This window comes from Natrialba asiatica DSM 12278, from assembly GCF_000337555.1.
Classification (GTDB): Archaea; Halobacteriota; Halobacteria; order Halobacteriales; family Natrialbaceae; genus Natrialba; species Natrialba asiatica.
This window is the reverse complement of the sequence record NZ_AOIO01000019.1, coordinates 1-51,566: the sequence shown is the minus strand read 5'-3', so window position 1 is coordinate 51,566 and position 51,566 is coordinate 1. Positions and strand designations below refer to the sequence as shown.

41 protein-coding genes and 1 pseudogene are annotated in these 51,566 nt (G+C 62.6%); 17 read left to right on the top strand and 25 right to left on the bottom strand.

The genetic code is table 11. From position 1 onward, the window contains the following. On the bottom strand, positions 1 to 390 hold a 390-nt coding region (locus tag C481_RS06085), incomplete at its 3' end, for an orotate phosphoribosyltransferase (RefSeq protein WP_006108260.1). Between the two features lie 329 nt (positions 391 to 719). Between C481_RS06085 and C481_RS06080 the strand changes: the two genes are divergently transcribed. Both C481_RS06080 and C481_RS06075 read left to right on the top strand, forming a co-directional pair. Then, the gene (locus C481_RS06080) at positions 720 to 1,754 is read left to right on the top strand and encodes an alpha/beta hydrolase (protein ID WP_006108259.1); all 1,035 of its coding nucleotides are present in this window, start codon (positions 720 to 722) and stop codon (positions 1,752 to 1,754) included. Between the two features lie 83 nt (positions 1,755 to 1,837). After that, the gene (locus tag C481_RS06075; RefSeq protein WP_006108257.1) at positions 1,838 to 2,302 is read left to right on the top strand and encodes a response regulator; all 465 of its coding nucleotides are present in this window, start codon (positions 1,838 to 1,840) and stop codon (positions 2,300 to 2,302) included. A gap of 90 nt (positions 2,303 to 2,392) precedes the next feature. Here C481_RS06075 and C481_RS06070 read toward each other — a convergent pair whose 3' ends face one another. Beyond that, the gene (locus C481_RS06070; protein WP_006108256.1) at positions 2,393 to 2,938 is read right to left on the bottom strand and encodes a CDP-2,3-bis-(O-geranylgeranyl)-sn-glycerol synthase; all 546 of its coding nucleotides are present in this window, start codon (positions 2,936 to 2,938) and stop codon (positions 2,393 to 2,395) included. A 232-nt stretch (positions 2,939 to 3,170) separates the two neighbouring features. Between C481_RS06070 and C481_RS06065 the strand changes: the two genes are divergently transcribed. Next, complete coding sequence (locus C481_RS06065) at positions 3,171 to 4,049, top strand: proline dehydrogenase family protein (RefSeq protein WP_006108254.1); 879 nt, start codon at positions 3,171 to 3,173, stop codon at positions 4,047 to 4,049. 39 nt (positions 4,050 to 4,088) lie between these two features. Further along, complete coding sequence (locus C481_RS06060; RefSeq protein ID WP_006108252.1) at positions 4,089 to 4,793, top strand: DUF502 domain-containing protein; 705 nt, start codon at positions 4,089 to 4,091, stop codon at positions 4,791 to 4,793. Positions 4,794 to 4,854: 61 nt separating this feature from the next. Here the strand turns inward: C481_RS06060 and C481_RS06055 are convergent, their stop codons facing one another. From C481_RS06055 to C481_RS06040, 4 genes are all read right to left on the bottom strand, one after another. After that, a complete protein-coding gene (locus tag C481_RS06055) occupies positions 4,855 to 5,784 on the bottom strand; it encodes a branched-chain amino acid transaminase (RefSeq protein WP_006108249.1) in 930 nt (309 codons plus the stop codon). A 107-nt stretch (positions 5,785 to 5,891) separates the two neighbouring features. Continuing rightward, entirely contained in the window at positions 5,892 to 7,916 is a 2,025-nt protein-coding gene (locus C481_RS06050; RefSeq protein ID WP_006108248.1) for a copper resistance CopC/CopD family protein, read from the bottom strand. Then, positions 7,913 to 8,224: a YncE family protein gene (locus C481_RS23190; protein WP_394295600.1), complete on the bottom strand. Its 312-nt coding sequence runs from the start codon at positions 8,222 to 8,224 to the stop codon at positions 7,913 to 7,915. Before C481_RS23190 ends, C481_RS06050 begins: the two co-directional genes overlap by 4 nt. Positions 8,225 to 9,323: 1,099 nt before the next feature. Continuing rightward, positions 9,324 to 9,851, bottom strand: coding sequence for a winged helix-turn-helix transcriptional regulator (locus tag C481_RS06040; RefSeq protein ID WP_049904463.1), 528 nt, complete (start codon positions 9,849 to 9,851; stop codon positions 9,324 to 9,326). Between the two features lie 172 nt (positions 9,852 to 10,023). On the opposite strand from C481_RS06040, the gene C481_RS06035 reads away from it, so the two are divergent. Further along, positions 10,024 to 10,407, top strand: coding sequence for a DUF7471 family protein (locus C481_RS06035; RefSeq protein WP_006108246.1), 384 nt, complete (start codon positions 10,024 to 10,026; stop codon positions 10,405 to 10,407). Between the two features lie 53 nt (positions 10,408 to 10,460). Here the strand turns inward: C481_RS06035 and ribB are convergent, their stop codons facing one another. The 5 genes from ribB to C481_RS06010 all read right to left on the bottom strand — a co-directional run bounded on the left by ribB (position 10,461) and on the right by C481_RS06010 (position 14,228). Then, positions 10,461 to 11,204: a 3,4-dihydroxy-2-butanone-4-phosphate synthase gene (gene ribB, locus C481_RS06030; RefSeq protein ID WP_006108245.1), complete on the bottom strand. Its 744-nt coding sequence runs from the start codon at positions 11,202 to 11,204 to the stop codon at positions 10,461 to 10,463. Further along, on the bottom strand, positions 11,201 to 11,908 hold the full coding sequence (locus tag C481_RS06025) for a DUF120 domain-containing protein (RefSeq protein ID WP_006108243.1): 708 nt from the start codon (positions 11,906 to 11,908) through the stop codon (positions 11,201 to 11,203). The genes ribB and C481_RS06025 overlap by 4 nt, the downstream gene beginning before the upstream one ends. 93 nt (positions 11,909 to 12,001) lie before the next feature. Then, the gene (gene twy1 / locus C481_RS06020; RefSeq protein WP_006108241.1) at positions 12,002 to 13,066 is read right to left on the bottom strand and encodes a 4-demethylwyosine synthase TYW1; all 1,065 of its coding nucleotides are present in this window, start codon (positions 13,064 to 13,066) and stop codon (positions 12,002 to 12,004) included. A gap of 49 nt (positions 13,067 to 13,115) precedes the next feature. After that, a complete protein-coding gene (locus C481_RS06015; RefSeq protein ID WP_006108240.1) occupies positions 13,116 to 13,451 on the bottom strand; it encodes a hypothetical protein in 336 nt (111 codons plus the stop codon). A gap of 63 nt (positions 13,452 to 13,514) precedes the next feature. Further along, positions 13,515 to 14,228, bottom strand: coding sequence for an HAD-IIB family hydrolase (locus tag C481_RS06010; RefSeq protein WP_006108239.1), 714 nt, complete (start codon positions 14,226 to 14,228; stop codon positions 13,515 to 13,517). A 144-nt stretch (positions 14,229 to 14,372) separates the two neighbouring features. Here C481_RS06010 and C481_RS06005 point away from each other — a divergent pair, with 144 nt between their 5' ends. Together C481_RS06005 and C481_RS06000 are read left to right on the top strand one after the other, a co-directional pair. Next, complete coding sequence (locus C481_RS06005; RefSeq protein WP_006108238.1) at positions 14,373 to 14,696, top strand: DMT family transporter; 324 nt, start codon at positions 14,373 to 14,375, stop codon at positions 14,694 to 14,696. Positions 14,697 to 15,024: 328 nt separating this feature from the next. After that, the gene (locus C481_RS06000; protein WP_006108236.1) at positions 15,025 to 17,673 is read left to right on the top strand and encodes a methyl-accepting chemotaxis protein; all 2,649 of its coding nucleotides are present in this window, start codon (positions 15,025 to 15,027) and stop codon (positions 17,671 to 17,673) included. Positions 17,674 to 17,925: 252 nt separating this feature from the next. Here the strand turns inward: C481_RS06000 and C481_RS05995 are convergent, their stop codons facing one another. Both C481_RS05995 and glpK read right to left on the bottom strand, forming a co-directional pair. Continuing rightward, complete coding sequence (locus C481_RS05995) at positions 17,926 to 18,993, bottom strand: hypothetical protein (RefSeq protein WP_006108235.1); 1,068 nt, start codon at positions 18,991 to 18,993, stop codon at positions 17,926 to 17,928. 3 nt (positions 18,994 to 18,996) lie between these two features. After that, positions 18,997 to 20,538 carry a glycerol kinase GlpK gene (gene glpK / locus C481_RS05990; RefSeq protein ID WP_006108233.1) on the bottom strand — a complete coding sequence of 514 codons (1,542 nt, stop codon included), beginning with the start codon at positions 20,536 to 20,538 and terminating at the stop codon, positions 18,997 to 18,999. A gap of 302 nt (positions 20,539 to 20,840) precedes the next feature. On the opposite strand from glpK, the gene glpA reads away from it, so the two are divergent. The 5 genes and pseudogenes from glpA to C481_RS05970 all read left to right on the top strand — a co-directional run bounded on the left by glpA (position 20,841) and on the right by C481_RS05970 (position 29,040). Beyond that, positions 20,841 to 22,517, top strand: coding sequence for an anaerobic glycerol-3-phosphate dehydrogenase subunit GlpA (gene glpA, locus C481_RS05985; RefSeq protein ID WP_006108232.1), 1,677 nt, complete (start codon positions 20,841 to 20,843; stop codon positions 22,515 to 22,517). Beyond that, the gene (gene glpB, locus C481_RS05980; RefSeq protein WP_006108231.1) at positions 22,518 to 23,843 is read left to right on the top strand and encodes a glycerol-3-phosphate dehydrogenase subunit GlpB; all 1,326 of its coding nucleotides are present in this window, start codon (positions 22,518 to 22,520) and stop codon (positions 23,841 to 23,843) included. 108 nt (positions 23,844 to 23,951) lie between these two features. After that, positions 23,952 to 25,355: pseudogene (locus tag C481_RS22395) on the top strand (anaerobic glycerol-3-phosphate dehydrogenase subunit C); the annotation flags it as partial. A gap of 6 nt (positions 25,356 to 25,361) precedes the next feature. After that, entirely contained in the window at positions 25,362 to 26,564 is a 1,203-nt protein-coding gene (locus tag C481_RS22390; RefSeq protein WP_083860898.1) for a Cdc6/Cdc18 family protein, read from the top strand. Positions 26,565 to 26,703: 139 nt separating this feature from the next. Continuing rightward, a complete protein-coding gene (locus C481_RS05970) occupies positions 26,704 to 29,040 on the top strand; it encodes a hypothetical protein (protein WP_049904462.1) in 2,337 nt (778 codons plus the stop codon). Positions 29,041 to 29,126: 86 nt separating this feature from the next. Here C481_RS05970 and C481_RS22920 read toward each other — a convergent pair whose 3' ends face one another. Together C481_RS22920 and C481_RS05965 are read right to left on the bottom strand one after the other, a co-directional pair. Then, positions 29,127 to 29,261: a DUF7503 family protein gene (locus C481_RS22920; RefSeq protein WP_006108229.1), complete on the bottom strand. Its 135-nt coding sequence runs from the start codon at positions 29,259 to 29,261 to the stop codon at positions 29,127 to 29,129. Positions 29,262 to 29,618: 357 nt separating this feature from the next. Then, positions 29,619 to 32,558 (bottom strand): oligosaccharyl transferase, archaeosortase A system-associated, encoded by a 2,940-nt coding sequence (locus tag C481_RS05965; RefSeq protein WP_006108228.1) that lies wholly within the window; start codon positions 32,556 to 32,558, stop codon positions 29,619 to 29,621. Positions 32,559 to 32,845: 287 nt separating this feature from the next. Here C481_RS05965 and aglG point away from each other — a divergent pair, with 287 nt between their 5' ends. Continuing rightward, entirely contained in the window at positions 32,846 to 33,790 is a 945-nt protein-coding gene (aglG, locus tag C481_RS05960; RefSeq protein WP_006108227.1) for a glucosyl-dolichyl phosphate glucuronosyltransferase, read from the top strand. 31 nt (positions 33,791 to 33,821) lie between these two features. Here aglG and C481_RS05955 read toward each other — a convergent pair whose 3' ends face one another. The 10 genes from C481_RS05955 to C481_RS05910 form a co-directional block, all read right to left on the bottom strand. Then, positions 33,822 to 34,739, bottom strand: coding sequence for a glycosyltransferase (locus C481_RS05955; protein WP_006108226.1), 918 nt, complete (start codon positions 34,737 to 34,739; stop codon positions 33,822 to 33,824). After that, entirely contained in the window at positions 34,739 to 35,641 is a 903-nt protein-coding gene (locus tag C481_RS05950; RefSeq protein ID WP_006108225.1) for a glycosyltransferase, read from the bottom strand. The genes C481_RS05955 and C481_RS05950 overlap by 1 nt, the downstream gene beginning before the upstream one ends. 115 nt (positions 35,642 to 35,756) lie before the next feature. After that, positions 35,757 to 36,731 (bottom strand): hypothetical protein, encoded by a 975-nt coding sequence (locus C481_RS05945; protein WP_006108224.1) that lies wholly within the window; start codon positions 36,729 to 36,731, stop codon positions 35,757 to 35,759. A gap of 91 nt (positions 36,732 to 36,822) precedes the next feature. Beyond that, positions 36,823 to 37,809, bottom strand: coding sequence for an alkaline phosphatase family protein (locus tag C481_RS05940; protein ID WP_006108223.1), 987 nt, complete (start codon positions 37,807 to 37,809; stop codon positions 36,823 to 36,825). A 41-nt stretch (positions 37,810 to 37,850) separates the two neighbouring features. Next, positions 37,851 to 39,257, bottom strand: a complete 1,407-nt coding sequence (locus tag C481_RS05935; RefSeq protein ID WP_006108222.1) for an oligosaccharide flippase family protein — start codon at positions 39,255 to 39,257, stop codon at positions 37,851 to 37,853. Positions 39,258 to 39,412: 155 nt separating this feature from the next. Then, positions 39,413 to 41,218, bottom strand: a complete 1,806-nt coding sequence (gene glmS / locus C481_RS05930; protein ID WP_006108221.1) for a glutamine--fructose-6-phosphate transaminase (isomerizing) — start codon at positions 41,216 to 41,218, stop codon at positions 39,413 to 39,415. A gap of 1 nt (position 41,219) precedes the next feature. Continuing rightward, positions 41,220 to 42,407 carry a sugar phosphate nucleotidyltransferase gene (locus C481_RS05925; RefSeq protein WP_006108220.1) on the bottom strand — a complete coding sequence of 396 codons (1,188 nt, stop codon included), beginning with the start codon at positions 42,405 to 42,407 and terminating at the stop codon, positions 41,220 to 41,222. A 309-nt stretch (positions 42,408 to 42,716) separates the two neighbouring features. Further along, positions 42,717 to 43,943, bottom strand: a complete 1,227-nt coding sequence (locus C481_RS05920) for an MFS transporter (RefSeq protein WP_006108219.1) — start codon at positions 43,941 to 43,943, stop codon at positions 42,717 to 42,719. Positions 43,944 to 44,217: 274 nt separating this feature from the next. Continuing rightward, complete coding sequence (locus C481_RS05915; RefSeq protein ID WP_006108218.1) at positions 44,218 to 45,822, bottom strand: SLC13 family permease; 1,605 nt, start codon at positions 45,820 to 45,822, stop codon at positions 44,218 to 44,220. An 83-nt stretch (positions 45,823 to 45,905) separates the two neighbouring features. Further along, on the bottom strand, positions 45,906 to 46,151 hold the full coding sequence (locus tag C481_RS05910) for a hypothetical protein (protein WP_006108217.1): 246 nt from the start codon (positions 46,149 to 46,151) through the stop codon (positions 45,906 to 45,908). A gap of 460 nt (positions 46,152 to 46,611) precedes the next feature. Between C481_RS05910 and C481_RS05905 the strand changes: the two genes are divergently transcribed. The 4 genes from C481_RS05905 to C481_RS05890 form a co-directional block, all read left to right on the top strand. Beyond that, complete coding sequence (locus C481_RS05905) at positions 46,612 to 47,181, top strand: cupin domain-containing protein (RefSeq protein WP_006108216.1); 570 nt, start codon at positions 46,612 to 46,614, stop codon at positions 47,179 to 47,181. A gap of 167 nt (positions 47,182 to 47,348) precedes the next feature. Further along, positions 47,349 to 48,086, top strand: a complete 738-nt coding sequence (gene aglF, locus C481_RS05900) for a UTP--glucose-1-phosphate uridylyltransferase AglF (RefSeq protein ID WP_006108215.1) — start codon at positions 47,349 to 47,351, stop codon at positions 48,084 to 48,086. 161 nt (positions 48,087 to 48,247) lie between these two features. Continuing rightward, a complete protein-coding gene (locus tag C481_RS05895; RefSeq protein WP_006108214.1) occupies positions 48,248 to 49,231 on the top strand; it encodes a GDP-mannose 4,6-dehydratase in 984 nt (327 codons plus the stop codon). A gap of 1,023 nt (positions 49,232 to 50,254) precedes the next feature. Then, on the top strand, positions 50,255 to 51,566 hold a 1,312-nt coding region (locus C481_RS05890; RefSeq protein WP_006108213.1), incomplete at its 3' end, for a Cdc6/Cdc18 family protein.

Here is a 51,566-nt window from a genome sequence, read left to right as displayed (position 1 = left end):
CAGCCCGCTCAGAGATGTGTATAAGAGACAGTCCTCGCCCTCGTCGAGTTCACCTTCGATGAGGTTCGCCGTGCCGTACTCCTTGCGCTGCTTGCGGGCGATGACGTAGGGGACGGAGGCGGCGACGCTCGTCGCGGCCGCGAGCGGGACGGCCCCGAGTGCGACGCCGGCGAGTTTGTCGTCCGGTGTGATCCGATCGGCGAAAGCCTCGGCGACGGCCGAGAGACAGTCGGGGTCGGTCTCGAAGCGATACTTATCGACGTAATAGTCGCTGGTGCCGCCGTGGGCGAGTTCGAAGTCGCCGAACTGGACGGCACCGGCCGCGCGGAGCGCCTCGATGAGCTCCTGCGTCCCCTGTGCATCCTGCGCGTCCTCCCGCTCGGTAGTCATTGCTCGTAGTGGCGAGGCGAACCGAAATAAGCGGTGTGGAACGCGACGACTCTGTCCCGACCCGGCTGATCCTGCGCTTCCGGCCAAATTCCGTTGTGTTCGGCTAAATCCCGTTTTACTCACTATCCACCCGCACAGTGGTCCATCCGACTCGCCGTGCGCGCAAACCTCGACCGGAGCGACAGTAGCCACTGCGAGTCACGATAGCCGGTGCTACAGTAGCCGCCGCACGTCACAGTACGCCCGATCACCCGACGGCTATGAATCGGTGTGAAACCCGTTGCAGTTGTCACTATACCTTTTTCATGCCGCGGCGAATATGTCAGTCGATGACAGCAGATAGGGCTGCCGAGCCGCATCCCGACGTACAGCGGTTCCTCGAACTGTACGACTCCCTCGAGACACCCTCGTTCGACGAGGTGCCGGTCGAACGGGCCCGCGCGATGCTCGAAGAACTCCGAGCGGGCGAGCCGGCTATCGAACTCGAATCGGTGACCGATCGAACGGTCGACGGACCGAACGGAGAAATCCCGATCCGGATCTACGAACCGGGAGCGGGAGGGGACCACCAGCGAGGGCGGAAACAGGACGGAGAACGAGAGCAAGAGGGAAAGCAAAAACAAAAACACCAACGACCCCTCATCCTCTACTTCCACGGCGGCGGCTGGGTCGTCGGCAGCGTCGACAGCCACGACAACACCTGCCGCAAACTCGCGGCCGACTCCGGCTACCCCGTCGTCAGCGTCGACTACCGGCTCGCACCCGAACACCCGTTTCCCGCCGGACTGCAGGATTGCTATGCCGCGCTCGAGTGGGCCGCCGAGAGCGCACCTGAACTCGATGCGGACCCGGACCGGATCGTTCTCGCGGGCGACAGTGCCGGCGGCAACCTGGCAGCGGGAACGGCGCTACTCGCGCGCGACCAGGGTGGGCCGGCCGTCGCGTACCAACTCCTGATCTACCCGGCGACGGGCGATGCCACCGAGACCGATTCGTACGAGGAAAACCGCGAGGGATACTTCCTGACCGCCGATGAGATGGCCTGGTTCCGCGACCACTACTTCGAGCGCCCCCTCGATCAGGGCAACGTCTACGCTGTGCCACGGCGAGCGACCGACCTCTCCGGTCTCCCGCCCGCGACGATTATCACCGCCGGATTCGATCCCCTTCGTGACGACGGCGAAGCGTACGCAACCCGGCTCGAGGGGGCTGGCGTCCCCGTCACCCACTACAATTACGACGATCTGATCCACGGCTTCTTCGGAATGATCACCGAACCAGTGGCCATCGAACGCGCTCACGAAGCCTACGACGACGCCATGGACGATCTTCGGTCAGCACTGGACACGAACGATACCGTGTGAGATGGATACGCGAGGCAAGTACATACCAAGTATATTGGTACGCAAGTTTATCCAGCTACCGTACGTTACTCTCTCTGTCTACTATGAGCCACCAGACCTCCCGTGAACCAATCGAGATCCTGCTCGTCGAGGACAATCCCGGCGACGTGCGACTCGCACAGGAGGCGTTTCGGACGGTCGATGTCGAGACACGCTTTCACACCGTCTCCGACGGTGACGAAGCCCTGACCGTCCTCCAGGAGCGGTTCGCGTCGGAAGCGTCAGTCCACGTCGACCTCGTCCTTCTCGATCTGAATCTCCCGCGGGTGAGCGGCTTCGAAGTGCTCGAGACCATACGGAACGATCCCGAACTCGCGTCACTGCCGATCCTCGTCCTGACGAGTTCAAAGGCGAGCGAGGACGTGGCGCGAAGCTACGATCTGTGCGCCAACGCGTATCTTACCAAGCCGAGCGGACCGGACGAGTTCGCCTCGTTGGGAGCGGCCGTCGAGTCGTTCTGGATGGACGAGGCGATGTTACCGCCCGCTCCATCGGAAGCACCGTCGTAGACGGGGACAGAGCGGGGCGAGCAACAGCGGGTAGTACGGTGAGTCCCAGAGGGGGTACCGGTCCCCGACAGGAGTTCAGGGTTGTTCGTACTACCAGGGTTCGTTCTTCAGGCCGAGTTTGTACGCGATCATATTCGTCGTGACGTGGAGAACCGGCGTCAGAACGACGATGACGAGGATGACCGCCGGCGAGAACCACTCGCGGAACCAGTCGGGGGCGAGTAGTGCCGTCAGCGGGAGCGAGACGACGACGAAGTCGAGTTGGTCGAGTCCGGGGAACATCGCACCGCGCCGGCGGCCGGTTCGACGTTTGAGGAAGGACGCGAGGATGTCACCGAGCATCGCTCCGGCAGCGAGTCCGACCGCGGCGAGGGGGGCGAATTCGGGGACTGCAAAGCCGAGTACGTCGCTTACGTTCTCGGCCAGAACCGTCAAAACGCCGGCGAGGACGAGCCCGGCGGCGATTCCAGCGGCCGTTCCGCGCCAGGTCTTGCCGTCGCCGAGCAGGCGGGAGTCGCCCATCGTTCGCCCCCCATCGATCGGCCGACCGCCACCGCCGAGCACCGCTGCATTGTTCGGCACGTACGCCGGTATCATCGCCCAGAACGCGATTACGACTGTCTCGAGTACTGCCATATTCGCCGAGAAGTGTCCGGACGCCTTAACCGGCAGTGATTCGGGTCGCCACCCACTGTGAAGTGGTCTCACGGACGTTGCTATCTCACGGGAGTACTCACGAACGGCTGCTAACTGGCGAGACTTGCCGTCACTACCGTCCGTGCGATGGTCGACCGAGATCGCGAGGGGCGCGAACTCATTTCACATTTCGAACAGTAACGTCTTATGACAGGCTATCGACTGCTATCGTATGATCCCGCCAATCGCACGCCGGTTCGTCGCGGGGGAGTCTCCTGCTGAGGCACTCGATCACGTCCGCCGGGCCAATCGACGAAACGTCAAGGTAATCGTCAACCTTCTCGGCGAACACTACGACGACCGTGATACGGTCCGCAACGACGCCGCTGAGTACCGCTCGCTCGTCGCCGACATCGCCGCCTCGGACCTCGATGCCTGCATCTCGGTCAAACCCTCACAGCTCGGCCTCGATCTCGGCGAGGATGTCTTCCGCGAAGAACTCGAGACTATCGTCGGAACCGCAGCCGACCGCGGCATCTTCGTCTGGATCGACATGGAAGACCACACGACGACCGACGCCACCCTGGACGCACACGAGGAGTTCGCACGGAAATACAGCGACGGCGAGCGATCCGCATCGGACCTCGGCTCCGGCGGCACCGGTGGCGTCGGCGTCTGCGTCCAGGCCAACCTCAAGCGAACGCGAGAGGATGTGAAACGGCTTGCGGGCGTGCCCGGCAAAGTCCGCTTCGTCAAAGGAGCCTACGACGAACCCGCCGACATCGCCTACACCGACAGCGACCGAGTCAACACGGAGTACGAAGCCCTCCTCGAGTTCGCCTTCGAGCACTTCGACGGCGGCATCGCGGTCGGGAGCCACGACCCGGCGATGATCGAGCGCGCGATCGACCTCCACGAGGAGTACGGCACCGACTTCGAGTTCCAGATGCTCAGGGGCGTTCGCGAGGACGCACAGTACGAACTCGCACGGGAGTACGACATGTGGCAGTACGCTCCTTACGGCAGCCGCTGGAAGTCCTACTTCTATCGACGCGTGATGGAACGAAAGGAAAATCTCTGGTTCGCGCTCCGAGCGGTCATCGGTCGATAAAGGGAAGGGCTCATTAGCCCCTAGTGAGACTGTCACGATATGGCTTCGTGGAAGCGGGACTTTGCGAGCGGGCTGATCGTCCTCGGCCCCATCCTCATTACGCTCTACGTCATCTACTGGCTCTACGGCCTCGTCGCCGGCGTTACTCCCGGCATCATCCTCGGAGAAGAGGCCCTCATACCGCTGATCCCGGGCGAGGCTGACCAGGCCGTCCAGACTCGCGAACAGCTCGCACAGTTCCTTCGCGTCATCGTCACGCTGACCGTCTTCATCGTTCTCACCTTCTCGGTCGGCTACCTCATGCGCACGACCATCGGCGGCCTCGTCGAACGCCTCGTCGACAACGTCGCCAATCGCGTCCCCGTCATGCGCGTCGTCTACAACGCCTCGAAGATGGCCGCCGAAACCGCCTTCGGCGAACAAGAATCGCTGCAAAAACCGGTCAAAATCGAGGTCTGGGACGGCCTCCGCATGACTGCCTTCAAAACCGGCAAGGTAACCGAAGACGGCAGGGAGATCCTCTTTCTCCCGACATCGCCGAACATTACGACCGGCTACGTCGTCGAAGTCCATCCCGAACGCATCACCGAACTCAACGAGGACGTCGAAGACGCACTCACCCGCGTGCTGAGCGCCGGGTTTGGCGACGCGGACAGAACTCGCGGGATGGACGCCGGCGTCCCGATCGATGTCGTTGACGAGAGCAACGCGAATCCGACGCGACCGAGTGACGACGACGATTGACCGGCTTCTGGTGTTGGAGAAGTAGACCCCGTTTCGATACTGCAGCGACGACCGAACGTCCTCAGACGTACTCGAACCAGTCGTCGTACTCGTCCGTCCGTCGTTCGACGACCTCGAAGAATCGGGACTGAACGTCTTCGGTGACGGGGCCGCGGGAGCCGTCGCCGATCGTGACGTTATCGACCTTCCGAATCGGCGTGACCTCGGCCGCAGAGCCGGTGAAGAAGAGTTCATCCGCCGTGTTGAGTTCGCCGCGCGAAATCGAGACGTTGTCGTGGACCGTATAGCCCAGATCTTCGGCGAGCGTGATCACCGTATCGCGGGTGATGCCGTCGAGGATCGACTCCGAGAGGCCGGGCGTGTAGAGTTCGCCGTCGCGCACGAGGAAGACGTTCTCGCCGGGGCCTTCGGCGACGTTGCCTTCCTTGTTCAGGACGAGCGCTTCCGCGTAGCCGTTTCGGCGGGCTTCCTCGCCGGCGAGGAGGCTGTTGACGTACAGGCCCGTCGTTTTGGCGTTCGTCGGCACCTGGCTCGAGGCGTGTTTGCGCCACGAGGAGATCATCACGTCGATGCCGTTCTGCAGGGCGTCCTCGCCGAGGTACGCACCCCACGGCCAGGCGGCGATCGCCGTTCGCGTCGGGCAGTCCTCGGGGCTCACGCCGAGCGAGTTGTAGCCGTAGAAGGCGACCGGTCGGATGTAACACGAGGAGAGATCCTGGCGCTGAATGAGTTCGAGCGTGGCCTCGGTGAGTTCAGCGGCCGAGTAGTCGATATCCATCTCGTAGGGCTGTGCCGAGTCGTAAAACCGCTCCAGGTGTTCCTCCCAGCGGAAGAGCGCGGGGCCCCGTTCCGTCTCGTAACAGCGCGCGCCCTCGAAGATCCCGCTCCCGTAGTGGAGGCCGTGCGTGAGTACGTGGACCTGCGCGTCGTCCCAGTCGACGAACTCGCCGTCCATCCATATCGTGTCGACGTCCATCTCGTCGAATCCCATGGTGGTGTGTGTTGCAAGCCACCGTACTAAGTGTTCGCGGTTTCCGTGGCGGGATCGGTGACCGAGACGATGTCGGCGAGCCGAATCCGCGGTGCTCCGCGGAGCCGTTAGACCCGGTCGCGGAACCGCGTCGCTTCGACGGCGACGGCAACGGAGCCGACGACCGCAATCGCCACAGCGCCGAACTGGAGGAACAACGACAACGGCGATCCGGCGGCTCCGCCGTCGTGGTCGGCGTGCGCGCCGTCCGTCTCGACAGTCTCAACGCGCACGTGGTACGTCTCGCTGACGAACTCGTCGTTCGGGCTCCCGGTAAGCCGAACCTCCCAGTCGCCCTCGACGGGAAGCGTCTGTACCGTCGCGTAGGTCCCGTCCGCGGTCTCCTCGAGTGCAACGTTGATCGTCCGGTCCCCCTCCGTCGCAGTCGCGAGCAGGCGCACCGGGCCGTCCGAGTCGATCCGCGCACCGCCGGCCGTCGCTGAACTCGCGAAGGCGACGTCGAAGACGATGGGGTCGCCGGGCCGGACGACCAGTTGCCGACCGTTCGAACGGTCCGAATCGCCGGTTTCGCCGGCGGTCGCAGTAGCGCCGTCAGCCGCCGGACCGGCCCGCAGTTCCAGAGCGATATCGTCCGTCACCTCGCGTTCGATCGTCGCCAGTTCCGAGTCGCCGGCTCCGTCACCGACGACCGCAGCAGTCGGGGCCGACGTCAACAGTCCGGAGATGAGGAGGACCGCCACGAGAACGGCAACCTCGAAGCGAACGGCGCGGACGAACGTGGCGACGGTAGCGGTATCAGTACCGGTATCGGCGGCAGTAGCCGCTGCACTGAACTCTCGGCTCGAGTTCTCCGCGAGCCGGGAGAGGAGGACGAATCGGGTGAGACCGCCGAGCCCGAGCGCGAGCAGGACGAGGAGGGACTTCGCGGAGAGTGAGAGTCCGTAGAGGGAATCCGCGAGTGCGGCGAGCGACGGGACGTGCCAACTCGCGAGGACGAGTCCGGTCGCGCCGGCGAGCGTCACGCCGACGAGTGCGAGCAGGGAGTAACGCCGGATCACCCTGGCAGCAAGGTTGCTTCTGTCGGCTGGCTTCGCCTCGCGAAGCGCGGCTGGCACGACGAGTGCGAGGACGACGAGTCCGCCGACCCAGAGGCCGGCACCGACGAGGTGAGCGATGTCGACGGCGGCTCCCTGAAGCCGATCGATGGCGGTGGCCGAGTGGCTCGTCCAACCGACGGTCGCACCGACGAAGGCGGCCCCGACTGCGGTGCCGGCGAGCCACCCTCGACGGGGGAGCCGTCCGGTTATCCCGCCGACAAGAATCGCCCCGAGAAGTGCGGTCAACCCGACCTGAACGAGCCACTCACGGCCGAGCGGTGTGGCCAGGAACTGGCCCATCGTCTCGAAGGAGAGCGACCCGATCGAAGTCGCCCGCACCAGTCCAAGCGCGAGTACAGAGCCGAACAGAACAGCGCCGGTTAGAGCGAAACACTGGCCGAGTCGTCGGTCGACTGTCCGGAGCGACCGAGCCGACGGCTCGACTCGTGAAACGGCTGGATAGACGGCGACGACGGCCGTAATCGGTCCTCCGATGAGACCGACGAGTGCGACCAGCAACAGTCCTTTCGCACCGGCAGCGACCGGCGAAACCTCCTCATCCGGTCCCTCGTCCTCGTGGGCCGCAAGTACCGCATCGCGGTCGAGCGGGTCGTCGCCGACGCTGAAAACGAACGAGCCGCTGACCGTATGGCCGTCGTCGGCGAGAATCTCCCACTCGACGCTGTACAGCCCCTCGGCGTCGTCCTCGTCGGCCGAACTCTCGATCGGCACGCGGACGAGTTGGGAGTCATCGGCGTCGATTTCGGCGGCACCGCTTACGTCTGCGCCGTCGGGACCGGTGACGGTAGCGTCGGCGACCTGCACGCCGTCGCCCGAGAAGGAGAGGGTTATCTCGTCGGGAACGGAATCGATCCGTTCGCCGTTGGCCGGATTTGAATCGCTCAAATAGGCGTGCGCCGCGACCGGCGTCGCGAAACTCGTCAGTACGAAGGCCGCAACAGCCAGCGCGACGAATCTCCAAGCCGGCCGCAGACGGGACCGCCGGTCACACTCGAGCGATTCGTCGGCGCTCATTCTGACTCGGGAACGTACTGGACGGCGCCGACACCCTCCTCGACGGGGACGTGTTCGATCAGTTCACGAGCAGCCATATCGATCACCGCGACGGTTCCGTCGGCATCCGCGGGCGTGAAGAAATATCCGTCGCCCGAGACGGCCGATCGGTGGAGGCTGTGGGCATCCGCCGGTTGTTCGATGCTCCCGGCGTCGATTCGACCGACGACTGAGAGGTCGTCGATGTCGATGACGGCTGCCTCGGGCGTCGTCGTGTTCGCGGTGAAGCCGTACAGCGTGTCATCGTCGTCGGCCTCGTAGTACTCCATGGCGTCCGGCCCGCCCTCGACCGTGACGGACCCGATCTCGTCGGTAGTCTCGCTCGTCGCGTCGAGAAGGCGAATCTCGTCCTCGCCGATGTTGCCCAGTCGCTCCTCGTCCGGCGTGAGATACAGGCCGCCGCTGAACTCGAGTNATCTCGTCCTCGCCGATGTTGCCCAGTCGCTCCTCGTCCGGCGTGAGATACAGGCCGCCGCTGAACTCGAGTTCGTCGACGACCTCGTTCGTCTCGGTGTCGACCACGGCGGTCGTGCCGACGCCGCCGGAGCGTTCGAAGTAGGCGAGCCCGGTTTGCGGACTGTACGCCTTGTAGTGGGTGCCGCCCTCGTCGCCGAACTCGATGGAGTCGACGCGTTCGTAGGCGTCCATGTCGATGACGTGTGCCGCCGCGTCGTTGACGTTCGTCGCGTAGCCCGTCGAGCCGAAGTCCTCGTGGTAGAGGAGTTTGCCGTGTCCTTCTCCATCGAGGCCGGCCTCGACGGTTTCGACCACTTCATGGTCCGACGTATCGATGACGTAGAACGTCCCCTCGTCGTCGGAGTGGGCCCACATCTCCTCGTCGTTCGGATGGTACATGTGGGTGCCGCCGGGTCCGATCGCAACCTCGGCGGCGATTTCGCGGGATGCGGTGTCGATGACGAGGACCTGCGAGAGGGAGTCTTCGATGACGAAGAGGTAGTTCCCGTCGTTCGTCAGCACGGCATCGCCGTAGGTGTAGCCATCGACACCGTCCGTGAGTTCGTCGACGACTTCGCCCTCGGATGGGTCGATGAGTGCGATTGTTTCCGAACCGAAGGCGTATGCGAGTCCGGTACTGCCGTCCTCGGCCGAGCCGTTCTCGTCGTTGGTGTCGCCGTTTTCCGCCGAATCGTCCTCGTCCCCGTCGCCGCCGAGACAACCGGCGAGACCGATCACGAAACTGCCACTTAGTCCCTGTACGAGTCGCCGTCGATCGATGGATGCGTCCATGGCCGACCGTGGCCTTCTGTATTATTCGTAGTTATGGTCCGTATATCGAAATAGTGGTACGTTTGTCGAACGAAGCCATCAATACAGACACATGAACGGGGGTGTACGGTAGCGTCGACGTTATCGCGATTCGGGCGGTTCTTCGAGCAGTCCGTCGACGAGTCGAGTGAACCGGTCGACGAAGCGGTCCGGAACCGACGGTTCGACCGTCGACAGGAGTCTGCCCGTCGACTCCGGGTTTGCGAGCACGAGCGTCACGCGATTGCGTTCGTCGTAGGATTTCTCGACGATTGCGTGTTCGACGAGGCGGTCGAGATGGTACTCAAGCGTGCTCCTGGCGATACCGAGGGAGTCGGCAACGGCAACCGGGGAAGCTGGTTCGTGTTCGATCAAATAGACGACGACTTCGCGAGCCGTTTCCCGACGGAACAGCGCCAGCATCGCCCGCTCACGCTCGTCGTACTCCAACGGATAGTAGTGGGTCCGACCGTAGAACTCACACCGAACGAGTTCGTCCTGGTCCAGGAGTCGCCGGACGTGGTACTGGATCTGTCCCGGCGCGAAGTCGGACGTTCTGACGAGTTCGTTGAAGTGAATACCGGCGTTGTTCTGCACGTGCGTTCTGATTCGGCGTCGCGTATCACTCATAGTGGCTAATGGCTGTAGCGGTCCTGCGTGTACGTCTCTGCTAGCGATCGTGATAACGGGTTGCGATCGTTCCCGACGGACGGGAACGGCCCGAGTTGCGAGCGGCGAGCTCCGAGTCGACGATCGCACCGAAGCACATACGTGACTCACCATCCGACATAGAGCCGCGCCGATGGACTACACGACCCCGTTCGATATCGGGTGGGTAGATCCCGAGTTCGCACCCGTGTTGCTCGCCATGATCTGCCTTGCGGTCGTCGGAACGACAGCGTTGCTCGGTGTCGGACTCGTCGCCTATCTGCAGCGCCGATCGAGTCGGTATCTGTTGATCACGGTCGTCCTCGGATTGCTCGTCGGGCGGTCGATCATCGGACTCGGGACGGTGTTCGGGCTGGTTCCGATGACGATTCACCACCTCGTCGGTCACGGGGTTGATTTCTCTATTGCAGCCCTCGTTCTGTACATCGTGTACCGAAGCAGAAGTGCGTCGAGAAACAGATACGCCGGGTCCGAGGGCGGTGATGACGGTATCGAGGGCGAGCACGTAAAGGAGTGAGTGCGTGGTCGGCCACGACCGGTCACTCGGGACCGATGCGGGCGAGAGGACCGCTACGCGAGCTGGTTGAGAACCGTCTGCCCCTCGACATAGATGAAGTCGTTGTCATCAGCGTAGACGCGGGCGTCGGCCGGCGTGCGCGCCTGCCCGGTCTCGTCGTCTAACATCTCGCAGACGACGACAGCGGGCGGCAGGTCGGCCGCGGTCGCGAGCGCGAGGCCGAGTTCAGTGTGGCCCTCGCGCTGTGCCAGTAGATCCGGGGCACCCTTGAGCAGGTGGACGTGGCCCGGGACGCGGAACGCCGACGCAAAGTCGGTCGTAGCGGGGGTGGCAGCGGCCTCACCGAGTGCGCGGATGGTCTGCGAGCGGTCCGCATCGGTGATGCCGGTGTAGGTGTCGCGGTGGTTGACGGTTAGCGAAAACGACGACCGCTCGTCGTAGCCGAGGTCGTGGTCCCCGGTCGCGGGGTGGTCGACGGCCTCGCCGTAGAACGGAAGGTCGAACGCCTCGGCGATGTCGTGGCCGAGCGCGACGCAGACGAGGCCTCCGGCGTCGTTGCGCATCCGAGCGACAGCGTCCGGTGTGACGGCGTCTGCGTGGTAGATGAGATCCGTTTCCCCCTCGCGGTCGGCCGCGTCGTGGACGAGGATCGGTTCGCCCGCGCGGAGCGCCCGCAGGGCGGGGTCGATCGACTCCCGTTCTGAACTCGATCCGGGTGCCGCCTCCGTGCTGGTTTCCGTTCCCTCGTCCGTGTTCGGGTCCGTGTCCGGGTGTGCGCCGGCCTGCTGACCCGTCATTGGCGATCACCCACGATGACCGTCACGCGGTCGGCGTCCTCTAGCTCGAGTTCTTCGCGGAGCTTGTCGGGAGCGATGACCTCGAGTTGGTCCTCGTCGTGGTGGGTTCGCTCGGGGGCGATGGTGTGGGCGGTCTCGTACCGTCGACCGTCCGCCGTTTCGATCGTCGCCGAGTAACAGACCGCGGGGCCGTAGGTGCGGTCGTCGTCCTCCCAGCCGTCGATATGGACGGGATCGAGCGAGGAGAGTGCGCTGCGGCGTCGGACGCTGTCGTCTCGGAGGTCGACGTTTAACGTGCCCGGGAACGGCTCGTATCCGAGGCGGTCCTCGAACTGGCGGTTGTAGCCGGGCAGGGAGATGTAGTGGCGACCTTCGCCCATCCCACTGGTCACCGTCCCCTCGAGTTCGACTTCCGAGTCGGTCTCGAAGATCCGTCGGTAGTCCTCGTACTCGGCGTGGAGCGCGTGTTCGCCGGCGTCGGTGATCCCGACCCATTGCCCGTCACTGACGGTGTCGCGCTGGAGGAGGGCGGCGCTTTCGAGGCGCTGGAGGCGGCGCGAGGCGGTCTGGTTCGACGCGTCGAGCCGGTCGGCGAGATGAGAACAGGAAATTTTGACATCGCCTTCGAGCCCGCCCTCGAGGGCGAGCAATTTGAGGACGGCGAGTTCGTCGTGGCCGACGGCGGACTCCGCTGTCGTTGACATGGCTGACGCTTTGTCGTCACCGGTCAAAAGCGTATCGAATGTGGAACGCGTAACAGAACTGCTATGGCATTGTCGAGCGTTTATCGAGTCCGGTCAGTCGCCCGTTCCGGTCACCGGATCGCGCGCCCAGAACTCGCTTCCCTTCTTCAATTTCGGCACCCACGTGTCGCTCGTCTTCGAGAGCAGCGCGACGCGCGAGGAGGGCACGCCCTTGCACTCGCTGAACGCGGGCAGGTACGATTTGACGGCGTCGGCGAACTCGAGGACGCCCTCGTGGTCGGGCATCGACGAGCGGTCCAGTCGCCCCTGGGAGTGGCCGACGTGCATGTACGCCTTGAGTTCGATGAAATCGGGGTCGGCCTGCTGGTAGAAGCCGGCGTACCAGTCGGGATGGTGCATGTTCTCGCCTTTGACGAGCGTCGTCCGGAGGACCGTACGGGTCTCGTCTTTGCCCCGAAGGACGGCCATCGTCTCGAGGAGGCGGTCCCAGGCGTCGTCGTCGACGGCTTTGACGACCCGGTCGAACGTGTGACGCTCGGGGGCGTCGACGCTGACGTACAGTTGCGTGGGATCACACTCCCGGAGGACCTCGGGCCGGGTGCCGTTCGAGACGAGGAAGGTGGTGATGTCCCGGTCGTGGAAGGCTTCGAGCAGTTCCGGCAGGTACGGATAGAGGGTGGGTTCGCCGTCGAGCGAGATGGCGACGTGGCGGGGCTCCATCGCTTCGTCGAAAACCTCGCGCGGGACCTCGTCGTTGCCGCCGAATCCGGACAGGAGCTTCTTCTGCAACTCGATCGAGGCGTCGACGACGGCCTCGGGATCGTCCCACTCGACCTCGTCCATCTCGTAGGCGTGCCCCTGGTGGTCGCGCCAGCAGAAGACGCAGCGCTCGTTGCACTTGACGACCGGCGTCATCTGGATGCAGCGGTGGGACTCGATGCCGTAGTAGATGTTCTTGTAGCACCGACCGTCCCCGCGCAGGGCGTTCGCCGTCCAGCCGCAGGTCTGGGCGGCGGTGTGGTTCTCGCTGTGATAGTTCGGGCTCGAGACCTGTGCCGGCCCGCCGCCGGGGTCGCCGTCGTCCCGGTCTCGCTCCCGACCCTGGTCCGGGTCGGCGTCGGCTCCCACCTCGACGCCGGCGTCGGCGGAATCGCTCATGTTTCCATCGCTTGGACAGGGGCCACCAAAAGGCGTGTGGTGTCGTTCGTTACTTGGTCTGCGAATCGACCGATTCTTCCGAACGGCTCGTCGCGGGCGCGTGTGGAAGCTGCCCTGGCTCCGCCGGTTCGTCGTCCTCGTTCGCGATTCCGCGTTCGAAGGTGTACAACACTATGCCGGTGTTGGCCGTCATGATCACGCCGGGCATGGGAGCCGGCGCGAACAGATACAGCCACACACCGACGGCGAACGGTGCCGCCGCGATCACCCCCCAGAGCCGCGACCGCGGGACCTCGTTGCGAGCGGCATCCCGAGAGACGTACACGAAGAGCGCGAGCGTCCCGACGACCCCACCGAGCGCGGTCACCACCTCGGCTGCGTCCATACGTGAGCCTTCGACGGGACACGCAAAAGCGTTCTGCGTAGCGCCCGCCGGCGATCGCCGCCGTTACCGAACTCGTTCGAGCACTGAAAGGGTCCCGTCGGCGTGGGCCGCCTCGAGCACCTCGTCGGCCGCCGCCCGCGCCTCCTCGTCCGCGTTCGAAACCGCGAAGCTCCGTCCGACGACCTCGAACGTCGAGACGTCGTTGATCGAATCGCCGACCGCGACGCAGTCGGCGAGGTCGATGCCGACGTGCTCGGCGATCACCTCGACGCCGTCGCCCTTGTTCGGCGCGGCGTCCTTGACGTGGTAGGCGTACCCCGTATCGATCACCTCGAGTTCGGCGTCGGCGGCGAACGCTTCGAGCGGGTCGAGTGGTTGGTCGCGGCTGACGGCGATTTCGGTCTCGCGCCAGCGGTTGATCGTGTCGCCGTCGCCCCAGCCGAGGTCGTAGCCGGCGGCGCGGTACTGCTCGGCGACGGTTTGGGGGGCGTCGCGGTCGGCGGTAAAGAGCGCGTCCTCTCCGGTGTAGACGACGCCGCCGTTTTCGGCGACGACGAGTTCGGGAATACCGATGAAGTGACAGAGTGCGATGGGGTAGGGAAAGGCCTTCCCGGTGGCGAGGATGACGGGGGCGTCCCACTCGCGGAGGGGATCGAAGATGCGGGGGTCGATGCCCCAGCCCTCGGGGCGCGTGAGGGTGCCGTCGATGTCGAGGACGAGCGGTGGTGGGGAGGGTGAAGACGGCGATGATGGGGGTGTGGATGTCGATGGGGGCATACACGCAGATGGCAGCGCGGGACCTAAAAACGTCGGGGCAAGCGGGGATAGCCGCCGGATTTCGAGGGCCGGGACGACGGATCGAGTGTGGCGGAGAGCGGCAAACGAAACCTATAGTCCGGCCGGGAAACGAGATGGACGGACATGTCGTGGTATATCCTGTTCGTCGCTGGCGTATTCGAGATCGCTTGGGCGATCGGACTCCAGTACTCCGACGGATTCTCGAAGCCGCTCCCCACGGCGGGTACCGTCGTCGCACTCGCCATCAGTATGATCCTCCTCGCACGGGCGGTAACGGAGCTCCCGATCGGGACGGCATACGCGGTCTGGACGGGGATCGGAGCCGTCGGGACCGCCACGCTCGGGATCGTTCTCTTTGACGAACCGATGACGCTTGCTCGGGTCGGCTTCATCAGCGTTATCGTCGTCGGAATCGTCGGGCTCCACCTCGTTTCCGGCGGTCACTGACCGGCGAAGAGACGCGCAGTGGCAGTCGATTAGCAACCGCCGTTACTGCTGGTTACTGCTAGAGACTGGTTGGGACCCTCGATCGATCGAAACTCGCCGTCGCCATCAAGAATGAACGAGTTCGTTTGACTGAGATCCAATATATATCGGAGTTTTGAATATCTTGCACAATTTTCCCAGAAGACATATTCATCCAGACAACTTGTTCGTTATACTATTCGAAAATGACTTGTCTGGCAATAAGAACTAAGAACGCTGCTCGGCGTTAGCAGCTATGGTGTGGAAGGGACGGCAACTGGTACCGTCAATCATCAGACGAAAGTATGCGTTGAAGTTCGGCGTCGTCTTTCTCGTCCTCGGGCTCTCGATCGGCGGGCTCGGCTTCGCTGCGACGACGTTACTCACGGATAACGTGGAAGCATCCGCTCTCGAAGAGCGACAGAACGCGGCCTACCAAGAAGGGACGGCCATGGAAACCTGGCTCGAACAGAACCGAAACGTCGTTCAGGCCGCTTCCGACGCTCCGGTCGTCGACACGAACGATCCGGAGGCGATTCGATCCTATCTCGAAGAAACGTACTACGACATGCCCGAATCGCGGATGAACGGCCTCTACGTCAACACGACGACCGGCGAGGTCGTCACCGGGGTCGGCGGCGACGCCGATTCCCTCGAGACGCTCGCCTTCCCGGACGCCGATGAACTCGATTCGGATCTCTCGACGGATACGGTCGCGCAGACGGACCCGTACTCGATGCCGGACCAACTCGGCCTGTCCGCCGACTCGCATCCGGTCGTCTCCTACTACATCGGCGTCAACAATGGCGAGCACGCGCTCGTATTCACGTTTGGATTGACGGACCGATCGACCGGGATGATCACCACTGCGGACTCGGATACCGTCATGACGATCCTCGACGAACAGGGGCGGATCGTCAACGACGACGCCTACATGGGCAACGGCGACGGCGAGAACGCGACGTTCCTCACGACGTACGAGGACCAAAGCGGGGTGCTCGAAACGGTTCAGTCGGAAAACCGCGGGTCGCTCCTGGTCAACGAGCCCCCCGGAGAAACGCTTCGGAGCGCCCCCTATAACTTCGATCCGGACGGCTACGTCGTCGGCTATTACACGACCGCCAGCGACTGGACCGTCCTCGTCCACACGACCGAAGCGGAGGCGCTCGGCTTCGCCCACAGCGCGACCCAGTTCGGACTGTTGATCACCTTCGTCGGCGTCGCACTGATCGGCGTCTTCGGCGTCGTGCTCGGGCGCACCACCGCTCGATCGCTCAGCGACCTGTCCGACCGCGCGGCCGCGATCAGGGACGGCGAGTTCGATACGACCGTCGAATCGGATCGCATCGACGAGATCGGGACCCTCTACGAGTCGATCGACGACATGCGCCTTTCGCTCGTCGACCAGATCGAGGAGTCCGATCAGGCCCGCGCACGGGCAGAACAGGCCCGCGAAGACTCGGAGCAAGCCAGAGCGCAGGCAGACGCGGCGCGAAAAGAAGCCGAGGAAGCAAAAGAGCGCGCCGAACGCGCCCGTCGGGACGCCCAGGAGATGACCGACCACCTGGAACGAACGGCGACCGAGTACTGCGACGTCATGCGCGACTGCGCCGGCGGCGATCTGACGCGGCGACTCGACCCCGATACCGAGAGCGATCCGATGGCCGAAATCGCCACGACGTTCAACGAGATGTTAGACGACATCGAGCGCACCGTCGCCACCGTCTCCGCGTTCGCAACCGACGTATCCGACGCGAGCGACGACGTGCAGGCCCGCGCGGCTGAACTCGAGGCGTCAAGCGAGACCGTCAGCGACTCCGTCCAGCAGATCACCGGCTACGCGGATCGACAGAACGAGCGCATGGAAACCATCTCCGGCGAAGTCCAAGGCATCTCCGCGAACATCGAGGAAATCGCCGCAACCGCCGACAGCCTCGCAGAAACCTCCCAACACGCGGCCGAACGCGCAAACGACGGCCGCGAGGCGGCGGGCGACGTGGTCGACGAGATGGAGGACATCGAGCACCGAACCGAATCCACACTCCGGGCGATTCGTGAACTCGACGACTCGATGGCTGAAATCGACGAGATCATCGACGTCATCACCGATATCGCGGACCAGACCAACATCCTCGCGCTCAACGCCTCGATCGAGGCGGCCCACGCTAACAACGGCGACGGCAACGGCGGCCGAAACGGTAACGGGTTCGCCGTCGTCGCAAACGAAGTGAAACAACTCGCGGAGGAAACCAAAGACTCCGCCGCCGAGATCAACCAGCTCATCGACACCGTTCAGTCCCAGACCAACGACACCGTCGCGGAGATGGAAGCCATGCGCGAACACGTCGCCGACGGCACCGAAACCGTCGAACAATCCGCCGCCGCTTTCCGCGAAATCGAAGCCGAAGTAACCGAGGCCGACCACGGCGTCCAAGAAATCAGCGACGCCACCGACGGCATCGCCAACTCGACGCAAGAACTCGTCACGATGGTCGACGACGTGACCGAGATCAGCACCGAAACGGCGAGCGAAGCCAGCGCCGTCGCCGGAGCCGTCGAGGAGCAAACCGCAGCGATTACGACGGTGAGTCAGAACGCCGACGCCCTCTCGGAGCAATCCGTGACCCTCCAGGAATCGGTTGCAGCGTTCACGACCGATCGAGAGGCGACCCGCGCGGCGAACGCGGACGACCACGAAACGACCGAAGCGACAGAATTGCAATACGTCGACGAACGCAAGGCAGACGACGCGAGTTCAGCGCCGAAGGCGGATTCGGAGACCGGCGACGAAACCGACGCGGCGAACGCGCGTGATGGCGTCGAAGCGGCAGGTGAGACCCCGCCCGCGATAGCGGACCCCGACGCTACGTCCGACGATCCCGTTGGCGAGGACTGGGCCGCGGACGATGAGGAGACCGCCTCTGGCGACGTCGCCGACGAAACCGGGACGGACCGCTGAGGTGACCGCTCCGGGTCAGTTCTGAACTCGGGTCGGCTGTCCGAGTCGGAGAGTTCGAAGCGAAGCACAACTCGTTGTATTCTGTAGCAGCGGACGATCGGGACGGCCCCGAAGGCGAACGCCGTAGCCGTTCGCGAGGTGCGTGGCGCTGACAGAGGGAACTGAATGTGGCGCGGCTGTGGCGGTGGAGAAACGGCCGTCATCGGTGTCGACGGCTGAAAAGCGCCAGTTCGAGGGAGAGGAGAGTTTCAGTCAGAGGTAGCCTGCGTTCGGGAGGAGGCCGGCCAGATAGAGCACGCCGATCACGAGCATGAACGCGGCGATGGCCATCGCCGGCGGGTCGACGTGCGTCCCGGAATGGGAGTAGAACACGCGCTGAGACAGTTCGCCGATGAGGGCGCTGATCACGCCGAACGCACCGGCGACGAGCAGCACGATCGGGTCGCTCCCGACGGCCGACGCCGCGATTACCGCGCCCGTCGATCCTAACAGCGTGATGTGGTGCGTGACGGGAATCTTCTCGACCCCGAGGTTGAGAAACAGCAGGCTCATCGCCGAAATCGCATAGCCCATGAAGATGCTCCCGGTCTCGAGCCAGATGAACCCGCCGAGGACGCCACCGATGAGGCCGATGGTGGTGACGCCGGACCACTCGTACTGGTGGGCCAGCCAGGGTTCGGTCGCCAGCCGGTTAGTCGTCGTTCCCCCGTCGGCCGCCATCCGCTTCTCCTCGCGCTCGAACGGCGACATATCGAGGATGTTCGAGCCGCCGACCTTGCCGACCAGCGGGTAGCCGAACGCGAGCCGCGCGAGGAAGGCCGTCGCCACGACCGAGAGCGCGATATTGTCGGTGGGAAAGCCGATCCCGTTCATCACCTGGGTGATGAGCATTCCGAACGCGCCGAAGATCGCGCCGACCGCGAGGATGTCGGGTTTGGTTCCGAACGCATACAGGATGTCCTTGCCGAAGTGGTAGTCCCAGCCGCCGGGTTTCATCTCGGGGTACTTCCGGCCGGCGTAGGCCGTCGCGGCGACGCCGCCGGCGAAGGCGATGTGGGGACCGGTGACCGCGCCGAAGCCGATCACGTCGGTGATCCCGGTCGCGATATCGCCCGCTGCGATTCCCTCGAGACCGCCGACTTCCCCTTCGAGGACGGCGATCCCCTCGCCAAGGAAGACGACGAATCCCGTGAAGACGAACGAGGGCAGCGCGCCGAGTGCCGCGCCGAACGCGCCGCCGGCGAGGGCGGCGATCAGCAGGACGACGAACGCCTCGGCTTCCATGCCGACGACCGGAAGCTGGAGCACCGTTCCGTACATGGATTACTCCTCACCGTCCCGCGCCCAGTCGCGCGAGCGTTCGACCGCGTCGAGCCAGCGGTTGTATCGCGCATCCGCCGTCTCGGCGTCCATCGTCGTCTCGAAGGTTCGATCGATCTGCCAGTTGTCGCGCAGGCTGTCGGTGTCGTCCCAGTAATCGACGGCGAGGCCGGCCGCGTAGGCCGAGCCAAGGGCCGTCGTTTCGTCGACGACCGGGCGGGCGATTTCCGAGCCGATGATGTCGGACTGGAGCTGGCAGAGGTAGTTGTTCTTGACCGCACCGCCGTCGACTTTGAGACTCGTCATCTCGATACCGGAGTCGGCCTCCATGGCCTCCGCAACGTCGCGGGTCTGGTAGGCGATCGATTCGAGCGTCGCGCGGACGACGTGTGCCTTGCGGGTGCCGCGGGTCATCCCGACGATGGTTCCGCGTGCGCGTTGGTCCCAGTGAGGCGCACCGAGGCCCGTAAAGGCCGGGACGACGTAGACGCCGTCCGTCGAGTCGACGCTGCGGGCGAGTTCAGCCGTCTCGGAAGGATCGTCGATCAGCGACAGATCCTCGAGCCACTCGATGGCCGCGCCGGTGACGAAAATCGAGCCTTCCAGCGCGTACTGGACGGGTTCGCCGGAGCGCTGGAAGCCGATCGTCGTGAGCAGGCCGTGATCGGAGGCGACGGCCTCGTTGCCGGTGTTCATCAGGAAGAACGAGCCCGTCCCGTAGGTATTCTTGGCGTCGCCGGCGTCGAAACAGGTCTGGCCGAACAGGGCCGCCTGCTGGTCGCCGAGTGCGCCCGCGATGGGAATCTCGGCTTCGAGGAAGCCTTCGGGGTCGGTGGTGCCGTAGGTTTCGTCGTCACTGGAGGGACGGACCTCGGGCAGCATCGTTTCGGGAATCGAGAACTCTTCTAGGAGGTCGTCGTCCCACTCGAGGTCGTGGATGTTGTACAACATCGTCCGCGAGGCGTTCGTGACCTCGGTAATGTGGTTGCCGGTGAGGTTGTAGATCAGCCAGCTATCGATGGTTCCAAAGAGCACGTCGCCCGCTTGCGCGCGATCGCGGATGTCGGCAGGGCGGGCGCGCTCCATCTTGATCGGATCGGCCTCGTCGAGGAGCCACTCGGCTTTGGTCGCCGAGAAGTAGGCGTCCGGCTCGAGGCCGGTCTTCTCGCGGATGGTTTCGACCGCATCGTTCTCTTCGAGTTCTTCGACGCGTTCGGTAGTGCGGCGGTCCTGCCAGACGATGGCGTTGTGAACGGGTCGGCCGGAGTCGGCGTCCCAGAGCACGGTGGTTTCGCGCTGGTTAGTGACGCCGATGGCCTCCAACTGTTCGGGCGCGATGCCGGCCTGGCCGAGCGCCTGCGTAATGACGGTTTTCGTGTTTTCCCAGATCTCTATCGGGTCGTGTTCGACCCAGCCGGGTTCCGGATAGATCTGTTCGTGCGTTTCGTATGCATTTGCGACGACCTGGCCACCGTGATCGAAGACGATAAAGCGGGTCCCGGTCGTTCCCTGGTCGACTGCGCCGACGTACGTAGTATCTGTCACTGTAGTCACCCCGATGTCTCACGCACCGAATTTACTGTCGGTCACGCGTTACTGGTAAACAGTCTCGACGATCATTATAAATGTTACCGAATTCGCGATCGGACGATTATCAGAAAGACGGAACGAATAGTCGTGGATTAAGATAATACCGATCGAGATGACGTTTCAACCACCATAAAGCCATATAAGCGACTGTGGGTGATATTAGATGTCAACAATTCACACGGCCACTGTTTCTTATGGGTGGTCGGGAAGCGTCGATAAAATAAAGGTCGCGGCGACCGAGGTACTCGAACGAAGGGATGGCACACGATACGACGGTCCTCGTCCTCGGGGGTGGCTCGACCGGCTGTGGTATCGCCCGCGACCTGGCGATACGCGGCGTCGACGTAACTCTCGTCGAACGAGGCAATCTGACCGGCGGAACGACCGGCCGCATGCACGGACTCTTGCACAGCGGCGGGCGCTACGCCGTCTCCGATCAGGCGAGCGCGACGGAGTGCATCGAAGAGAACGAGATACTCCGGGATATCGCGAGCCACTGCGTCGAAGAGACCGGCGGTCTGTTCGTCCAGCGACCCGAGGATTCGGACGAGTACTTCCGGGAGAAACTCGCGGGCTGTCGCGACTGCGGAATCCCCGCGACGGTCCTCTCGGGGCGCGAAGCCCGCGAGATCGAACCGTATCTCGCCGAGGACGTGGCGCGCGCGATTCGGGTACCCGACGGCGCGGTCGATCCGTTCCGCCTCTGCGTCGCGAACGCCCTCGACGCCGAGCGCCACGGCGCGCGCGTCGAAACCCACGCCGAAGTCATCGACCTCCTGCGCGAGGGCGACGACATCTACGGCGTCGAGGTCCGCCACGACTCCGGACCCGGCAAGCGAACGCACGCGACGCCCGGCACGACCGAGGAAATCACCGCCGAGTACGTCGTCAACGCGACGGGCGCGTGGGCCGGCCGGATCGGCGCGATGGCTGACCTCGATGTCGCGGTCCGGCCCTCCAAGGGCGTCATGACCATCATGAACGTCCGCCAGGTCGACACCGTCATCAACCGCTGCCGGCCGAAAGGCGACGCCGACATCATCGTCCCCCACGAGACGACCGCCATTCTCGGCACGACCGACGAGGAGGTCGACGACCCCGACGACTACCCCGAAGAACAGTGGGAAGTCGATCAGATGATCGACACCCTCTCCGAACTCGTTCCCATCATCGAGGACGCCCGGACGATCCGCTCGTTCTGGGGCGTCCGCCCGCTGTACGAACCGCCCGGAACCGGCACCCAGGACCCGACTGACATCACGCGGGACTTCTTCCTGCTCGATCACGCCGAGCGCGACGGCGTGGGCGGCATGTCGAGCATCGTCGGCGGCAAGTTCACCACCTACCGCGCGATGGCAGAAGAAATCGCCGATCACGTCTGCGCGAAACTCGGCGTCGACGCCCGGTGTGTCACCGCCGAGGAACCGCTGCCCGGCAGCGAAGACATCGCGGTGCTCGAGGAAGGCATGGACTCGTTCGGCCTGCGCTCGCCGATCGCCCGCCGGAGCAAACAACGCCTCGGCAGTCGCGCGCCGGACGTGCTCGAGACGAACGAAAACGAGGCCAATCCCGTCATCTGTCAGTGTGAGGGCGTCACGCGCGCCGAGATTCAGGATGCGGTCGAGCAGTCCGGCTCCGACCTGAACGCGGTTCGCATCCGCACCCGCGCCTCCATGGGCAACTGCCAGGGCGGCTTTTGTTGTCAGAACATGGCGAACGAACTCCACCCGCGGTACGACGAGGAGACGGTCCGCGACGCGCTCGACGAACTCTTTCAGGAGCGCTGGAAGGGCCAACGCCACGCGCTGTGGGGCGAACAGCTCTCGCAGGCGATGTTGAACTACGCGCTCCACGCGACGACGATGAACCGAGACAACGATCCCGCAAACGCACCGGCGCAGGTCGACTATGCACAGTTCGACGGGGGCGCGTAAATGGCGATCACCGACGACGTGCTGGTGATCGGCGGCGGACTCGCGGGCGCGACGGCCGCGCTCGCAGCCGCCGAAACGGCACCCGACGCCCGCGTTCGCCTCGTCACCGCCAAACAGAGCACGCTCCGGCACGCGAGCGGATTGATCGACGTGCTCGGCTATGCGCCGGACAGCGAAGGACAAGGGCAAGAACAAGAGCAGGGACAGGGACAAACACCCATCGTCGACCCCTTCGCCGAACTCGACACCCTCCCCACCGGCCATCCCTACGAACGCGTCGGCGGCGAGGCCGTCCGCGACGCGCTCGAGTTCTTCGACGACATCGCCGGCGATGCCTACGCCGGCGGGCACACCGACAAAAACGCGCTCGTCCCGACCCACGGCGGCACGGTCAAACCGACCGCGCGCTATCCGACCGCGACGGCCGACGGACTGGCGAGCGACGACCGCGACGCGCTCCTCGTCGGCTTCGAGACGCTGCCCGACTTCGAGGCACCCCTTGCGGCAGCGCACCTGGAAGCCGCGGGCGCGCCCTTCGACGCGCGCGGTGTGACGCTCTCGTTCCCCGGCATCGTTCGCGACGACGCCAAGGTAACGCGGTACGCACACCTCCTGGATCGGAACGAGCAAGTCGCGGCGGCGGGTGAGGACGAAATCGGCGCGCGCGAGGCGCTCGCCGCAGCCGTCGAATCGCATCTCGAGGGCGAACCGCGCGTCGGGTTCCCCGCAATCGTGGGCGACGACCGACCAGCCGCGGTTCGAGAATCGCTCGCCGACGCGCTCGGCGTCGATATTTTCGAAGTCCCAATGGGACCGCCGAGCCTCCCCGGCCTCCGATTGGAGGACCTTCTGTACGCTGCACTCGAGGACGCGGGCGTCCGCATGACCTCGGGCGTGCCGGTCGTCGACTACGAGACAGGCAACGATGCGATCGACCACGTCGTCGTCGACCGCAACGGGGCCGAAATTCCCCACGAGGCCGCCCAGTACGTTCTCGCGACGGGCGGCCTGGTCGGAAAGGGAATCGAATCCGGTCGCGAGCGAGTATCCGAACCGCTCTTCGACTGTCACGTCCCCCATGCAAGCGACCGCTACGACTGGTTCGTCGACGACGTCTTCGGCGAACAGCCCTACGCGCGCTTCGGTCTAGCCCCCGATCGTGAACTCCGGCCGCTCGATGCGAACGACGACCCCGAGTTCAGGAATCTGCGCGCGGCGGGTGCCGTGTTGGGCGGCTACGACTACGCGGCCGAAAAATCCGGTGCCGGCGTCTCGCTCGCGACGGGCTACGTCGCCGGAACGCGCGCGGGGGAGGAGAGCGAGTGAGAATGAAAGTGATCGCGACAAGCGTCTCGACCGGTGTCGGGACGACCCAGCACACGAGTACGAGTTCGACGGGGAAACGCGGCGATTTTAATCGAGGCAGCTACCGCTATGAGTGAAGCAGAGCAACCGATCGACGACGGCGTATCGAGCGACCAATCGAGCGGCGACGCGGACGACGAGTTCGAGCCGGTCCAGGTATTTCCCGAATCCGAGGAGATGGACCTCCGGCCGGGCGCGGACAACTGTTACAAGTGCTCGACCTGCGACACGAACTGTCCCGTCGCCGAAGTCGATGACGAGTTCCCCGGCCCGAAGTTTCAGGGGCCGGAGCAGTGGCGGCTCAAGCGCCAGGACGACCACGACATCGACGAGTCGGTGATGAAGTGTTCGAACTGCATGCGCTGTGATAGTTCCTGTCCCTCGGACGTGCCGCTGTCGCAGATGCACAACACCGCCCGAGCCGAGTACGTCGAAGAGAACATGAGCAAGTTCTCGCGGGAATACATCCGCAATCGGATGCTCGCGAACTACAGGCGGCTCGCCCCCCTGGCGTCGATGTTCCCCCGTACGGCGAACTTCGTGATGGGGCTCTCGGTGACGAAGTGGCTCGGCGAGAAAACGCTCGGCGTCACGAGCGAACGCGACTTCCCCGAGTTCGCGACGGAGACGTTCCTAGAGTGGTGGACAAAGCGAGGTGGCAACGCGACCTCGAAAAAGCGAGCGCAGGAAGCGCGAGCAGCGCGCGGCGGTGCGCACGTGGAAACCGAAGACGAGGACGAGGACGAGGACAAGCGCATCGCATACTTCCACGGCTGCTACTCGAACTACAACACGCCGGAAGTCGCGAAGGCGCTCGTACGCGTCTACGAACACTTTGGCTACGAGATCATGGTCCCCGACCAGTCCTGTTCGGGCACCCCGATGTTCGCAAACGGCATGCTCGACGACGCCAGCCGCGCCGCCGAAACCAACGTCCGCGAACTCGCGGCGGCCATCGAGGACGGCGCTGACATCATCGCCTCGTGTAGCTCCTGCTCGATGTCCATCCGCCAGGAGTACCCCGAACTGTTCGACTTCGAGGACACCGACACCGTCGCCGAACACACCTGGGACGCCGTCGAGTACCTGCGCGTCCACGAAGACCTGGAAGCTGAACTCGAAGGCACCTCGGTCGGGGACGAGTTCGACGAGTTCGCGTACCACGCACCGTGTCATTCACGTAACCAGGGGCTCGATGGACAGACGATCGAAGTGATGGACGCGATTGATGGTATCGAAGCGCACGATGTTGGGGACTCCTGTTCCGGAATCTCCGGGACCTACGGCTGGAAGGAAGAGAACTACGAGACGTCGATGAAGATCGGCGAAGACATGTTCGAGCACATGGCGGCCGCCGAGGCCGAAACCGGTCTGACGGAGTGTCCGACCTGCTCGATGCAGATGGAACACGGTACCGGCTACGATATCAGACACACGCTCGAAGTACTCGAGGCGGCGCTCGTCGGGAGTTCCTCNCTGATGAACTTACAAGAGCGCATCGCTCGCCGACGATCAGCACGCCAGGATCGCTCGATCATCGTCGATCGCGACCACCTGAGCCCCGTCGTTCATCGGCAAGAGCCGGTCGGCCGGGGTCCCGTTCTCGAGCAGCTACTCGATACCCTCGAACCGGCCTTCGACGGCGAACTCCCCTCGCCGGTCGCAGTCGTCGGGCCAGCCGGCGCCGGCACGTCGGCGGTCGTCACTGCGCTCTTCGGTGCGCTCAACGACCGCCTCGGCGAATCGAGTCGCTCGATCGCCACCACCACGCGCGCCGGGAGCACCGGTCCCGTCACCTGGTTCGTCTACGTCGACGGCCGCCGCGTCGAAAGCGCCTTCGCGTTCTACCAGGCCGTCCTCTCGGTCATCTCCACCGAACCCGTTCCCGAGAGCGGTATCGGGACCGACGACCTCGGGGAGCGCCTGACCACCCACCTCACACGCCACGACCGGCGCGCCGTCGTCGCCATCGACCACCACGACGAACCCGAAACCCTGTGCTACGACCGCGTCTGTGAACTGCTCGCCCCCGTCAGCGATAGCGTCTCGACCATCGCCGTCGGCCAGACCGAACCCGGCGACTGGGACGCCGACGCCGGTTCCACCATCACCATCCCCGCCTATCGCCACCACGAACTCGTCGACGTCATCACCGACCGCGCCTCAACCGGCCTCGCCCCGGGCGTCCTCGATCACGAATCCGTTCGTGAACTCGCCGTCTGGGCCGACGGCAACGCCCACGACGCACTCGCCGCCCTATTCAGTGCTGCAGTCCTTGCCAGTACCACGGGCGCAGACCACGTCGAAGACGGCCATCTCGAGCAGGCACAGACAGCCGTCCCCTCCCACGGCGTCCACGTCGACCGTACCCTCGCACTCTCCGAAACCCGACAACAGGTCCTCGCCCACCTCGTTGACGTCGACCGCGACGGCCGTCCTATCCGCGAAATCGCGGGTGACATCGCCGATCGATCGACGCTTACCAACGGCACCGTCAAGCGCTTCCTCTATGAACTCGCCGACCGCGGTGTCATTGAACGCGTCCCCCTCCCGACAACCGGCAGCGGCCGCCGCCCGAGTTCAGTCGAACCGCGATTTCCACCGCTCGTGTTTCGAACGCTCAGTTCGGCTTCGACCGACACTGACTCAGATACGGACGGGGCGAACGGAGAGAACTCATAGTACGGTGTGAGGGCCACAGCCGCGCAGCGAGGCGGCTGAACCGAATTTGCCGTTCCAGTCGGGAAGACGGCAGATACCAGATACCCGATAGTACCCTTTTTGGCGGTGGCCATGAATGTGATTTATACTCGAGGAAGACATGACGATCGAGTTCACGGAAATAACTACCCCGTCTGGACTGGAGATTCACGATTCGATCGAACAGCGCCATCTCCAAATCGAAACGCCACAGCCAGTGTCGATCGAATCGCCGGTTTCCCATACGATTGCAGCCACAGCCCTTGCCTCGGCGTCGAATGTAGATGTTGATTCAGTCACAGCACAGCACGAACCGGCATCGGCAGGTGACTCCAAGAATTTCTATTTCCCAGTTAACAAGACCTGTACGATCGAAACCGACGAGATTCGGTTCGATCAACGCCTCTCGGTAACCATTCACGACGGCGCTGGACGAACCGAGGCGAGCTTCGATGCCGGAGAGCGGGGACAACTCGACGACCGAACGCAATACATCGGTCTCAGTGGTCCGATTAAACTCTACTGTCGTATTGACGCCCCCGGAACGATCGACGTTGGCTTGACCGCGGTCCGTGTTAATCTCGACGACACGACGGAGATTAAACTCGGTGCCAGATCGCTACACGACAGGCCCGCCGGCACGATCACGACGCCGCCCGATCTCGACTCGATGGCAACGGCTATCTCAGTACTTTCCTTGGCACTCAAAACTACCTCGCCGGAACGAACGTGGCCGACGCTCCGTGGACATCCACCGCTCATCGAGCTTGGTGATACTCTCGAAATTCCCGATTCGATCCCTAAATCGACGATTCGTGACGACATCGATGATACCTATTGGGAATCGTTCGGCCCGAAAGGCACATCCTGTGACGTGGCTTCTCGAAAGAACAATAGTACCACCGGCACGGCTGACACGCCCACGAGTTCGGCGACAACTGAGACCACGATCACTATCACAACACCGCCAACCTATCTCGCTCTTTTTCAGGCTGCCCCACTCGCGTTCTTTCTCGGTGCGACAGTCCAACTGACGACTCACACCAATTCGCCACCTGCACTTCATACGCCACAGTTCGAATACTCACTTCCGACCGGAAAGGCATTCGGGGACGAAATCGCTGCTCTACTCAAACGGTTCTTCTTTTTCGATTGTCTCACCAGAACCGAAGGCATCTTCCAATACGATCTCCTCGAACGCTCGTTTCTGGAAGACGACCTCTCGTTCGATTTCTCATCGACCTACGAGAAGCCGCTTCCTAAACGACTCGAACTGTACCTCAAACCGCCGACTGATCTCATCGAGGAGTACATCCCGCGGTGGCCCCTCACTGCTCACATCCCACCGGAGCCGGAAAGCATCGAACTGCTTCCGTTTATCGTCAACGAACTCGGAATCGTTCGCCCATCTCATGGCCGAACCCCTGAGACGATTCCATCCCAACCGCCGGCGGATGCCCGTCTCGTCCGGTCGGCAAGCGAACCGGGCGCGCGACGGCCGTCGTCGTCCTCGTCGCCCTCGTCGTTCCCGGACGCCTCGGAGTTCGTCGTGCCAACGGTCACGGATGAATCGATTGAACACGCCTGGTTCGGTAACAACGTCCCTCAGAACGCCTCTAAGGCGACCATCGAAGCGTACCGGAATCAGCTAAATCGGAATGCTCGAAACGACTCCATCGAGATTTTGCTCGTCTGTAACGACGCCCGCATGCTCGACGAACACGACCTGCTCGATGCGACCTACGGCACCCGCGACGAGCTACCGTTCGAGATCCACTCCGAGTTCGGCGTCGACACGATGAAACTCGCCGACCTCTTGACCAACGGCGGGTACGACTTCGTCCACTACATCGGTCATGCAACCGAGGATGGACTGCGCTGTCCCGACGGCGACCTCGACGTTCGGACGCTCGAATCGGTTGACGTCGGTGTGTTCTTCTTGAACGCCTGCCAGTCCTATCAGCAGGCGCTTGCGCTGACCCGCCGCGGTGCGTTCGGCGGTGTGAGCACGTACAGCGACGTTGCAAACGACGACGCGGTCACTGCGGGAGAAACGATGGCGCGCCTGCTCAACCGCGGCTTCCCGCTCCGTGGTGCACTCGAAATCGCTCGACAGAATACGGGGTTAGGTGACCAGTATCTCATCGTCGGTGATGGCTCGGCCGATATCGCCCAGTCTGAAGGAGGTGCCCCGGCTGTCCTTCAACTCACCAATCGCGAAGATGGAACTGTCGACTTCGCCATGCAGTCGTACTCGACAAAGGAGTACAAATTAGGTACCACAACGGAATCCAGCCTTCCAACGGTTGCAGACTGGCACCTAAGCCCGGGTTACACACCGTTTTTGTCCGTCGATGAGGACTCTCTTCAAGAGTATCTTTCTTGGAGCGAACTTCCCGTCGTCCACGAAAAAGAACTCTTCTGGAACGACGGTGTTGGCGCGTTCCATTTCCCGTGACAGATAATTCCGCTACTACTGGCGTATAGAACGGCCGTTTTCATTCCACAAGAACGTTGATCGCAATAAGGTCTGTCCGTTTAGTATTAGGGACCGACCTGAGAGTACGTCCCTGCGGCTGCCGTTCCTGCCTGACTGAGCAGCAACAGGAGGGTAAACATCGCGCCGATCATTCGCGGGTGCTGTGCCAGGTAGTCTTTCATTCCGTCTGTGTTCAACATTGCATTCCTATCGATGTAACCAATGGTAATAAAATTATCTTATGATTACATACTCATGATTACAAGAAAATATTACATGAAAGAGATAGAGTCAGACGGTACCCATCAGAGGGGTTACGCTGATGCGATACTACCGACTCTTCGAGGCTAGTGTGACAGTCATTCAACCATATCTCGCATCTCTTTTCTCCTTCATTCGTGCTTACCTATTAGATGAATTACGGAATGGCCCCTCATTCGTCCGATTAGGCGGAGAAGAAATGATCCCTCGAATACACTAAAACACCACCGACGCCAGTAAAACGAGTTCAGCAGGCAGCCGCTACGCCGACCGAAAATCGGCGGGTCTGTACGACACTACGGCGCCGTTTTAGCGCTCACCGCGGCAGTCGTCTCGGTGTCGTTGCCCGATGAATCGTCGCCGGTACTTGCGTCATCGGTGGAGTCGCCTGCCTCACCGGTCTCGTTTCCGGTCCCGGTATCGCTTTCGTTACCCGCGTCCGTCTCGTTTCCGTCAGCGCCGTCGTCGAACTCGACTTCTTCGAACTCGGTCGTGATGGTGTCGCCCTCGACGACCGCCGTCTCCGGAACGGCCGTGGTCGCCTCGTACGCGCTCGTCTCGTTTCCGTCGGCCGTCACGAGCGAGAGCGTGTAGTTCTCGTCAAGCGCCTCGACGTCGCTGTTCGTGTAGCCGTCGTCGACGCCGAGTTCATCGCTCGTCGCGTACGGGACGGTCAGTTCGAACGAACCGCTCTCGTCGACGGTCCCGCGCTGGGTGTAGTTGAACGTGGTGCCGGTGTTGGTCTCGAGTTCGAGCGTCGCGGTCACGACGTCGCCCGCTTCGACGGCGTCTGCGCCGACGGTGCCGGTGAGCGTTGCGCCCTCGACGCGCTCGTAGGTTTTGACGGATGCCGTCTGGCGCTGCCCGATGAGTTCGTACTCCAGGTTCGGATTCTGTTGGATAATGCTGAGTTCGACCTGCGTCTGCCGACTGTTCAACTGCTGGTTGATCCGGACCTGTGGTGTTCCGTCATCGCTCATAAGCACCTGATCGGTGTTCGTGTTGATGATTGCGTAACTGATGAACGCCGATTGGTTGTCCGCGTCTTCGTGAACGAGACGGTAGTGGTCCATCCCGACGGCATTGTTGAAGTACAGCGACGAGGTCATCGTATCGTCGTAGGGCAGATCTCCGAACCGTTCCGAAACCTCATCTCGATCGATTTGTTCGTTCGCACCGAGGTCGTCCGGCGTGATGTAGTGGGAGTAGTCGGGCCCGGACCAGGCGGAAATCGCGGAGAACTTTCCGGCGGCCATCCCGTCGTCGATCATGATGTACCGGATTTCCTCGTTGGTCTCGTCTGCGTCGGCGACGATCTGTTCGAGTTCCTCGTTGGACTGGTTACTGACGGATGCACCGGCGGCGATCGCGTCCAGGACCAGCTCACCGCGCGTTTCGGATTCTGCGGTCAGGAACGCGGCCGAGGACTCGGCGTTTTGCTGGAACGGGTTCGAGTGGGGAATCCGTTCGGCCTGTGTGGTGATCAGGTGGCCGTAGTCCCACCAGGACAGGACGCCATACGATCCGACGGGATAATCGTAGTCACCGTCTCCGGGCGAGTAGGTGCCGTAGTAATCGAGTTCACTGGCGTTGTCCGCGCCAGCCCAGTTGCCGGGGGCCGGCGTGTTTTCGGCGAGCCACTGGTTCGAACTCTCCCAGGTCTGGGCATCGCTGTGTGGCTGTACTCCGTCGGCCTGCTGCCACGCGGTCGATCCTTGTGCCATCGGCGGAAGCAACGGCGCAAACAGCAACAGGACGATCATAACGAGGACGATGACCTGGTAGGTTTCGGCCTGACGCAGCGAGTCGATGCTGTTCCGAACATCGAAATCGAATAGACGGGCGATATCGGCCACGAAGGCAGCGTTCACAACGACGACAGCGAGCGTGAGGTAGTACGAGAAGCGAATCTGGGTCGCTGCCATACTAATCAGGAACAGCGACCAGACGATGATCAGCATGTACTCCGCGCGGAACTTGCGGCCGAGGAACGGCCGTGCAATCAGCAAGGCCAGACCGACGAGCATCGTGTAGAACGCCGCACCGAACTCGTCTCCGACGAACTGGGTGAAGTTATCCGGCGGCTGAGCCTCTTGAATCGTCAGGTCGGTCGCCGTTCCACCGAACGGAATCGCACGACGGGCCGCGTTGGAGACGATATTGTCGAACAGATCCGGCAGCGCCAGCCACATCACGGCGAAGGTAAGGGCGATGAGGGCCCCAATCGCGGCCGGGTAGTAACGGCGGTCGATGTCGGTGTTGTTCCACTGTCGAGCGAACCAGGCCATGAAGAGACAGCCCCCAGCGACGAGTGCTGCACTCAGAGGTTGCAAGAGCCCAAAGCTCGTCGCGCTCGTACTGAACTGCTCTATCAACAGTGTCGTGATGATTGCGGTGAGACCGAGGCTAACGGCACCGACGAACGCGACGTGATCCGGCGAGACGTTCCGAACGTAGTCCAGACAGAGCTGGATCGTGAAGAAGATCGCGAGAATGCCGACGAGGACGACGCCGGACGGCCAGACCCAGATATACAGCGAGAGAGCAATCCCCGCGAGAATACTGTAGATCGTCGGCTGACGCAGCGTCTCCCAGTCGCCATCAACGAGCAATTCGTAGATCGGCTGTTCGCGTTCGGCCGAGCGCAACGCTGCCATCAGCGCCAGGATTGCAATCGCCATGAACAGGACTTCCCCGATGTGGTGATCGAGTTGTCCGACCGTCGATCGCGAGAGGAACTGACCCGGGATGAGTGCGAGGAGGACAATCGACGTGATGCCGCCGAGTGTGCCGCCGAGGCGGCGGCCGATGTAGAACACCGGAATCGCGATGAGCCCGGCCATCACTGGAACCGCGAGCAGAGAGACCGTGTACAGGGTCTCCGGCGACGGGTCACCGAGGCCAACGATCATCGCCACGGTGACGATCAGTTGATCGAACAGCGTCCCGAACTGCCCGACGTAGCGGCCGGTCGGAAACCCGGTCCAGACATCGAACGGCATCGTATTCGGGAAGTTCTCCGACGTCCACTGGATCGTTCGCCAGTGGTACCACGAGTCAACTCCGGCGAGGGCGGGCGTCCCGTCCTCGGTGATGAATTCACCGTAGGCCTGGGTGCGTACCCAGATCATGAACAGTATCACAGCCCCGAGAACGGGCACGTGATACCATTCGGACCACGTCTCGAGGACGGACTCATCCGTCTCGTCCTCGACGTGTTCAGTGTTGGTACTCATTAGGTTCCACCAGACCCAAGCAAAGAATAAGTCTTGTTATATACTTGTCTCCGATCGACCGGTCCGATCACCCGCCAGCTCGCGTTGATACGACTGCTGTCCGTCAGTTTCGGCGCAACCGTGAACCCGTCCTCCTGTTTCCCGGGAAATCGGTACAGCAGACCGGCTGAACCCGCAGGAAAAACTGCAACACAGCGTCCACGATTCGACCACGACGGCCCCGTCCGGACTCTCCAGACCAAGAGAAGGAAAAGGCTTATTCGCTATTCAGGGCAATTCTGTGGACGATGAAGGTCTCCGTCGTCATCTGCACGTACGCGATGGAACGCTACGACGTCTTCTCCGAATGCGTCGACAGCGTTCTCGAACAAACGTACGATCCTCTCGAAATCGTCATCGTCGTCGACGGAAACGACACCGTCTTCGACCGCGTCACCGACGAATACGGAGCCCACGACGACATCGTCCTCCACTGCAACGGCGAAAACCAGGGTATCTCCTACAGTCGCACCCGCGGTGCCGAACTCGCGACCGGCGAGGTCGTCGCGTTCATCGACGACGACGCCGTCGCCGAACCCGACTGGATCGAAGAACTCGCCCGCGTCTACGAGGAGACCGACGCCATCGCCGTCGGCGGCCACGCGAAGCCCGACTGGGTGACCGAGAAACCCGAGTTCTTCCCCGAAGAGTTCTACTGGCTCGTCGGCTGTGACGAGCGCGGCATGGGCGAGCACATGGAAGAGTTGCGAAACACCTACGGCTCGAACATCTCCTACCGGCGAGACGTCTTCCTGAACGTCGGCGGGTACGACGAAAATACCGGCCGGAAGGGTGACCGGCACATCCAGGCACACGAAGCCCCGGTCTGCATCCGCATGGCCAATGCGTACGGCAAGGGCGTCATCTACAACACCGACGCCGTCGTCAACCACAAACTGTTCGACTACCGCGGGGACTTTCGCTGGCTGGTGTTCCGGTCGTTCTGGCAAGGCTACTCCAAGCGCATCATGGACCTGCTGTTACCCGAAGCCGCGGGGGACAAAAACGACTATCTGAAACAACTCATGCTCGAGTTCGTTCCCTCGCGACTCCGAGAACTGGGGCGCGAGCCGACGGCCCCGAAAGGCAAGCAACTCGCGACGATTTTCGTGTTCACGGCGGCGGTCGGCTTCGGCTACCTCTACGGCCTTCTGCACTCGGCGGATGAACTCGTGGGCGCAGACGGCACATAGATCCGGCCGACCGGAGGCTTCTTTTGTACGCTTACGGGCGTGGTTCGAGTTCAGGCGGCCCGGCGCTGTCGCCGGCACCGCCTTCATCTCGCGCGTCACCGCCGCGGAGTGACGCCAGGTATTCGTGGTAGTACCCGAGTCCGCGGACGCCGGTGAGGGTTTGTGAAAGCGCACTAAACGCGAGCCGATCACGCAGTGGGAGAGTCGAGTCCGGCGATTTGATCCCCGACGGGCGCGGCGGTACGCCGGGCGTTCCGTACCGCTCCGGATAATAGCGCTGTAATTGACACAGCCCGCGGCCGACGCGACGATCCTTCGAGATCAGCGCGCGAAGCGAGTTTCGGGTGGGATGAAACATCGTCACGTCCGCGGCGGCGTGCATCTCGTAACCGGCCTCGTGAACGCGATTGCCGAACTCCTTGTCGCCGCCGGACACGAGTCGATGATCGAACAATCCCACGTCCTCGAAGACCTCGCGCCGAACGAACAGGCAACACGTCGGAACGAACTGCTGGTGTTCGAGATACTGCCCGATGGGAAAGCCGGTGTGGTGATCGTAACGAGCCGCGAGCGTCGGATTCTCGGGCAGCGTGAGGTCGACGGAACAGCCCATGTAGTCCGCACTGGTTGATCTGAACTCCTCGAGTGCCGACTCGAGCCAATCTTCGGGGACCGTCATATCGGCGTCGACGAAGGCGAGGATGTCACTGTCGGTAGCGCGAACGCCGGCGTTCCGGGCCGCATAGGAGGACTGAATCTCCGCTTCGGTACCGTGGCGGATCGACTCCCCGTCAGCATAGTCGTCGATCGTCGTCGGCGTCCGATCCGTCGAGCCGTTGTCGACGACGACCGCCGTCGCGTCGGTCGCCGCGAGCTGCGGGCGAAGCGATTCGATCGTCGTCCGAACGCCCGCGGGATCGTTGTAGACGGGGACGATTATCGAAACCATCAGGAATCCCCCCGAGCGAGCGCGACGGTTTCACGGAGTGAACTCGTCGTCTGAATCAGCTTGAGTCCGTACTCGAGTACGTAGTAACTAAGAAGTTCGGGGACGGACGCGGATGTCCCCGAATACCGTCGGTAGAGACGCAGCGGGCTCGGCGGCAGGAACCGGACTGGATGTAACGGATGAACGTCGTTACTGTCCGCCGGGTGATAGTGTCGTCGCTGCGCTCGTCCGCGACCGATCCGGCGCGCCTTCGATCGAAGCGCGCCGAACGAGTCGCGGGCCGGGTGAAAGACCGTTATCGAACCGGCGTATCCCTGTTCGAAACCAGCCCGGTGGACCCGCTGGCCGAACTCTTTGTCCCCACCAGAGACGAGTTGGTCGTCGAAGGGGCCGATTTCGTCAAAAACCGCGCGACGAACGGCGAGTGCACAAGTTGGAGCAAAGCGCTTTCGCTCAAGGTACGCCTCGACGGGAAACGAGAGCGCCCGTTCGTATCGTTCCCAGAGGGACGGCGAATCCGACGCGGAGATGATCTCGACGTCGCACCCGAGATAGTCGCAGCCGCGAGACTCCAGTGCAGTAACCATCTCGCTAATCCAGGTTTCCGCGACCCACATATCCGCATCGATAAAAAGAAGGATATCACCTGACGCGCGTTCGACACCCGTATTCCGTGCAGCATAGGAACTCTGAACGACAGTTTCCTCGGCGGACACCACGCGGTCTGGATACTGCGATTCCCACCGACGTATCACGTCGGCCGTTCCGTCCGTCGAATTATTATCGACGGGAATGATCTCGTAGTTTCCGTACGTCTGCTCGGTAAGCGAGTCGAGTGTCGTCTTGATTCCTCCGGGATCATTATAGACGGGAACGATAGCAGAGACGCGTGGCGCAGGCATGGCTGAGATAGCCCTAGGTTACTACCAGAGGACAATAGTAATTCTGAACCATCGCATCACGCACGGACGTTGCTGTCAACCGTGGATCCACGGCGAAAGCGTCGATACGGACGAGTCACAGGTATCCCAGATCCTGAAGGTGATCCTCGATATCGGTCGATTCCTCGCTCAGGTACGACCCGTCCGGAACGAACGTCCCTTCGTCGGTAGCCGCCGTCGACACCCACGGAACTCGCTTGACACAGGGAAGCAAGAATCCCTCCGGGTGCCCGTACACAGAGTACTCGCCGAACGCGTTTCCGTGATCGGCCGTGATGACAACTGACTCCGCATCGACGTTCTCGAGCAGTACCTCGACCTCGTCGAGGACGAGACGGAGGTTCTTCTCGTACTGCGTCCAGACTTCGTCGTGTTCGGCCTCGCCCGACTCGAGAGACTTCCACCCGTTCGCCTCGACATCCGTCGGCGTCCGGTCCTCCTCGAGCGCATCGGCGATATACGGAATGTGCGGCTGCATATAGTGGGCGATCACGCGATCGTAGTCGTCCTGCCGAGCGAGTTCAACAGTTCGATCAGTAACGGCACGCGGTGGAACGCCGAGTTCATCCCGGTGGGCGGACTCCCAGAGCAAATCCAGGTGACCGAAGTCCTCGCGATCGACGGTGTTCCAGTCCGGCCAGCAAAACGGAACGGTTTCGTCCGGTGGATAGTCAGCAGTGACAAAGGTTTCGTGCGTGTGCCCGTTCCCGCTGATGTACGCAGTCTCGGCGATTTCAGCCGCGTGGTCCGCGGTGAACGTCTTCGTAAGCCACTCGTGCGAATGACTGCCAATAGACCAGCGGGAATCGACGGTGTCGATGAACTCGTAGTCCTCGGCGACGGCCTCGAGTACGTCGACACGACAGGCGTCAAGAATGACCAGCATATCCCAGTCTTCATCGTACACGTGCGTTCCGAGCGGCCACCGCGACGTAATCGTATACCAGAGCCCGAGATAGAACGTGAAAGCCGCGTGCATACTTCCGCGCAGTGGGTCGGACAGGATCTGTGTTCGATGATCGCGCAGCCACGTTGAAAACGATCTGTCCATCTCTCGTTGAGGGGTTCTTACAGACGACCAAAACGATGCCGATTCGGGAGAGTGCGATGGGGAACGGACCAGTGTGGACAGTATTCACCGACTACCGGTAGCCCAGGTCCTTCAGGTGCTCCTCGATATCCGCGCGCTCGCCGCGTTCGGTATCCGACTCCACCTGCGGCTCTCGCGTTCCAGAGTCCTGCGCAGCGGTTTCCACCCACGGGACCTTCCGCACGATCGGATGCGGAAACCCCTCCGGATGTCCGTACGCGCTCACTTCGCCGAACTCTTCGCCGTGATCCGCAGTGATCGCGACCCGATCGGCGTCGATGTTGGCGATCAACTCCTCGACTTCGTCTAAGACGAGCCGCAGCGTCTCCTTGTACGCAGCGTAGACCGCTTGGCGGTCCGCCTCACCGGACTGTAGTTTTTCGTACCCCTGCCGTTCGAGTTCGGTCGGCTCTCGCCCCTCTGCAAGCGCGCGGCCGATGTACGGAAGGTGTGGCTGCATGTAGTGAACGATGAGGCGGTCCGGATCGTGCGTTCGGCTGGCCTGGATCGCACGATCGGTCATCGTCTCTGGAAGGGTCACCCGGTACGTGTCGTCGAGATGGTCCTCCCAGACCATCTCGAGCGCTTCGAACGAGTCGGGATCGGCGATATCCCACCGGGTGAAATCGACCGGGGTGGCGTTGTTTACCGGCGGTTCCATGCGTTGCTCGAGTATCCGGCGAGCGTGCGGATTCGACGTAATATACCGCGTGCGTTCGATCTCCGACCGGTAGTCGGTCGAGAACGTCTGCGCCAGCCACTCGGCGGAGTGGCTCCCGACCGACCACTGTTCGTCGACAGCAGTGATGAACTCGTACTCGTCCGCGACTTCGCGGAGCGTATCGGTCCGGCAGGCGTCGAGGACGACGAGGACGTCCCAGTCGCGATCGTAGACGTTCGTTCCAACCTGTCGCCGGGACGTAATACCGAACCAGAGCAGAAGGTACCACGAATAGAGGACATAAAGCGGGGCGCGGGTCGGGTGCTCGCGGAAATGGGACGCCATCTCTCGCGCCCACGCTCGGAGGTTCGTTCGCATTGAGGGACTGTACGGTGGACGCGAGTGATGAACCAACCGATCTATTCCGAGACGAGGGACGGGAGCGCAAACGGGAGGTTGTCCTGAACGGTGGTCCTGAACTCCTCGGAGAGACCGAGAAGGACGAGGAAGTAAACCGCTGCGCCGACGCCGACGAGGCCGATGACGAGCGGGAGCGAGTTCCCGATCAGCAACCGGCCCAGGAGAACGACTGCAGCCATCACGACGGCAGCGAAACACTGTTTACTGATTTCTGCAACGGGGACGGTTACGTCGACGACCTGCGTGGCGTAGTAGTAACCGAGTACCAGCCCCAGCCCGGAAGAGAGCGTCGTTGCCGTTGCCGCACCGTACCAGCTGAACTGCCAGGTGAGGACGACGTTGAGGACGAGGTTCGTGACGACGAAAACGGCGTTAACGGCGAACGTGAGGTCGGGGCGATCGATCGCATCGATCGTGTTCAGGAACTGCCTCATGTAGCCGTATAGCAGTCGAGCGAACGTGAGAACGAGCAGGATGTAGTACCCCGTCTCAAATCCCGGGCCGTAGATCGTCAGAATAACATCACCGACCAGGGCGCTCCCGACGAGACCGGGGATAATGAACAGCCCCGAGTACGCGAGGCTGACGCGCAAGAGGCCGGCGATCTCCCCGTGAGAACCCTCTTCGGAGGAAATCTTACTTATCTCGGGAAAGAGCGTCTGCGAGATAGAGACCCCGAAGATAGCGAACAGCGACGCGAGGTTCCACGCGACCTCGTAGACGGCGATCAGACTGTTCGAAACGAAGACGGCGAGGATGATCGTATCCATCGACATAAACGTTCGATTCTTGATCGAACTGAGCCAGGAGAACTGGGCGTAGGACTTGAGCCGAACGAACTCCCGTCGCGTCGGCCTCGTTCGCGGAATCGTCATAAAGTAGGTCCCGAGAGCGGCTGCAACGAGCGCCCCGACGACGTACCCGACAAACGCGCCGGCGATCTTGAAACCGGAGAGAACGAGGAGTACCTGAACGAGGCTTCGACAGGTCCACTCAACGGGGGACAGAAGGCTGGAAATGTGAACGAGATGTTGCCCGTCCAGCACCTTCTGGACCAACGACAGCGCGAGTTGCGAACCGAGCATCGCGACGAGAAACCACGTCGCATCGATGCCGATGAACTCGTTCAGATACGGCCGACAGAGCAAGAGCGCGACGACGATGATCACGTAGAGTCCGAACTGGACGATCGCACCGGAGAGGACGAAATTCCCCGTCGTGTTTTCACTGACTCGTTTTTGAATCGCCCTGGGAAGCCCGAGCTTTCCGGCCATGGCGACCCATGCCAGTATCGAGAGCGCAACGACGTACGTCCCATACCGCTCCTGGCCGAGCGTGCGCGTCAGGACGACCGTCGCAACGAACCCAGAGACGGACATGACGAACCGGGAGACGAAATTCACCATCGATGTCTGTCCGAATCTCATGGGTAGTATCGGGAGCCTCCGCTCTGTTGGCGAGTTTTCGCTATCGCGTTATTAATATCACGTGTTCTATCGAGACAGGCTATTGCGCCGAGATCAATTCGGAGGTCCAGTCCCAAAATACAACAGCAGTGCTGCTATTCCACGGTCACGCTCTTTGCGAGATTTCGGGGTTTATCGATCGACCGCCCCTGTTGATTCGCGATAGCGTACGCGAACAACTGGAAGTAGACGTTTGCGACGAGCGGCGTTACCGGTCCGAGGGAGGGAACGGAAAACGCCGTATCGAGCGAGTTCGTCTCGACGGAGCCGTCGACGATCCCGATCGCGGACGCGCCGCGGGTCTGGGCCTCGGCGACGTTGTTCAGCGTCTCCCCGGGGCGCGTTCCCTCGGTCAAGACGGCGAGGATGGGCGTATCTTCGGTAACGAGTGCAAGCGGGCCGTGTTTCAATTCGCCCGCGGCGAATCCTTCGGCGTGATCGTACGCGATTTCTTTCAGTTTCAGGGCCCCTTCCAGCGCGACGGGATACCCGTGCGAGCGGCCGACGAAGAAGTACGCAGCGGCGTCGACGAACGCTGTGGCCGCTTCCCGAACGTCGTCTGCGCCGTCTAAGACCTGCTGAACTGCGCCCGGGAGCCCTCGAAGGTCCGTCAGTACGTCTCGAGCATCGGCGGCAGACAGCGCGTTTCGCTCCTGGCCGACGAAAACCGAGAGCAGAGCCAGCGTCGTTACCTGCGAGGCGAACGTTTTGGTCGCGGCGACGCCGATCTCCGGGCCGGCCCGGATGAAGAGGCTGTCGTCGGCTTCCCGCGTGACCGTGCTCCCGAGCGTATTCGTGACGGCCAGCGTCCGGATGCCGGTGCCGTTCGCCCGGCGGAGTGCACTGAGGGTGTCGGCCGTCTCGCCGCTCTGGGTGACGGCGACTGTGAGCGTTCGCCAGGGGTCGCCGCCGTCGACGGTGTACTCGCTCGCGAGTTCAGCCGTCGCCCGAACGTCAGCGAACGATTCGACGAGTTGGGCGGCGTAGTGGGCGGCGTAGAACGACGTGCCACAGGCGACGAACTGGATTTCGTCGAGCGAGTCGAGGAAGCCGGCCGGGAACGTCAGATCGAGATCGGCCGTGCCGCGTTCGAGGTCGATCCGCCCCGAGAGCGCCTGTCGGAGGGCAGTCGGTTGTTCGTGAATCTCCTTTAGCATGTAGTGGTCGTAGCCGCCTTTTTCGGCGGCGGCGGCGTCCCACTCGACGGTCTCGATAGGTCGGTCGGCGACCTCGCCGTCCCGGTACACGGTCGCGTCGCCGTCCGCGAGCGCCACGGTGTCGCCGTCCTCGAGATAGGTCACGTCCCGAGTGTGCTCGACGAACGCCGTCACGTCGCTGGCGAGAAACGCCGCGTCGTCGCCGTGGCCGACGACCAGCGGACTCTCGTGGCGCGTCGCGACGATTCGGTCCGAACCGGTGCACACGGCCGCAATCGCGTAGCTTCCCTCCAGTTTCGCGACGACGGACTCGAGGGCGGCGTGCAGGTTCCGGTCGTCGTCCAGTTCCCGTTCTAGCAGGTGGGGGACGACTTCGGTATCGGTCTCGCTCGCGAACTCGTGGCCGTCCGCGACGAGTGTCGCCCGCAACTCCTCGTAGTTCTCGATGATTCCGTTGTGAACGACGGCGATATCGTCGCTCATTCCGGTATGTGGATGGGCGTTCGTATCGGTCGGCGGCCCGTGAGTCGACCAGCGGGTGTGGCCGATGCCGCAGGTCGCACCGGCGACGGCCGGCACGCCGAGGTTGCTCACCTCCCCCTCGCGTTTGGTGATGGTCAGCCCGTCGTCCCCGAGGAGGGCCATGCCGGCGGAGTCGTAGCCGCGGTAGTCGAGATTCTCGAGCCCCCCGTGGACGATCGGCCCCGCTGCATCGTCGCCGACGTAGCCGACGATTCCACACATGTTATCCCCTCCTGACGACGGCGTCGGGCTCGATTCGCCCGGAAACGTGCGCTCCGGCGTCGACGGTAGCGCCATCGCCGAGCACCGTTCCCGGATCCACGGTGACACCGCCCCCGAGGGTCGCATTATCGCCGACGACGCCGCCGAATTCGACGTTTTCGTGCGCCTCGCCGTCGACGACGATCGTGCTGTCCCCGCCGGCGATGGTCGAGTTCGCGCCGACGCGTGCGTTCCCCGCGATGACCGCGTCACGAACGACCGATCCCGCCTCGATGACCGCATCCGGGAACACGACAGCGTTCGAGACGACCGCGTTCGCTTCGATCGTCACGTTGTCGCCGATCGCCGCGCTTCCCCCGACCGTCGCGTTCGGCCCCAGCGTCACGTCGTCTCCGATGACCGTATCCGGCGCGACCTCGCCGTCGCTTCCGTCCGCTTTCGTCGCCGAGTCCGCGGCGCTGAACTCGGTGCCACCGAGGACGGCGGCGTTGACATCGAGGAGGTCCCAGAGGTAGGATACGTCGAGCCAGATGTCGTGTTCGCGGATCGCCCGCACGGGCCGGTTCGCAATGATCGTTTCGAGGGTCGTCGTGATCGCGAGTTCACCCTTCTCCGTCGGCGTCTCTCGAATGGCATCGAAAATCGCGTTCGAAAAGCCGTAGACGCCGGCATTGATGAGGGTAGATCGGGTTGGCGCAGCGGGCTTTTCGGTGATTTCGACCACCCGGTCGCCCTCCAGCGAGACGACGCCGTAGTCGCTCGCGTGCGCCGATTGCGTTACCGAGAGGACCGGACGGTCGGCGTCGCGTTCGAGTTCGTCTCGAACGTGTACGACGAGCGAGGGGTCGACGATCCGGTCGCCGTTGAGAACGAGGAACGGGCCGTCGATCGCCGCATCGGCCTGGAGTACGGCGTGGGCGGTGCCGAGTTGGGTTTCCTGGGTGACGTATTCGATGTCGACGCCCCACTCATCGCCGTCGCCGAAGTAGTTCTTGATCCGTTCCTGGCGGTAGCCGACGACCAGCACGATTCGGTCGATATCAGCATCTGCGAGAGCCGACACGACGTAGGCCAGTATCGGCCGGTTCGCCACCGGGACCATGGGTTTCGGCCGCCGATTCGTCAGCGGATCGAGCCGACGACCCTCGCCGGCCGCGAGAACGACGGCCGGCACCGTGGCATTGCTCATGGAACTCGTTGCGCGGGAATCCTTGAATAACTGCTGATGGCCGCGGTCCGTCGGCATCGGACGGGGAGAGTGCGACGGCCGCGATTACGACTCGAGCGCGGCTCGGACCGGGAATCGAGCGAGTGGCCGAGAGAAGGGTGAGGGGTGGATCGGGGCAGTGGAGCGATGAAAAAGCACGTCGGGGGCGGTGGTCGTCCGAAGAACGCGACGACGGGCGACGACGGGTAACGACGGGCAACGACGGAGTTCGATGCGGAACGGAGGAGTTGCCGAAATCGAATGCGTACCGTGAAGGCTCGAATCGGCCGCTTACCGCCGGTCGACGCGCCGTCGAGCGAGGAGGAACAAGATGAGGACGAGTGCGATGAACGCGGCGCACGCGAGCAGCGTCCACGCGGTATCGTAACCGCGGCCGTCGACGAGGTATCCGAACGTCGGCGGGGCGACGAGCGCGCCCGAATTGAGCGCGAGCTGGCCGCCCGCCGTGGCGCTCCCGATCCCGTCTCTCGGAACGATCGATCCGATGCACGAGTAGTAAATCCCGGTGAATCCGAGGATAAACGCGCCGAGAAGGGCGAACAGTAGCAGGGCAGCGAGCGGCGTCTCGACGAACGGGATCGCCGCAAAGAGGACCGCCGAGAGGCCCGCCTGCAGTGCGAGGAGCGACAGTGTTGCGGGTGTCACCGTGTTGAAGGAGTTATCGGCGATCCACCCGAAGCCGATACGGCCGACGCTACCGGTCGCCTGCGCGGCGGCGAGGGTGATGCCGGCGAAGACCGGACTCGCCCCGATCCCGTCGTTCACGTAGAGGATCGTATAGCCGACCGTGGTGAACAGTCCCGCGCCGAGGAAAAATCCCGCGGCGACGAGCACGACGTACTCGGAGTCGCCGAGGTGCGTCCGAAGGGACGTGCCCGAGTCATCAGTGTTCGAGCCGGCGGTATCGTAGCAAGCACGGAAGCCGACGGTGCCCGCCGCCGCGACGACACCCGCTCCCAGAAATGCAATCTCCCATCCGACGTGACTCGCGCTGAGGGGGACCAACAGCGAACTGAGACCGCTTCCGGCGGTCACTCCCATCTGTTTGACTCCCATCGAAACGTTGAGTCGCTCCTCCGGAATCGCGTTGAAGACCGCCTTGTTCGTTCCGGGAATAGCCGTCGCGTAGAACGCTCCGAGAACGGCCACGACGGCGAGCAGAACGGGATAAGAGGGGACGACAACCACGAGGACGGTCGTCGTTCCGAGACCGATCAAGCCGACGACCAGCACTCGGCCCTCTCCGTACCGGTCGATAAGACGCCCGACAGGGACGACGCAGACCGTGTATCCGAGCATCAATGCGGTCAACACGAATCCGACAGCGGTCGTCGACATGCCGAACTGGACCCGAATAAAGGGCGTAACCGCGTAGATGGCGTAGAAACAGACGCTCGCGGCGACCTGCCACGCGAGAATAAGAGCGGTGTACCCCTTCCAGCTACGCGGACGCAGGTTGACGGCGAAGTCCGGCACGGATTCGGTTGGAATGGTCATCGCTCGTCCCGTGGCGACGGATACATCGACGGTCTATGCGCGTCTCGTGGTCCCGCACATGCCGACGAGAGCCGTTTGGCTGACGGAAACCGATCGATTTTGGTCCTGTTTCCGGTTCCGTTCCTGTTGCCACTCCAGGTCCCGTTTCGTTCGATTCCGATCACGGCCCCCGCGACGGAAGCCGGTAACGAACGCGATTCGTCGGGAGACGGCAACCCTCTCAGAACCAGGCCCACGACCCGGGCCAAGACGAGAACTCGCTCCATCGCATCCATCACCACAGCATGTGCGGCCAGACGAAGGTGAACAACAGCCAGATGATCGCCGTCAGGACCGCGGTCATGATGCCGTTCAAGATGAGCCCCGTCCGCAACATGTGGCGCTGTTTGAGATACCCGCTCCCGAACACGATAGCGTTCGGCGGCGTCGCGACCGGAAGCGCGAACGCGAAGCTAGCAGCGATCGTCCCGGCGACCGCGAGAAATAGCGCCGTCGAGAAGTCCGTGAGACCGAGCGTCGCCGAGAAGACGCTCCCCAGGCTAATCAGAATGGGGACGATGATACTCGTCGTCGCGGCGTTCGACGTCATCTCGGTCAAGAAGATGACGAGCAGGATGACCGACCCGATAACGAGGACGATGGGTGCCCCGACGAGTCCACCAAAGAACGTCTCCGCGATCCACTCGGTCGCGCCCGTGTCCGCGAGACCGTTCGCCAGCGAGATGCCGCCGCCGAACAACAGCAACGTTCCCCAGTCGATATCGACCAGTTCGTCCCACTCCATCGTGTCCGCTAACACGAGCGCGGGAACCGCGGCGACGCCAACCAGCACGTAGTACAACAGCCCCTGGTGGCCTTCGACGCCGAAGACCGTCATCCCGTCCCCGCCGAACAGCGTCGTCAGCCAGACGGACGAGAGATACGGCTCGAAGAACTCGCCGAGTCCGCCAAGTACCCACAGGCCAGCCGTTACGGCGAATATCGCTGCAACCCGTTTCCCGCGTGAACCGAGTGCTCCCTCTTCTTCGAGTTCAGCCCGAGCGGCCACTCGCGCCTCCGCGACATCCGGAACTCTGGGCGGATAGAGCACGTACGTAAGGAGGAACCACACGAGCGGTAACGTGACGACGACGACCGGAAGCCCGATGAGGAACCAGTCGACGAACCCGATCTCGTAGTCGAGGACGGCGTTGAGTTGCCCGACGAGGATTGCGTTCGGCGGCGTCCCAATGATGGTTCCAACGCCGCCAACGCTCGCGGCGTACGCAGTCCCCAGGAGCATCCCGATCTGAATATTTGTGAACTCGTCGACCGCCTCCGCTGTACCGCCGTCCGAGGCCGTCTTGGCGTCGGTGCTGTGTGCCGCCGCTTGCTGGGCCGACGCGAGTTCATCGCGATCGAGGACCTGCGCGAGGACGCCGACTGCGATCGGGGTCATCATCGCGGTCGTTGCGGTATTCGAGACCCACATCGACAGGCCGGCGGTGACGAGCATGACGGCGAGGATGAGTCGACGCGGCGAGCTCCCCATCGTGGCCATCGCGTAGAGCGCGATTCGCCGATCGATGTTGTATTTCTGAATCGCGTTCGCGAGCATAAAGCCCGCCAGGAACAGGAAAATCAGGTGGTCGGCGAATCCCGAGAGTGCGACGTCCATATCGTCGTAGACGCCGGTTCCGGTTAGCAGAACCGGGATCGTCAGTGCGGTAACGGCAAGCGGAAGCGCGCCGGTGACCCAGAGAAAGCCCGCAAAGAACATGGTCGCGATCGCGTACTGGCCCGTCGCAGACAATCCTGCCGGGGATGGCACAGCGGCGATCAGTACTGTTCCGAGAATAGCGACGAAAAACTGCGCGATCCGGCGTTGAGATCGACTCATATGGCTGTGTATCATTGATACACACGATGATTAACATTATTGTTCTTAGTTCTTGTTATCCCGCCACATTCTGTGGCAAAATGTTAAAAATAGGTGACAATAGCCCGAATCTGCTCGTCGGTAAGATCCGCGCTGTAGAGTTCGAACAACGTCCGTCGGCGCGATTGAGAGAGCGAACGATTTCCGCTCTCGAGCATCGAGATGTGGGCTTGCATGAGACCGTCGACCTTCCGTTCGACCGCCCGTTGTTCGTATCCGGCCGCTACTCGAAGCAATCGCCAGGCGAGCGGGGATATTTGATCCGGGTTTAGGCCGTCGGAACCGTTCATACGTGGAGGGATACGAGAAACCCAAAAGGTTCTGTTGGAACACTCCGCCACTAACCGCTGTTTTCCGGTCAAATTCGATCGGCACCTCCGAAATGAGAATCGAAGTCGGTGGCGAGAAAGCGTCCATCTGGGCAGCAGTCGGTCGCGAACCGTTCGAAGCGCTGGCCGGAGAGATCTTTCAGCCGATCAAGTTCCGATGCTGCGCTGTTTCTCGAAGACAGGTCGAAGCGATGTGCGGTCGGGCCGTACCAGCGGGAAACCCGCAACCCTTTGGCGGGCGACCGCGGTCGCTGGGACGACTAACTGCTTGTATTCCTCGGATCGAGTACGGGGGCGACCCCAGGAAAAGGTCACTCATCGAAACCTAGCTTGGTCTCTTCAAATCGACCGTGAGAGGGTTCTCACTCGTCATAGATAAGGGAAAAATACATCACGAAGGTAATGCATATATAACATTCTGATGACTCCCTCCAGAACCGCTTCGAACGAGTGCGTTCGCGCCGCATACGAACAGTTCACGGAGCTCCTCGCGCAGGGCGACGGCACGTTCATCGAAGAGGGGCCGGCTATCCTTCAAGACGCGATCGAAACCGACGGGTTCTTCGACGGCGTCGAGACCGAGCGCGCTGAGGACACGTATACCCGACGGCTAATCCACCACGAACCGGACGGACCGGTCATTCGGTTCATGGAATGGCCCCCGGAATACGCACTTTTGCCTCACGAACACCACGGCCGGCCTTGCTTCGAGGTGCTCGTCGACGGACAGCTCTTCGTCGCCGACATGGAAGCGGAGATTTCTGCCGATAACGAGTACGAACTGAACGTCGTCGAGAGCACCGTTTGTAACCCGAGCGACGCGGGCATCGTCGACCCGCGGACCGGTTCGGACATCCACGCGGTCTACAGTCCGGTTCGGACGCGGTCGCTGCACGTGTACCCGGACGACAACCACTACGGAATTGGGTACGTGCCGTCGGACGAACCGAACGACCTGTACAGGAAAGAGCGATTTCAGTTGCGTGAGTAGCCGTCTCCGGTCCAGATACGTGGCTTACACCGTTCCCACCGGAAGTCGAAAATGGCACAAGAACAACACGACGGGCTGCTCGGTTCTCGAACGCCCTCGACTGAACGGCGCTCGCGGCGAAGATGCATCCCGAAGACATATAGTACTAGGTTCGGACCACTACCCATATGCAAGCAGTCGTGCTGGCCGCGGGCAAGGGAACCCGCCTTCGGCCGTTGACGGAGGACAAACCAAAAGTCCTCGTCGAAGTCGACGGGACGCCGCTCATCGAGGATGTCTTCGACAACCTCCTCGACATCGGCGCGACCGAGTTCATCGTCGTCGTCGGCTACCAGAAAGAGCAGATCATCGAACGTTACGGCGACGAGTACGAGGGCGTGCCGATCACGTACGCCCACCAACGCGAGCAGCTCGGGCTCTCACACGCCATCCTCCAGGCGGAACCGCACGTCGAGAACGAGTTCATGTTGATGCTCGGCGACAACGTCTTCCGCGGGAACCTCGGCGACGTCGTCAACCGCCAGCAGGAAGACCGCGCCGATGCGGCGTTTCTCGTCGAAGAGGTGCCCTACGAGGAGGCCTCGCGCTACGGCGTGCTCGATACGAACGAGTACGGCGAAATCGTCGAGGTCGTCGAAAAACCCGACGAGCCGCCGTCGAACCTCGTGATGACCGGCTTCTATACGTTTACACCGGCGATCTTCCACGCCTGCCATCTCGTCCAACCCAGCGACCGCGGCGAGTACGAACTTCCGGACGCCATCGATCTGTTGATCCAGTCCGGGCGGACGATCGACGCGATCCGTATGGACGGCTGGCGGATCGACGTCGGCTATCCCGACGACCGGGAAACCGCAGAGGAGCGGATACAGGGTGAAACGCCGTCCGTCGCCGATTCGGAATAGTCGGAGTTAGGGCGCTCGTCGGCTGGGCGCGATCTGTGCGCTTTGCGTCCTGCGTATTCGATACCGAACTCGTACTCGACGATCGCCACGCGCGAGCGACCGGTTCGCAGCTAGCTGATCGGTTCGAAACGCACTAACGATATCACGTAGTGATAGCCGACATGAACGTCCTCGTCACCGGTGGTGCAGGCTTTATCGGCTCTCACATCAGCGAACGACTGCTAGAAACGGGCCACGCTGTCACCGTTCTCGACATACTCGATCCGTACTACGACCTCGGACTCAAAGAACGGAACGTCGAACGGTGCCGCGACGCGGGCGGCGACCGCTACGAGTTCATCGAGGGCTCGATCACGAACGACGAACTCGTCCGAGATGTCGTCTCGGGTCGGGACATCGAGTTCATCTACCATCAGGCCGCCCAGGCCGGCGTGCGGACCAGCGTCGAGAATCCGAAGAAACCCCACGAGATCAACACGACGGGATTGCTCAACCTGTTGCTCGCAGCCGACGAGTACGGCGTCGAACGGGTCGTCAACGCCTCGTCCTCGTCGGTGTACGGCGAGGTCGAGTACCTGCCGTACGACGAGGACCACCAGAACGTGCCCCAGAGCCCCTACGGCGTGACCAAACTCACGGCCGAGCACTACTGTCGCGTCTGGAACGAGGTCTACGACGTCCCGACCGTGAGTCTCCGTTACTTCACCGTCTACGGCCCGCGGATGCGGCCGAATATGGCGATCACGAACTTCACCTCCCGCTGCCTCAACGGCGAGCCACCGGTGATCTACGGCGACGGGAAACAGACCCGCGATTTCACCTATATCGACGATATCGTCGACGCAAACTGCTCTCTTCTCGAGACGAGTGCCGCCGACGGCGAGGTCATCAACGTCGGTTCGACCGGGACCATCACGATCGAGTCCCTCGCAACCCACATCGTCGACGAGACCGGCGCGCCCGTCGATCTCGAATACGACGATGCCAAGGAAGCCGACGCGCGCCACACCCACGCGGACGTCTCGAAAGCGACCGACCTGCTCGGTTACGAGCCCACGGTCGACATCAGAGAGGGCGTCTCGCAGTTCGTCGACTGGTACCGGGCGAACCGCGACTGGTACGAACCGCTCGTCCTGAACTCGTAGCGCAAACCCGATTTCGTTCTTCCCCACCAAAAACTGCGACCTGAACGCGAATATCCGTTTCCGCGGCCGGTTCTCGCTCCCCCACACCGGATTTCAAATGAATCCGGCGACCAACGGTCGGGGCGAGACGTTCACCCAATTGGGACGGTGAGCGTCGATACCGGCAAGAAACAGGGGAAGAGAGGCTATAGAGCCGTATTATCGCGGCGAGCTCGCAGCGTCTTTTCCCGTATAATATAACTATTTCTATAGAGGTAATCTAGTAGTAGTACGAACGAGAGAGAAATCGGATAGATGGCTTCCAAAGCTTATTTTCTGGAGCGACGATCAGTACCGACGGGAGGATTATAACGGATGAGTTCAGAAGAGACCTCCGACCGCGTTTCGAAGCCGATCACACGCGAGTTCAGGCGTCCGCGTAGTGGGGACCGCACACCGGATTTCAGATGAATCGGTCTCGGAATCCGTCCAACGCGGTCAGTCAGTTCGGGACGGATCAACCGCCGCTGTCGTGCGCCGTTGCGGTGAACGCTCAGAATACGGTCGCTCGGGAGAGCGGTCCCGCTTGATGGACCGGGAGACGGAGCCGGTCGCGTGACTTCAACACGAAGACGAAGCTATCGCTGCGGGGGCGGATATACTGTCACTGCGCAGAGTAGCATCCCGAGAGCCGAACGAACGGATCTCGACCGTACGAGCGAATCCGTCCCGGCCGTCTCGACCGCGCAATTCATCTGAAATACGGTGTGGGTGTGTCGTCGAACGGGCCGCGACAACCGTCGTCCGAGATTTCATTTGAAACACGGTGTCGGTCCGTCGTGCACGACTGGCGAGATCGCGTTCTGGAGTCGACCGTCGAAACGAAGTTCATTTGAAACGTGGTGTATCACGCTCCACGAGGAGCCACAACGGAGACGAGAACCGGAATACGGAAAGCACTGCCGAGATCGGGAGAACAGCCCGATCTCCGTACAGTGGAAGCGAGAAGAAAGAACTAAACGGAAATCATCTGAAAGACGGTGTATGACGCTGTTCGTGGAGGAGGGTGAAACGCTCGGCGAGTTCGCCGCCGAGCACGGTGCCGTGGCTCACTCTCGCTCCGAATCTCGCGACGATCCGCTATCGGTCCTCGACGAGGAGGATCGTATTTTTGCGAACGAGGATCTCCTTCGCATCGATCACGTGCCCGACCAGAACAAGATCGTCGGTCGAAACAACCAGATCGAGACCGTCGCTCGCCGACTCAAGCCGACGATTTCCGGGGGGACGGGAAAGGGGACGCTCCTGCTCGGCAAGTCCGGGTCCGGGAAGACGCTGGTCACCCGGTACGTCAGCCGCGAGGTCGTCGACCGGGGCGAGGAAAACGACGTGCGCATCGGCCGCGCCGTCATCGATTGCGCGCAGCGCCGGTCGGAGGTACAGACCGTGATCCATCTCGCAAAGCGGCTCAACGAGCCCGACGAAACCGGGGTGACGATTCCGCACTCCGGGATCGCGACGGGCGCGTACTACGACCGGCTGTGGCAGGTCATCGACGCGCTGTACGACGCGATAATCGTCGTGTTAGACGAGATCGATCGTCTCGCGCCACCCGACGACGTCCAGAACGTGCCACCCGAAGAGGCCGACGACAGCAAACTCCTCATGCAACTCTCGCGGGCGGGCGAGGAGAACGACGTCGACGCGAGCATCACGGTCATCGGGATCAGCAACGATCTCAAGTACGGCGACCGCCTCGATACTCGCGTCGAGAGTTCGTTTTCGCCGGACGAAATCGTCTTTCCGGCTTACGATGCGAACCAGCTCGGGGATATTTTGACCAGGCGGCGGGACGCGTACCGCGAGGACGTGTTGACCGACGACGTGATTCCGCTCTGTTCCGCGTTTTCGGCGCAGGAACACGGCGACGCACGACGGGCGATCGACCTCTTTCGACTCGCGGGCGAGGTCGCCCGAGACGACGACGCGGAGCGCGTTCGCGAGGAGCACGTTCGGGTGGCGAACGACGACGCCGAGGTGACGCGGATTCAGGACCTCATTCGCGGCTGTCCGACGCAGGCGAAGATCGCGATCGGGGCGCTCGCGACGATGGACGAGTTCAGCGAGCGGTCGGCGTTCAAGGCGACGGAGATGTACCGCGTCTATCGGGCGTTCGCGGAGGCGATCGATACGAACGTGCTCGGCAAGAAGCGGATCACGGACCAGCTTCGGGAATACGAGACGCTGAAGATCATCGATATGAAGCGGACGAGCGACGGCTATCGCGAGGGGACCTATCTGCAGCTCTCCTTGCTCGACGACTCGGCTCTCATTTTGCAGACGATCGGACTGGACG

Coding starts and splice junctions, on each gene's coding strand:
- C481_RS05925 (WP_006108220.1), bottom strand. CDS start 42,407: ATGAGCAATGCCACGGTGCCGGCCGTCGTTCTCGCGGCCGGCGAGGGT.
- aglG (WP_006108227.1), top strand. CDS start 32,846: ATGAAGGTCTCCGTCGTCATCTGCACGTACGCGATGGAACGCTACGAC.
- C481_RS06065 (WP_006108254.1), top strand. CDS start 3,171: ATGATCCCGCCAATCGCACGCCGGTTCGTCGCGGGGGAGTCTCCTGCT.
- C481_RS05920 (WP_006108219.1), bottom strand. CDS start 43,943: ATGACCATTCCAACCGAATCCGTGCCGGACTTCGCCGTCAACCTGCGT.
- C481_RS06060 (WP_006108252.1), top strand. CDS start 4,089: ATGGCTTCGTGGAAGCGGGACTTTGCGAGCGGGCTGATCGTCCTCGGC.
- C481_RS06005 (WP_006108238.1), top strand. CDS start 14,373: ATGTCGTGGTATATCCTGTTCGTCGCTGGCGTATTCGAGATCGCTTGG.
- C481_RS06035 (WP_006108246.1), top strand. CDS start 10,024: ATGGACTACACGACCCCGTTCGATATCGGGTGGGTAGATCCCGAGTTC.
- C481_RS06050 (WP_006108248.1), bottom strand. CDS start 7,916: ATGAGCGCCGACGAATCGCTCGAGTGTGACCGGCGGTCCCGTCTGCGG.
- C481_RS05915 (WP_006108218.1), bottom strand. CDS start 45,822: ATGAGTCGATCTCAACGCCGGATCGCGCAGTTTTTCGTCGCTATTCTC.
- C481_RS05950 (WP_006108225.1), bottom strand. CDS start 35,641: ATGCCTGCGCCACGCGTCTCTGCTATCGTTCCCGTCTATAATGATCCC.
- C481_RS06080 (WP_006108259.1), top strand. CDS start 720: ATGACAGCAGATAGGGCTGCCGAGCCGCATCCCGACGTACAGCGGTTC.
- C481_RS05910 (WP_006108217.1), bottom strand. CDS start 46,151: ATGAACGGTTCCGACGGCCTAAACCCGGATCAAATATCCCCGCTCGCC.
- C481_RS06070 (WP_006108256.1), bottom strand. CDS start 2,938: ATGGCAGTACTCGAGACAGTCGTAATCGCGTTCTGGGCGATGATACCG.
- C481_RS05995 (WP_006108235.1), bottom strand. CDS start 18,993: ATGTACGGAACGGTGCTCCAGCTTCCGGTCGTCGGCATGGAAGCCGAG.
- C481_RS05895 (WP_006108214.1), top strand. CDS start 48,248: ATGAACGTCCTCGTCACCGGTGGTGCAGGCTTTATCGGCTCTCACATC.
- twy1 (WP_006108241.1), bottom strand. CDS start 13,066: ATGAGCGATTCCGCCGACGCCGGCGTCGAGGTGGGAGCCGACGCCGAC.
- C481_RS05955 (WP_006108226.1), bottom strand. CDS start 34,739: ATGGTTTCGATAATCGTCCCCGTCTACAACGATCCCGCGGGCGTTCGG.
- C481_RS06010 (WP_006108239.1), bottom strand. CDS start 14,228: ATGCCCCCATCGACATCCACACCCCCATCATCGCCGTCTTCACCCTCC.
- C481_RS05945 (WP_006108224.1), bottom strand. CDS start 36,731: ATGGACAGATCGTTTTCAACGTGGCTGCGCGATCATCGAACACAGATC.
- C481_RS05965 (WP_006108228.1), bottom strand. CDS start 32,558: ATGAGTACCAACACTGAACACGTCGAGGACGAGACGGATGAGTCCGTC.
- C481_RS23190 (WP_394295600.1), bottom strand. CDS start 8,224: ATGGAGTACTACGAGGCCGACGACGATGACACGCTGTACGGCTTCACC.
- aglF (WP_006108215.1), top strand. CDS start 47,349: ATGCAAGCAGTCGTGCTGGCCGCGGGCAAGGGAACCCGCCTTCGGCCG.
- C481_RS06055 (WP_006108249.1), bottom strand. CDS start 5,784: ATGGGATTCGACGAGATGGACGTCGACACGATATGGATGGACGGCGAG.
- C481_RS06015 (WP_006108240.1), bottom strand. CDS start 13,451: ATGGACGCAGCCGAGGTGGTGACCGCGCTCGGTGGGGTCGTCGGGACG.
- C481_RS06040 (WP_049904463.1), bottom strand. CDS start 9,851: ATGAGTGATACGCGACGCCGAATCAGAACGCACGTGCAGAACAACGCC.
- C481_RS05970 (WP_049904462.1), top strand. CDS start 26,704: ATGACGATCGAGTTCACGGAAATAACTACCCCGTCTGGACTGGAGATT.
- glpA (WP_006108232.1), top strand. CDS start 20,841: ATGGCACACGATACGACGGTCCTCGTCCTCGGGGGTGGCTCGACCGGC.
- glmS (WP_006108221.1), bottom strand. CDS start 41,218: ATGTGTGGAATCGTCGGCTACGTCGGCGACGATGCAGCGGGGCCGATC.
- C481_RS06025 (WP_006108243.1), bottom strand. CDS start 11,908: ATGTCAACGACAGCGGAGTCCGCCGTCGGCCACGACGAACTCGCCGTC.
- ribB (WP_006108245.1), bottom strand. CDS start 11,204: ATGACGGGTCAGCAGGCCGGCGCACACCCGGACACGGACCCGAACACG.
- C481_RS06075 (WP_006108257.1), top strand. CDS start 1,838: ATGAGCCACCAGACCTCCCGTGAACCAATCGAGATCCTGCTCGTCGAG.
- C481_RS22390 (WP_083860898.1), top strand. CDS start 25,362: ATGAACTTACAAGAGCGCATCGCTCGCCGACGATCAGCACGCCAGGAT.
- C481_RS05940 (WP_006108223.1), bottom strand. CDS start 37,809: ATGCGAACGAACCTCCGAGCGTGGGCGCGAGAGATGGCGTCCCATTTC.
- C481_RS22920 (WP_006108229.1), bottom strand. CDS start 29,261: ATGTTGAACACAGACGGAATGAAAGACTACCTGGCACAGCACCCGCGA.
- glpB (WP_006108231.1), top strand. CDS start 22,518: ATGGCGATCACCGACGACGTGCTGGTGATCGGCGGCGGACTCGCGGGC.
- C481_RS05935 (WP_006108222.1), bottom strand. CDS start 39,257: ATGGTGAATTTCGTCTCCCGGTTCGTCATGTCCGTCTCTGGGTTCGTT.
- C481_RS05905 (WP_006108216.1), top strand. CDS start 46,612: ATGACTCCCTCCAGAACCGCTTCGAACGAGTGCGTTCGCGCCGCATAC.